The 57,077-nt window shown below is 53.7% G+C and carries 55 protein-coding genes, 3 tRNA genes and 1 pseudogene (1 of these 59 running past the window's edge); 37 read left to right on the plus strand and 22 right to left on the minus strand.

The window, feature by feature from the left end:
• From AC2FCQ_RS06955 to aspA, 6 genes are all read right to left on the minus strand, one after another.
• Positions 1-73 (minus strand) — tRNA-Phe (locus AC2FCQ_RS06955).
• Positions 74-232: 159 nt separating this feature from the next.
• On the minus strand, positions 233-808 hold the full coding sequence (dicD, locus tag AC2FCQ_RS06960; protein WP_209634249.1) for a division control transcriptional repressor DicD: 576 nt from the start codon (positions 806-808) through the stop codon (positions 233-235).
• 40 nt (positions 809-848) lie between these two features.
• Entirely contained in the window at positions 849-2,555 is a 1,707-nt protein-coding gene (locus tag AC2FCQ_RS06965) for a protein-disulfide reductase DsbD (RefSeq protein ID WP_490307944.1), read from the minus strand.
• Entirely contained in the window at positions 2,531-2,854 is a 324-nt protein-coding gene (cutA, locus tag AC2FCQ_RS06970; protein WP_037425900.1) for a divalent cation tolerance protein CutA, read from the minus strand. Before cutA ends, AC2FCQ_RS06965 begins: the two co-directional genes overlap by 25 nt.
• A gap of 125 nt (positions 2,855-2,979) precedes the next feature.
• On the minus strand, positions 2,980-4,281 hold the full coding sequence (locus AC2FCQ_RS06975) for an anaerobic C4-dicarboxylate transporter (protein ID WP_209634253.1): 1,302 nt from the start codon (positions 4,279-4,281) through the stop codon (positions 2,980-2,982).
• Positions 4,282-4,528: 247 nt separating this feature from the next.
• Positions 4,529-5,965: an aspartate ammonia-lyase gene (aspA, locus tag AC2FCQ_RS06980; RefSeq protein ID WP_209634255.1), complete on the minus strand. Its 1,437-nt coding sequence runs from the start codon at positions 5,963-5,965 to the stop codon at positions 4,529-4,531.
• Positions 5,966-6,311: 346 nt separating this feature from the next.
• Between aspA and AC2FCQ_RS06985 the strand changes: the two genes are divergently transcribed.
• From AC2FCQ_RS06985 to AC2FCQ_RS07000, 4 genes are all read left to right on the plus strand, one after another.
• Positions 6,312-6,803, plus strand: a complete 492-nt coding sequence (locus AC2FCQ_RS06985) for an FxsA family protein (protein ID WP_037425908.1) — start codon at positions 6,312-6,314, stop codon at positions 6,801-6,803.
• A gap of 185 nt (positions 6,804-6,988) precedes the next feature.
• Entirely contained in the window at positions 6,989-7,282 is a 294-nt protein-coding gene (locus AC2FCQ_RS06990) for a co-chaperone GroES (RefSeq protein ID WP_004952634.1), read from the plus strand.
• 45 nt (positions 7,283-7,327) lie between these two features.
• Positions 7,328-8,974 (plus strand): chaperonin GroEL, encoded by a 1,647-nt coding sequence (gene groL / locus AC2FCQ_RS06995; RefSeq protein ID WP_037425911.1) that lies wholly within the window; start codon positions 7,328-7,330, stop codon positions 8,972-8,974.
• 239 nt (positions 8,975-9,213) lie between these two features.
• Positions 9,214-9,558, plus strand: a complete 345-nt coding sequence (locus tag AC2FCQ_RS07000) for a DUF4156 domain-containing protein (protein ID WP_037425914.1) — start codon at positions 9,214-9,216, stop codon at positions 9,556-9,558.
• Positions 9,559-9,636: 78 nt separating this feature from the next.
• Here AC2FCQ_RS07000 and epmB read toward each other — a convergent pair whose 3' ends face one another.
• A complete protein-coding gene (epmB, locus tag AC2FCQ_RS07005) occupies positions 9,637-10,665 on the minus strand; it encodes an EF-P beta-lysylation protein EpmB (RefSeq protein ID WP_209634257.1) in 1,029 nt (342 codons plus the stop codon).
• Positions 10,666-10,707: 42 nt separating this feature from the next.
• Here epmB and efp point away from each other — a divergent pair, with 42 nt between their 5' ends.
• From efp to sugE, 4 genes are all read left to right on the plus strand, one after another.
• Complete coding sequence (gene efp / locus AC2FCQ_RS07010; protein WP_209634259.1) at positions 10,708-11,274, plus strand: elongation factor P; 567 nt, start codon at positions 10,708-10,710, stop codon at positions 11,272-11,274.
• 74 nt (positions 11,275-11,348) lie between these two features.
• Entirely contained in the window at positions 11,349-11,477 is a 129-nt protein-coding gene (locus AC2FCQ_RS07015) for an entericidin A/B family lipoprotein (protein ID WP_232103375.1), read from the plus strand.
• A 122-nt stretch (positions 11,478-11,599) separates the two neighbouring features.
• A complete protein-coding gene (locus tag AC2FCQ_RS07020) occupies positions 11,600-11,731 on the plus strand; it encodes an entericidin A/B family lipoprotein (protein ID WP_044553925.1) in 132 nt (43 codons plus the stop codon).
• Between the two features lie 194 nt (positions 11,732-11,925).
• A complete protein-coding gene (sugE, locus tag AC2FCQ_RS07025) occupies positions 11,926-12,243 on the plus strand; it encodes a quaternary ammonium compound efflux SMR transporter SugE (RefSeq protein ID WP_037425920.1) in 318 nt (105 codons plus the stop codon).
• On the opposite strand, the gene blc is transcribed toward sugE, so the two are convergent.
• The 5 genes from blc to frdA all read right to left on the minus strand — a co-directional run bounded on the left by blc (position 12,237) and on the right by frdA (position 16,164).
• Complete coding sequence (gene blc / locus AC2FCQ_RS07030) at positions 12,237-12,770, minus strand: outer membrane lipoprotein Blc (RefSeq protein WP_490307945.1); 534 nt, start codon at positions 12,768-12,770, stop codon at positions 12,237-12,239. The two genes, sugE and blc, sit on opposite strands and share 7 nt — an antisense overlap.
• Positions 12,771-12,860: 90 nt before the next feature.
• A complete protein-coding gene (frdD, locus tag AC2FCQ_RS07035; RefSeq protein ID WP_020824891.1) occupies positions 12,861-13,220 on the minus strand; it encodes a fumarate reductase subunit FrdD in 360 nt (119 codons plus the stop codon).
• Positions 13,221-13,232: 12 nt separating this feature from the next.
• Entirely contained in the window at positions 13,233-13,625 is a 393-nt protein-coding gene (gene frdC / locus AC2FCQ_RS07040) for a fumarate reductase subunit FrdC (RefSeq protein ID WP_209634263.1), read from the minus strand.
• A gap of 15 nt (positions 13,626-13,640) precedes the next feature.
• Positions 13,641-14,375 carry a succinate dehydrogenase/fumarate reductase iron-sulfur subunit gene (locus AC2FCQ_RS07045; protein ID WP_265556256.1) on the minus strand — a complete coding sequence of 245 codons (735 nt, stop codon included), beginning with the start codon at positions 14,373-14,375 and terminating at the stop codon, positions 13,641-13,643.
• Positions 14,368-16,164 (minus strand): fumarate reductase (quinol) flavoprotein subunit, encoded by a 1,797-nt coding sequence (gene frdA, locus AC2FCQ_RS07050; protein WP_209634267.1) that lies wholly within the window; start codon positions 16,162-16,164, stop codon positions 14,368-14,370. Before frdA ends, AC2FCQ_RS07045 begins: the two co-directional genes overlap by 8 nt.
• A 385-nt stretch (positions 16,165-16,549) precedes the next feature.
• On the opposite strand from frdA, the gene epmA reads away from it, so the two are divergent.
• Complete coding sequence (gene epmA / locus AC2FCQ_RS07055) at positions 16,550-17,527, plus strand: elongation factor P--(R)-beta-lysine ligase (RefSeq protein WP_490307946.1); 978 nt, start codon at positions 16,550-16,552, stop codon at positions 17,525-17,527.
• Positions 17,528-17,714: 187 nt separating this feature from the next.
• Here the strand turns inward: epmA and mscM are convergent, their stop codons facing one another.
• The 3 genes from mscM to rsgA all read right to left on the minus strand — a co-directional run bounded on the left by mscM (position 17,715) and on the right by rsgA (position 23,098).
• On the minus strand, positions 17,715-21,062 hold the full coding sequence (mscM, locus tag AC2FCQ_RS07060; protein WP_209634271.1) for a miniconductance mechanosensitive channel MscM: 3,348 nt from the start codon (positions 21,060-21,062) through the stop codon (positions 17,715-17,717).
• Between the two features lie 13 nt (positions 21,063-21,075).
• A complete protein-coding gene (gene asd / locus AC2FCQ_RS07065) occupies positions 21,076-21,972 on the minus strand; it encodes an archaetidylserine decarboxylase (protein ID WP_490307947.1) in 897 nt (298 codons plus the stop codon).
• A 76-nt stretch (positions 21,973-22,048) separates the two neighbouring features.
• Positions 22,049-23,098 carry a small ribosomal subunit biogenesis GTPase RsgA gene (gene rsgA / locus AC2FCQ_RS07070; protein ID WP_490307948.1) on the minus strand — a complete coding sequence of 350 codons (1,050 nt, stop codon included), beginning with the start codon at positions 23,096-23,098 and terminating at the stop codon, positions 22,049-22,051.
• Positions 23,099-23,281: 183 nt separating this feature from the next.
• On the opposite strand from rsgA, the gene orn reads away from it, so the two are divergent.
• The 5 genes and pseudogenes from orn (at position 23,282) to AC2FCQ_RS07095 (ending at position 28,574) form a co-directional block, all read left to right on the plus strand.
• Positions 23,282-23,827, plus strand: a complete 546-nt coding sequence (gene orn / locus AC2FCQ_RS07075) for an oligoribonuclease (protein WP_061807516.1) — start codon at positions 23,282-23,284, stop codon at positions 23,825-23,827.
• A gap of 202 nt (positions 23,828-24,029) precedes the next feature.
• Positions 24,030-24,105: transfer RNA gene (locus tag AC2FCQ_RS07080), tRNA-Gly, on the plus strand.
• 584 nt (positions 24,106-24,689) lie between these two features.
• Positions 24,690-24,770, plus strand: a pseudogene (locus AC2FCQ_RS07085) (ESPR-type extended signal peptide-containing protein); the annotation flags it as partial.
• 75 nt (positions 24,771-24,845) lie between these two features.
• Complete coding sequence (locus AC2FCQ_RS07090) at positions 24,846-28,181, plus strand: autotransporter family protein (protein WP_490308036.1); 3,336 nt, start codon at positions 24,846-24,848, stop codon at positions 28,179-28,181.
• A gap of 317 nt (positions 28,182-28,498) precedes the next feature.
• Positions 28,499-28,574 (plus strand) — tRNA-Gly (locus AC2FCQ_RS07095).
• Between the two features lie 298 nt (positions 28,575-28,872).
• On the opposite strand, the gene queG is transcribed toward AC2FCQ_RS07095, so the two are convergent.
• Positions 28,873-30,012 carry a tRNA epoxyqueuosine(34) reductase QueG gene (gene queG / locus AC2FCQ_RS07100; RefSeq protein ID WP_209634279.1) on the minus strand — a complete coding sequence of 380 codons (1,140 nt, stop codon included), beginning with the start codon at positions 30,010-30,012 and terminating at the stop codon, positions 28,873-28,875.
• Here queG and nnr point away from each other — a divergent pair.
• The 16 genes from nnr to AC2FCQ_RS07180 all read left to right on the plus strand — a co-directional run bounded on the left by nnr (position 30,011) and on the right by AC2FCQ_RS07180 (position 48,802).
• Positions 30,011-31,522 carry a bifunctional ADP-dependent NAD(P)H-hydrate dehydratase/NAD(P)H-hydrate epimerase gene (gene nnr / locus AC2FCQ_RS07105; RefSeq protein ID WP_490307949.1) on the plus strand — a complete coding sequence of 504 codons (1,512 nt, stop codon included), beginning with the start codon at positions 30,011-30,013 and terminating at the stop codon, positions 31,520-31,522. The genes queG and nnr overlap by 2 nt on opposite strands.
• Positions 31,523-31,535: 13 nt before the next feature.
• Positions 31,536-32,006, plus strand: coding sequence for a tRNA (adenosine(37)-N6)-threonylcarbamoyltransferase complex ATPase subunit type 1 TsaE (gene tsaE / locus AC2FCQ_RS07110; RefSeq protein WP_490307950.1), 471 nt, complete (start codon positions 31,536-31,538; stop codon positions 32,004-32,006).
• A 7-nt stretch (positions 32,007-32,013) separates the two neighbouring features.
• Positions 32,014-33,810, plus strand: a complete 1,797-nt coding sequence (amiB, locus tag AC2FCQ_RS07115) for an N-acetylmuramoyl-L-alanine amidase AmiB (RefSeq protein ID WP_490307951.1) — start codon at positions 32,014-32,016, stop codon at positions 33,808-33,810.
• A gap of 22 nt (positions 33,811-33,832) precedes the next feature.
• Positions 33,833-35,698, plus strand: a complete 1,866-nt coding sequence (mutL, locus tag AC2FCQ_RS07120; RefSeq protein ID WP_490307952.1) for a DNA mismatch repair endonuclease MutL — start codon at positions 33,833-33,835, stop codon at positions 35,696-35,698.
• Positions 35,691-36,632: a tRNA (adenosine(37)-N6)-dimethylallyltransferase MiaA gene (gene miaA, locus AC2FCQ_RS07125; protein WP_490307953.1), complete on the plus strand. Its 942-nt coding sequence runs from the start codon at positions 35,691-35,693 to the stop codon at positions 36,630-36,632. Before mutL ends, miaA begins: the two co-directional genes overlap by 8 nt.
• A gap of 114 nt (positions 36,633-36,746) precedes the next feature.
• Positions 36,747-37,055 carry an RNA chaperone Hfq gene (gene hfq / locus AC2FCQ_RS07130; RefSeq protein ID WP_012004894.1) on the plus strand — a complete coding sequence of 103 codons (309 nt, stop codon included), beginning with the start codon at positions 36,747-36,749 and terminating at the stop codon, positions 37,053-37,055.
• Between the two features lie 95 nt (positions 37,056-37,150).
• The gene (hflX, locus tag AC2FCQ_RS07135) at positions 37,151-38,431 is read left to right on the plus strand and encodes a ribosome rescue GTPase HflX (protein WP_037426478.1); all 1,281 of its coding nucleotides are present in this window, start codon (positions 37,151-37,153) and stop codon (positions 38,429-38,431) included.
• Positions 38,432-38,633: 202 nt separating this feature from the next.
• Positions 38,634-39,893, plus strand: coding sequence for an FtsH protease activity modulator HflK (gene hflK / locus AC2FCQ_RS07140; RefSeq protein ID WP_209634284.1), 1,260 nt, complete (start codon positions 38,634-38,636; stop codon positions 39,891-39,893).
• Positions 39,894-39,896: 3 nt separating this feature from the next.
• A complete protein-coding gene (gene hflC, locus AC2FCQ_RS07145) occupies positions 39,897-40,904 on the plus strand; it encodes a protease modulator HflC (protein ID WP_037426474.1) in 1,008 nt (335 codons plus the stop codon).
• A 63-nt stretch (positions 40,905-40,967) separates the two neighbouring features.
• Positions 40,968-41,168 carry a DUF2065 domain-containing protein gene (locus AC2FCQ_RS07150; protein ID WP_020824909.1) on the plus strand — a complete coding sequence of 67 codons (201 nt, stop codon included), beginning with the start codon at positions 40,968-40,970 and terminating at the stop codon, positions 41,166-41,168.
• A 97-nt stretch (positions 41,169-41,265) separates the two neighbouring features.
• The gene (locus AC2FCQ_RS07155; protein ID WP_209634285.1) at positions 41,266-42,564 is read left to right on the plus strand and encodes an adenylosuccinate synthase; all 1,299 of its coding nucleotides are present in this window, start codon (positions 41,266-41,268) and stop codon (positions 42,562-42,564) included.
• Between the two features lie 224 nt (positions 42,565-42,788).
• Positions 42,789-43,214, plus strand: coding sequence for a nitric oxide-sensing transcriptional repressor NsrR (nsrR, locus tag AC2FCQ_RS07160; RefSeq protein WP_061807511.1), 426 nt, complete (start codon positions 42,789-42,791; stop codon positions 43,212-43,214).
• 59 nt (positions 43,215-43,273) lie between these two features.
• Positions 43,274-45,757 carry a ribonuclease R gene (rnr, locus tag AC2FCQ_RS07165; RefSeq protein ID WP_490307954.1) on the plus strand — a complete coding sequence of 828 codons (2,484 nt, stop codon included), beginning with the start codon at positions 43,274-43,276 and terminating at the stop codon, positions 45,755-45,757.
• A 59-nt stretch (positions 45,758-45,816) separates the two neighbouring features.
• Positions 45,817-46,548: a 23S rRNA (guanosine(2251)-2'-O)-methyltransferase RlmB gene (gene rlmB, locus AC2FCQ_RS07170; protein WP_037422563.1), complete on the plus strand. Its 732-nt coding sequence runs from the start codon at positions 45,817-45,819 to the stop codon at positions 46,546-46,548.
• A gap of 133 nt (positions 46,549-46,681) precedes the next feature.
• On the plus strand, positions 46,682-48,316 hold the full coding sequence (locus AC2FCQ_RS07175; protein ID WP_209634288.1) for an isovaleryl-CoA dehydrogenase: 1,635 nt from the start codon (positions 46,682-46,684) through the stop codon (positions 48,314-48,316).
• Between the two features lie 87 nt (positions 48,317-48,403).
• A complete protein-coding gene (locus tag AC2FCQ_RS07180; protein ID WP_209634290.1) occupies positions 48,404-48,802 on the plus strand; it encodes a DUF350 domain-containing protein in 399 nt (132 codons plus the stop codon).
• Here AC2FCQ_RS07180 and AC2FCQ_RS07185 read toward each other — a convergent pair.
• Complete coding sequence (locus AC2FCQ_RS07185; protein ID WP_037422554.1) at positions 48,799-49,074, minus strand: YdgH/BhsA/McbA family protein; 276 nt, start codon at positions 49,072-49,074, stop codon at positions 48,799-48,801. The two genes, AC2FCQ_RS07180 and AC2FCQ_RS07185, sit on opposite strands and share 4 nt — an antisense overlap.
• Positions 49,075-49,195: 121 nt before the next feature.
• On the minus strand, positions 49,196-49,504 hold the full coding sequence (gene bsmA, locus AC2FCQ_RS07190; RefSeq protein ID WP_490307955.1) for a biofilm peroxide resistance protein BsmA: 309 nt from the start codon (positions 49,502-49,504) through the stop codon (positions 49,196-49,198).
• A gap of 126 nt (positions 49,505-49,630) precedes the next feature.
• Here bsmA and yjfP point away from each other — a divergent pair, with 126 nt between their 5' ends.
• Complete coding sequence (yjfP, locus tag AC2FCQ_RS07195) at positions 49,631-50,383, plus strand: esterase (protein ID WP_490307956.1); 753 nt, start codon at positions 49,631-49,633, stop codon at positions 50,381-50,383.
• Positions 50,384-50,476: 93 nt separating this feature from the next.
• Here the strand turns inward: yjfP and AC2FCQ_RS07200 are convergent, their stop codons facing one another.
• Positions 50,477-50,743, minus strand: a complete 267-nt coding sequence (locus AC2FCQ_RS07200; protein WP_209634298.1) for a YdgH/BhsA/McbA family protein — start codon at positions 50,741-50,743, stop codon at positions 50,477-50,479.
• A 457-nt stretch (positions 50,744-51,200) separates the two neighbouring features.
• Between AC2FCQ_RS07200 and rpsF the strand changes: the two genes are divergently transcribed.
• The 5 genes from rpsF (at position 51,201) to AC2FCQ_RS07225 (ending at position 53,112) form a co-directional block, all read left to right on the plus strand.
• Positions 51,201-51,599 (plus strand): 30S ribosomal protein S6, encoded by a 399-nt coding sequence (rpsF, locus tag AC2FCQ_RS07205; RefSeq protein ID WP_006317459.1) that lies wholly within the window; start codon positions 51,201-51,203, stop codon positions 51,597-51,599.
• Positions 51,600-51,607: 8 nt separating this feature from the next.
• Positions 51,608-51,925, plus strand: coding sequence for a primosomal replication protein N (priB, locus tag AC2FCQ_RS07210; protein WP_037422542.1), 318 nt, complete (start codon positions 51,608-51,610; stop codon positions 51,923-51,925).
• 4 nt (positions 51,926-51,929) lie between these two features.
• Positions 51,930-52,157, plus strand: coding sequence for a 30S ribosomal protein S18 (rpsR, locus tag AC2FCQ_RS07215; RefSeq protein WP_000135199.1), 228 nt, complete (start codon positions 51,930-51,932; stop codon positions 52,155-52,157).
• 39 nt (positions 52,158-52,196) lie between these two features.
• Positions 52,197-52,649 carry a 50S ribosomal protein L9 gene (rplI, locus tag AC2FCQ_RS07220; protein ID WP_209634300.1) on the plus strand — a complete coding sequence of 151 codons (453 nt, stop codon included), beginning with the start codon at positions 52,197-52,199 and terminating at the stop codon, positions 52,647-52,649.
• A gap of 109 nt (positions 52,650-52,758) precedes the next feature.
• On the plus strand, positions 52,759-53,112 hold the full coding sequence (locus AC2FCQ_RS07225; RefSeq protein ID WP_265556247.1) for a DUF488 domain-containing protein: 354 nt from the start codon (positions 52,759-52,761) through the stop codon (positions 53,110-53,112).
• Between the two features lie 48 nt (positions 53,113-53,160).
• On the opposite strand, the gene AC2FCQ_RS07230 is transcribed toward AC2FCQ_RS07225, so the two are convergent.
• Positions 53,161-53,835, minus strand: a complete 675-nt coding sequence (locus AC2FCQ_RS07230) for an OapA family protein (protein ID WP_490307957.1) — start codon at positions 53,833-53,835, stop codon at positions 53,161-53,163.
• Between the two features lie 288 nt (positions 53,836-54,123).
• Between AC2FCQ_RS07230 and bamJ the strand changes: the two genes are divergently transcribed.
• Positions 54,124-54,744, plus strand: a complete 621-nt coding sequence (gene bamJ / locus AC2FCQ_RS07235; protein ID WP_037423251.1) for a BamJ family beta-barrel-assembly machinery protein — start codon at positions 54,124-54,126, stop codon at positions 54,742-54,744.
• Positions 54,745-54,787: 43 nt separating this feature from the next.
• Here the strand turns inward: bamJ and ytfE are convergent, their stop codons facing one another.
• Positions 54,788-55,453 (minus strand): iron-sulfur cluster repair protein YtfE, encoded by a 666-nt coding sequence (gene ytfE / locus AC2FCQ_RS07240; RefSeq protein WP_404760307.1) that lies wholly within the window; start codon positions 55,451-55,453, stop codon positions 54,788-54,790.
• Between the two features lie 120 nt (positions 55,454-55,573).
• A protein-coding gene (locus AC2FCQ_RS07245) for a bifunctional 2',3'-cyclic-nucleotide 2'-phosphodiesterase/3'-nucleotidase (RefSeq protein ID WP_265556246.1) crosses the window boundary here: on the minus strand, positions 55,574-57,077 show its 3' portion. Its footprint extends 449 nt past the window's final position; the window shows 1,504 of its 1,953 coding nt (coding positions 450-1,953); its start codon lies off the right edge, out of view; its stop codon occupies positions 55,574-55,576.

Consider the following 57,077-nt stretch of genomic DNA (forward strand, 5'->3'; position numbering starts at 1 on the left):
TGCCCGGACTCGGAATCGAACCAAGGACACGGGGATTTTCAATCCCCTGCTCTACCGACTGAGCTATCCGGGCAACGCGCAGCATTAAACCGTATTGGCCGAAGGCAGTCAACGGCTTTCTCAACGAAATCAGGCAAAATGCGTCTGATTGCTGGCTTTTCGGTCAAAGGGCGTGAAATTTGGTCCAAAACTGTCGACGCTCTGCGGCGGCTGTGTGCCGCCGGGAGTGAATTCAGCTTAATGCCCCGTTTCTGCGGCACTGGGCCACCTGTAAGATGTCTTCCGCCAGTCGCTTAGCGACAGATACGTCCTGTAGCTGACGTTTTACCAGCAGTTTACTCAGGCAACCCTCCTGAATCAGCTCCATCTGCTGTGCCACCATGTCGGCGTCATCGGCGTCCATTTCACGGAGTAGATCACGGGTCAGATCCAACGATGTCAGCTTCTGCTGTTCCGCTAGCTGGTGGATCGGGTGGTCCACCTCTGGGAAGAAACTGCAGGCGGCAATAAACAGGCAACCCGGGTAGCGGTCATGTTTGACGTATTCTTCCAGAACGTCATATCGCGCCAGCAGTTTTTGCTGTGGGCTCAGGGTTTCGTCCAGCAAGAGTTGGCGGCGCCAGGTGTCAATTTGCTGACCGTGATAACGCAGGCAGTCATACAACAATGCTTCGCGATCCGGCCAGAATCGCTTTAGGTCACCCGGTTGCACGTCGAGTTTATCTGCCAGCATTTCTAGTGTGGCGGTCGCCAGGCCCTGTTGTTCTAACAGCCCCAGTGCCGTATCAAGAACGTGTTCACGTTGCACTTGTGCTCCCTCCAAATTCGGTTCTGAAATTCAGTGTTATTTATTGCACCACTTTCTGCAAATGCGCGTTGAACGCCGTTGCATCCATAAATCCGGTTACTCGTTGGTTTGTTAACTCTTGCCCGACACCATTAAAGAACAGAATTGTCGGTAATCCCAAGACTTTTAGGTGTTTGAGAAGCGCGACCTGCTCGGTATTGTTGGCGGTCACATCGGCCTGCAGTAGCACTGTGTTGGAAAGCGTAGTCTGAACCGCGGTATCACTGAAGGTGTACTTTTCGAACTCCTTGCAGGCTACACACCAATCAGCGTACAGATCCAGCATTACTGGCTTCCCTTGCGCCTGTTGCAGCGCAAGATTGAGCTCTTCTACGTTACTAATACGTGTGAACTTCAAATGTTGCACTGCAGCTTGCTGTGCGCTATTGGCACCAAACGCCCAGTCTTGGAGCGGGCGTGCAGTAATCACTGCCGCTGCCAGCAGGAGTAATTGCAATGCACGCCCCCAGCCGCGGGAGGTTTTCAGACTCAACGTGAATGCCCAACCAAAGAACGCCAGGCCGAGCAGGCTCCACAACCGTAGCCCCCATGGCTCGCCAATGACACGTTCCAGCAAGAATACAGGCAGCGCCAGGATCACAAAGCCAAAGGCTTCTTTGACATACTGCATCCATGGGCCGCTGCGCGGCAACAGGCGATTGCCGAACAGGGTCACCAGCACCAGCGGGATACCCATGCCTAACGCATAGAGGTACAACGTACCGCCGCCTGCCCACATGTTACCGCTTTGGGCAATGTACAGCAGGATAGCGCTGAGCGGCGCGGTAGTGCAGGGAGAACAAATCAGCCCAGCCAGCGCACCCATCAGGAACACGCCAGGCAGAGAGCCGCCTTGTTGGGTGTTGCTCCAGCCCGCCAGCCGTGTTTGCAGTGAAGACGGCAACTGCAGCGAATACAGACCGAACATCGACAAAGCCAATGCGATAAACAGTATCGACAGGCCGATGAGAACATAGGGGTGTTGCAGTGCTGCCTGGAACTGTAGCCCGGCGGCCGCAACCACTAAACCCAGCAGGGTGTAGGTCAGCGCCATGCCCTGAACATACACCACCGCCAGTGCCAGTATGCGTCCACTGCTGTGCGGTTTTTCTCGCCCAAGGATGATGCCGGAAATCAAGGGGTACATCGGCAGTACACAGGGGGTAAAGGCAATACCAATACCAATCAGCAGTGCCCACAGCGGGGAAAATGGCAGACCGGCCGGCGCAGGTGCTTCAGGCGCAACGGTAGGCGGCGCGGTGACGGCACTTACGGCATCCAAAGGGATCACCCGTGTTTCCGGTGGGTAGCAGAAACCCGCTTCGGCGCAGCCCTGATAAGTCACACTCACACTGGCGCCACTGGCAGCCTGCCGCAGGGGAATGGGCAGAGTAAGCTGCTGCTTGAAAATGGCCACTTCGCCGAAGAACTCATCTTTATGGCTCAGCCCGGCAGGCAGCGTAAAGGCGCCTAACGTCGCCTGCTGTGGTACCAGTTTGATCTGCTGGCGGTACAGGTAATATCCGGGGCGGATTTGCCAGTTTAGCGTGAGCTGGTGGCCTTGCTGCTTAAAATCAAAGGCAAATGCCTGATCGACGGGCACGAATTGGCTGCCACCCTTTTGGGTGAACAACGAGGCCTGAGCCGCCTGTGGCAAAAAAAACAGGCTGCAAAGCAGGAATATCAATTTAATGAGGCGTTGATCCATAACAGGTAGTCTTTATCTCCAGCCATCACCGGCAGTACCAGTAGCTCGGGCGTTTGGTACGGGTGATGTTGTTTCAAGTAGTTGAGCAGGGCGTCTTGGTGGTGGCGATCGCTTTTGAACAGCATTTGCACTTCGTACTCCTGCTCCAGTTTCCCTTCCCAGTAGTACAACGATGATGCGCCGGGTAGCAGCGTGGCGCAGGCCGCCAGCTTTTCTCCCAATACCCGGGCTGCCAGGTCTTGTGCCGTGGCCTCATCGGGTGCGGTGCAGAGTATGACGATAGCTTCGCAGTCAGACATCTTCGGCCCTCTCATCCAAATTATCAGTGGGCACTATACCTTGAAGGACGGTTGGCTAGAAGGCGAGTTTATCGCCAGTGGGGCAGGATTGGAGGAAACCGGGGCGGTAAGCCCCGGTGAGAGCATTACAGCATTACGCCGCCCAGCAGGAAGCCGAATAGCACCGCCAATATCACGCCGATGGTGCCGGGGATAAAGAACGGGTGGTTAAAGACAAAGCGCCCAATGCGCGTTGTGCCGGTGTCATCCATCTGCACTGCCGCGACCAGCGTAGGGTAGGTCGGCAGGATGAACAGGCCCGAGACGGCAGCGAAGGATGCCACGGCGGTCAAGGGGGATACATTCAGCGCCAGCGCCATTGGCATCAATGCCTTGGCAGTGGCGGCCTGAGAGTACAGCAGCGCAGAGCAGAAGAAGAAGATCACTGCCAGCAGCCATGGGTGTGACTGAATCACGCTACCCGCTGTCTCTTTGATCCAATCAATATTGGCCTGCACGAAAGTATCGCCCAACCAGGCTACGCCCAGAATACAGATACAGGCGCTCATACCGGCCTTGAAGGTGCTGGAGTTCAGCACTGCATCAGTATCGACGCGACACAGCAGGGTCGTCAGGGTGGCGACGCTCAGCATGATGATCAAAATCGCATTGGTGGTGTTCATCAAGGGTTTTGCCACCAGGCCCAAGCCTGGGCTGTTAATGATGGCGTAGGCTACCACGCACAACACGCCCAGCAGGAACAGCAATACTGAAACTTTGGCGCGCGGTTTGATTTCCATTACCTTGTTGCCGCGCAGTGTCACCAGGCCTTCTTCAAGGCGTTTCAGGTAAACCGGATCGTCCGACAATTTAGAGTCGAACAGCCAGCTCACTAGCAACGACATCACCAGTACGGCACAGAAAGTTGAAGGCATGACCACCATCAGCAGGTGCAGATAGCTGACGCCGTGGCCTTCCATCACGGAAGACATGTAAACTACAGCCGCCGAAATGGGGGATGCGGTGATGGCAATTTGAGCGGAAACCACTGCGGTAGACAGCGGGCGGCAAGGCTTGATGCCCTGTTCTTTCGCCACTTCTGCAATGACGGGCAGTGCGGAAAGAGAGATGTTGCCGGTACCGGCGAAGATGGTCAGAAAATAGGTGACGATCGGCGCTAAGATCGTGATGTGTTTTGGATTCTTGCGCAGCAGTTTTTCAGTTTGCTGCACCAGGTAATCCATACCGCCCGCGACCTGCATTGCCGAGATCGCGGCAATCACAGCCATGATGATGGAAATCACGTCGAAAGGGATGCTACCTGGCTTCACGCCAATCAGCGCCAAGACCAAAACCCCGAGTCCGCCTGCAAATCCAATTCCGATACCGCCCAGCCTGGCCCCTAAAAAAATGGCCAGCAGAACGATAACCAATTCTACGGCTAACATAGTGTCTACTCCTTAAAGTGAGCTATACCCTGCATTTTTAAAGCCGCATCTGCGTTGGCTGTCAGTGCTCACCCCAGTCACTTATTTGAGTAAGCTCTTGGGATTCCCTCTTGCCGCCTTGATGCAGCCCCAATTATTTTGGGTGTAAATTGAAAATAAAAAGTTAAATTTTTGTGGGCGATGGAAAGTAAAAAGGCACGCTATCCAGGGGATTTAGCGTGCCTTTTTGGGCTACCGGGTGTATCTGCTATTGTTCATTTTCATCCGTATAGCGTTTGGCTTTATAGGCCGGGTGCATCAAGTTCTCCACGGAGAAGATGTCATCCAGCTCGGCTTCCGTCAGCAGACCGCGTTCCAATACGACTTCACGTACGGTTTTACCTGTTTCGGCGCAGATCTTCCCGACGATGTCACCATTATGGTGGCCAATGAACGGGTTCAGATAGGTGACGATACCGATAGAATTGAAGACGTAGTGTTCGCACACTTCTTTATTCGCGGTGATGCCGTTAATGCATTTTTCCAGCAGGTTATAACATGCGTTGGTCAGTATATGGATAGACTCGAACATGGCCTGGCCAATGACCGGTTCCATCACGTTCAACTGCAGTTGGCCTGCTTCGGCCGCCATGGTAACGCAAGTGTCGTTGCCAATCACCTTGAAACACACTTGATTGACCACTTCCGGTACAACCGGGTTCACCTTGGCTGGCATGATTGAGGAGCCTGCCTGCAGTTCCGGCAGGTTGATCTCGTTCAAGCCGGCACGAGGGCCTGAAGACAGCAGGCGCAGGTCATTACAGATTTTAGACAGTTTAACCGCCAGGCGTTTCAGTGCGCTGTGTACCATCACATAAGCACCGCAGTCTGAGGTGGCTTCGATCAAATCTTCGGCGGGCACGACCGGCAAGTTACTGACCTCTGCCAGTTTCTGTACGGCCAATTGTGGGTAGCCTTCAGGCGTGTTGAGCGCCGTACCAATCGCGGTGGCACCCAGGTTCACTTCCAGCAAGAGCTCAGCAGTGCGATGCAAGTTGCGGGTTTCTTCTTTCAGCAAAACGCTGAAAGCGTGGAATTCCTGACCCAACGTCATAGGGACGGCATCCTGCAGTTGGGTACGCCCCATTTTCAGGATGTTTTCAAATTCCTTGGCTTTATGGTCAAAACCTTCGCGCAGTTGGTTGATGGCGTCGATCAGCTTTTGGTTGGAGGCATAAACGGCAATGCGGAAACCGGTTGGGTAGGCGTCGTTAGTGGATTGGCATTTGTTGAGGTGGTCGTTAGGGTTCAGGTATTGATATTCCCCTTTCTGATGCCCCATCAGTTCCAGGCCGATGTTCGCCAGTACTTCGTTGGTATTCATGTTCAGAGACGTGCCGGCGCCGCCCTGGAACACGTCTACTGGGAACTGGTCCATGCATTTGCCTTTATCCAGCACTTCATCACAGGCCTGGATGATGACATCAGCGATTTTGCGCGGAATGGTTTTTAGTTCTTTATTCGCCATCGCTGCGGCTTTTTTTACCATCACCATGCCACGAACAAATTCGGGCACATCACTGATTTTGCTGTTGCTGATATAGAAGTTTTCAATCGCACGCAGAGTGTGAACACCGTAATAGGCTTCTGCGGGGACTTCACGTGTTCCTAACAGGTCTTCTTCGATACGAATGTTATTTGACATGAGAACCTTCTTTAAATTGCTGCCGAATTAATTAATTGTCAGGTAACCAAATTATGTTGCCGAAGGCTTCAGGCGTGAAACGATTAACCATAGTGCCCGTTGCTGCCCAGATCATATGCTGGTTAGTAATAAATGACTGAATCCAGATCACCTTCTGGGCCTTCTTAAATCACGTGTTTCGTGTTCTGTGATCTCATTCACGTTTACTCACTTTAGCAATAAAAAAGGGTCTTTGGTTGAAATGGCTACCGGCTGACCCCATTGTATTGAGGTCGGCCGTTTACCGGCCTCTTTTTCCGCGTCGTCGCCAGTGTGCGGCTACGCAACGCTACCAGAGGAGAACCAGGTGCGCTGGTTACCGTTACTGCTGATATTTCTGTTGGCTTACATAGAAATATCTTTATTTATCAAAGTTGCCGCCGTATTGGGTGTGGCAATTACTCTGTTGCTGGTGGTGTTCACCTCCTGCGTCGGCATTTCGCTGGTACGCAATCAGGGCATGAAAACCTTCATGCAAATGCAACAGAAACTGGCTGCCGGTGAAAGCCCGGCAGCGGAAATGGTGAAGAGTGTTTCGCTGGTGCTGGCGGGTTTCCTGCTGCTTGTCCCAGGGTTTTTTACCGACTTCCTCGGTCTGTTGTTGCTGCTGCCGCCCGTGCAGAAGTCGCTGACGCTTAAGTTGATGCCGCATCTGTCCGTCTACCGCCCAGGCGGTTGGGGGCAAGGGGGCGACGCTGCTAATGGCAACACTTTCGACGGTGAGTTTCAGCGTAAGAATGACGATCGTTATACGTTGGATCACCAACCTGACGATCATGACAAGCGTAACGATCGCTGAAAAAACGCGGCTCAGGCCGCGTTTTTTGTATCGGTAGCCCAGTATTGCCATTAAAAGCGAAAATTTTTTTGGCCGGCCCCTTGAAGGGGAATGGAATGCCCCCATTTCAAATTCCACGAGGCCGGTAATCACAATCCGGTGACAACCCTAAATCTGATAGAGACCTTCTTACAGGAGAGCGTTCAATGAGTATTCGTCCATTGCATGACCGCGTTATCGTCAAGCGCAAAGAAGTTGAATCAAAATCTGCTGGCGGCATCGTTCTGACTGGCTCTGCAGCGGGTAAATCTACTCGTGGTGAAGTAGTTGCAGTTGGTAAAGGACGTGTTCTGGAAAGCGGCAACATCCAGCCGCTGGATGTAAAAGTTGGCGATATCGTGATTTTCAACGACGGCTACGGCGTGAAAGCAGAGAAGATCGACAATGAAGAAGTGTTGATCATGTCCGAAAGCGACATTCTGGCAATTGTTGAAGCGTAATTACGCTTTTATCTTCTGAACTGAACGAGTTGAAGGGAAATACCAATGGCAGCTAAAGACGTAAAATTCGGCAATGACGCTCGCGTGAAAATGCTCCGCGGTGTGAATGTTCTCGCTGATGCAGTGAAAGTGACCCTGGGCCCGAAAGGCCGTAACGTAGTGCTGGATAAATCCTTCGGCGCTCCTACCATCACTAAAGATGGCGTATCTGTTGCTCGTGAGATCGAACTGGAAGACAAGTTTGAAAACATGGGTGCGCAAATGGTGAAAGAAGTTGCCTCTAAAGCGAACGACGCGGCAGGCGACGGTACCACCACTGCAACCGTACTGGCTCAATCCATCATCACCGAAGGCCTGAAAGCAGTCGCTGCCGGCATGAACCCGATGGATCTGAAGCGCGGCATCGACAAAGCGGTTATCGCTGCTGTTGAAGAGCTGAAAAAACTGTCCGTACCTTGTTCTGACTCCAAAGCTATCGCTCAGGTAGGCACTATCTCTGCAAACTCCGACGAAACCGTGGGTAAACTGATTGCAGAAGCGATGGAAAAAGTCGGTAAAGAAGGCGTCATCACCGTTGAAGAAGGCACTGGCCTGCAAGACGAGCTGGACGTGGTTGAAGGTATGCAGTTCGACCGTGGTTACCTGTCTCCATACTTCATCAATAAACCAGAAACAGGTTCTATTGAGCTGGAAAGCCCGTTCATCCTGCTGGCTGACAAGAAAATCTCCAACATCCGTGAAATGCTGCCAGTACTGGAAGCCGTAGCGAAAGCGGGCAAACCACTGCTGATCATTGCTGAAGATGTTGAAGGCGAAGCGCTGGCTACCCTGGTGGTTAACACCATGCGCGGCATCGTGAAAGTGGCTGCGGTTAAAGCACCTGGTTTCGGTGACCGTCGTAAAGCCATGCTGCAGGACATCGCTACCCTGACTGCCGGTACCGTTATCTCTGAAGAGATCGGTCTGGAGCTGGAAAAAGCGACCCTGGAAGACCTGGGCCAAGCTAAGCGTGTTGTTATCAACAAAGACACCACCATCATCATCGATGGCGTGGGCGATGAAGCGACTATCAAAGGCCGCGTTACCCAGATCCGTCAGCAGATCGAAGAAGCGACCTCTGACTACGATCGTGAAAAACTGCAAGAGCGTGTCGCTAAACTGGCTGGCGGCGTTGCCGTTATCAAAGTTGGCGCAGCAACTGAAGTTGAAATGAAAGAGAAGAAAGCACGCGTTGAAGATGCCCTGCACGCAACCCGTGCTGCGGTTGAAGAAGGCGTGGTTGCGGGTGGTGGTGTTGCACTGATCCGTGTAGCAAGCAAAATCGCTAACCTGAAAGGCGACAACGAAGACCAGAACGTCGGTATCAAGGTTGCACTGCGCGCGATGGAATCCCCGCTGCGTCAGATCGTAATCAACGCCGGTGAAGAAGCTTCTGTTATTGCGAACAACGTGAAAGCAGGCGAAGGCAGCTACGGCTACAACGCTTACACCGAAGAATACGGCGACATGATCGCGATGGGTATCCTGGATCCAACCAAAGTAACCCGTTCTGCTCTGCAGTACGCGGCATCTGTGGCTGGCCTGATGATCACCACCGAATGCATGGTAACCGACCTGCCAAAAAGCGATGCACCTGATTTAGGTGGCGCTGGCGGTATGGGTGGCATGGGCGGCATGGGCGGCATGATGTAATCATCCCCCACGTTAGCGTGTGCAAAAGCCCCGGCCAATTGGTCGGGGTTTTTTTTTGCGTGCTTTGTCGTACGGCTTTTGATGATATTTTTGCAGACCGGACTGATTTAGCTGGTAAACTGATCTTTCATCAGCTGTCGCTCAAGACGTTGGCCAGCACCAGTGGCAACGGATGCTTAAGAGATGGCAACGCTTTCTGATAAGCTTTTGCGAAATTCTCAATATAGATGGGGAACAAGATGCGGATTAAAGCCTTACTGGGTCTTTCGGCAGCGGTACTGCTGGCAGGTTGCAGCAGCACCAATGAACTGTCCGCTGCAGGCCAACAGGTTAAATTCACCGACACCAAACCGGCAGCAGAATGCCAGCTGGTGGGCGAAGTGACCGGCACTCAGAGCAACTGGTTGTCAGGTAATGGCGGTGAAGGTAGTTCCATGCGCGGTGCGGCAAACGATCTGCGTAATAAAGCGGCGGCAATGGGTGGCAATGTCATTTATGGTGCAACCAGCCCAAGCCAGAACTTACTGTCAAGCTTTGCCCCATTAGACAGCAAAATGGTTGGCCAGGTTTATAAGTGCCCGTAACATAATACGATTTACAAGATGGCATAAAAAAGAGGCATGCTCAGGCATGCCTCTTTTTGTCTCGATAAACCGCCATCGTCAGTCTTGCATCAGGTGCAGGTCGAGAGGGGTTTTGCTTGGCTTACCACCGACTTCACGGGTGAGGCGTGGCACCATATAGCCGGAAACTTTGCTCAGCAGAGACTGCATGATTGCGCGTGCCTCGTCATCACTGACCATAAAGTGCGCGGCTCCCTGTACCTTATCCAGTACGTGGATGTAGTACGGTAGAATACCTGCATCAAATAGCGCGTTACTCAGTGCCGCCAGCGTGTCAGCATTATCATTAATACCACGCAGCAGCACGCTTTGATTCAGCAACGTGACACCGGCCAGGCGCAGCTGTGCCATGCTGGCTTGCAGTTCGCGGTCAATTTCATTGGCGTGGTTGATATGCGTGACCATCAACACCTGTAGGCGTGATACTGAAAGCCGCTGACACAGCTCAGGCGTAATGCGCGCAGGGATAACGACGGGTAAGCGGGTATGAATACGCAGCCGTTTCAGGTGCGTAATGGCCTCTAGTTCACCGATCAACCAGTCCAACTCATGGTCTTTCGCCATCAACGGGTCCCCACCGGAGAAAATAATCTCATCCAGTTCTGGGTGTTGGCGGATATAATCCAGCGCTTGACGCCAGTTGGCCTTGTTGCCCTGGTTGTCCTGATACGGAAAATGGCGGCGGAAGCAGTAACGGCAGTTGACCGCACAGCCTCCTTTGACCAACAGCAAAGCACGATTACGGTATTTATGCAGCAGGCCTGGCACCACACTACGTTGTTCATCCAGCGGGTCGTTTGTGAAGCCAGGCGCATTGATGAACTCTTCGCTGGCAGTCAGAACCTGGCGCAGTAACGGGTCATCGGGATCGCCGGAACGCATGCGTGCGGCGAAGGCGCGTGGTACGCGCAATGCGAACAGGCGCCGGGCTTCGCGGCCCTGCGGCAGCTCTGGATGCGTATTCAGTGATAAAAGCTGCAGTAATTCATCGGGATCGGTAATAACATCGGCGAGTTGATGCAACCAATCTTCTCTATATGCCGTACTTTGGGTTATAATGTGTGCCATTTTTTTGGCTAAGCTACCAGTTTAAATATTCAGAGGGCCATCATGGCGACTTATTCTAGCAACGATTTCCGTCCGGGTCTTAAAATCATGTTCGAGGGTGAACCTTACGCCATCGAATCCAGTGAGTTCGTCAAGCCGGGCAAAGGCCAGGCGTTTGCACGCGTTAAGATGCGTCGTCTGCTGACCGGCAGCCGCGTTGAAAAAACCTTCAAATCTACTGACTCTTGCGAAGGCGCAGACGTTGTAGATACCAACATGAACTACCTGTACAACGACGGTGAGTTCTACCACTTCATGCACCCTGAGACTTTCGAGCAACACGGTGTTGAAGAAAAAACTGTATCTGATGCGGCAAAATGGCTGCAAGATAACGCAGAATGTATCGTTACCCTGTGGGACGGTCGTCCTATCGCGGTTCAGCCGCCGAACTTCATCGAAGCTGAAATCGTTGATACCGATCCAGGCCTGAAAGGCGACACTGCGGGTACCGGCGGCAAGCCTGCTACCCTGAGCACTGGCGCTGTGGTTAAGGTTCCCCTGTTCGTACAGATTGGCGAAGTTGTCCGCGTTGACACTCGCTCTGGCGAATACGTTTCACGCGTTAAATAAGTTTCAACACAAAGGAGCCAAACTTGGCTCCTTTGTTTTATCCCTTCCCGCATATTGTTGGCAGAATCTGAATAATGAAGAAAACTCTGTTAGCCGTTGTCTCCCTGTTGTTACTGATGTCCCTTAGCGGTTGTAATACTTTCCGTGGCTTCGGTGAGGACGTCCAGCACCTCGGCGGCGCTATTTCGCGCACGGCCAGCTAATACACATAAAATGCACTAATGTCATAGTGCAAAATAAAACCATTTTAAACAGCAACGCCCGCTAATATTTACTAAGCTTAGAAAGTCGTATTTTTTCATCACTGATAAATAAGGACTTCCCTATGCTGAAGAAAAGTATTATCGCGATTTTCTCTTTGATGATTTTGACCTCATTGACCGCATGCAATACCACTCAAGGTGTGGGCGAAGATATTCAGGCTGGCGGTAAGGCCATCCAGCGTAGTGCGCAATAGCCCGCATTCCTGACCCCGGTGGTATTTCCCACGGTGGAATACCACCGCATCGTCAAACCTGCTTGCCTGCCCGTTTACGGGCCTGATATCCTGCCTCTGGCGCTCTTCTTGCCCGCAATTCATCATCAAACTGAACGGGACGACCCGTTTACGTGTCATTGTTCGGGGACGACCCCACTTATGGAGGCCGTCTCATGGCTTGGATTATTTTACTTATCGCGGGTTTACTTGAAGTTGTGTGGGCTATCGGCCTGAAATACACCCATGGGTTTACCCGCCTGACGCCGAGCATCATTACCGTTGTCGCTATGGTGGTCAGTATGGTGCTGTTGGCGAACGCGATGAAAACGCTACCTGCGGGCACCGCTTATGCCGTCTGGACGGGAATCGGCGCTGTGGGGGCAGCAATTATGGGGATGGTATTGCTGGGTGAGTCGACCAATATCGCGCGCATTATCAGCCTGTGCCTGATCGTTGTCGGCATACTTGGGTTGAAGTTCAGCAGTCACTGATGTTGCTGTTGTTTCACCCAGATTAGCTTATCCGTATCAAAGCCGTTGTTTTTCGCGGTTTGTACTAATCTGTCGCGCGTGGCGGTGTCCAGTGTCGGCGTGCGCGACAGTATCCACAAATACCCCCGGTTTGGGCCGCATACCAGGGCGTATCGGTAATTCGCATCCAGCTCAATCACGTTATATCCACCGTAGAAAGGCCCAAAAAAGGACACCTTAAGTGCGGCAACCTGTGGTGAACCCGTAAAATAGGCCTTGCCCGTGCTTTCCTGCCATTGTTGTTTTTGCGAATTAAAACCCCGATTAACCACTTTTAGGCCACCGTCTTCGCGAGGGCTGTAACTGGCGGTAACCTGCTCGAGGCCCCGTTCAAAACGGTGATCAAAGCGAGCGATTTCATACCAGGTACCGAGGTAGCGTTGGCTGTCGAAATCATTCACTACTTTGATATCCTTCGGAGGGGAAACGCTGCACGCGGCGGAAAGGAAGGCGGGAATAATCGTGCATAGCTTTGACCGAAGACGCATGGGTTACTCCTGTTTATTACCTGATGTGAATAAACAGTGTAGCCGAAAGGCAAAGCTGGCGGCCAATAAGCGTTGGCCGCCAGCGGTGTTTTATAGCGTTACTACGCCGATAACGGTGACGACGCTGAGGATGGCTGCCAGGCCATAGAACACCCATTTGCCTGCCGGCACGTGGATTTTCAAATCGTGCATCGCATGATGGATACGATGCAGACCGCACCACAGTGGCAGGATGATCATCAGCAGCAGGAACAAGCGGCCGATCAGGCTTTGACAGAAAGCCAGCACGCGGTCATAGCCTAATGCATCGCCGGGGAACCACCCCAGCGGCAGCAGAATGCCGACCAGCAGTACGATAGCGGGCGCGATGATCGCCCCCCACATGCCGCCAGCGCCGAATAATCCCCAGAAAACCGGTTCGTCTGAGCGTTTAGGTGCTTGATTTATCATGTTTCCTCCGGATTACAGCAAGGCCACGGCCAGGATGACCACGCTGGCGAGCAGCGTTACTGCCCATAGCGCTTTGACGATAGGCCCAGGCCCCATTTTCTCGCTGTTGACCACGATATTGGCGGCTTTCGGTGCCAAGTCGAACCAGGTTTTGGTATGCAGCAGTGCGGCCAGCAGGGCGATGATGTTAATCAGCAGCACCAGTGGGTTTTGCAGGAAACCGACGAAACCTGCCCAACTATCCGCTCCACCTTTCAGTGCAAAAACGCCGTAGATCAGCACGATACTGAACCAGACTGCCGGTACTGAAGTCCCTTCACGCAGCATATAGAAACGGTAAAAGCCGAGTTTTTGCCACCAGGTCGGCGTCATGGTGCGCACATAGGGCTTACGTTGTGTAGTCATTGCTGTTTATCTCCCTTATTGCGGCTTCAGCATGGCGATCATGAAGTCTTTGGCGCTTTCTACCTTGCCTTGCTGAATCGCAGCGGCTGGATCAACGTGCTTCGGACAGACTTCAGAACAATAGCCAACAAAGGTACAGCTCCATACGCCGTTCTGGCCGTTGAGCTGCGCCATGCGCTGTTTCTGGCCGTGGTCGCGGTTATCCAGGTTATAGCGATGCGCCAGAGTAATCGCCGCAGGGCCAATAAACTCTGGATTCAGGCCGAATTGCGGACAAGCGGCGTAACACAAACCGCAGTTGATGCAGCCAGAGAACTGGTGATACTTGGCCATCTGCGCAGGGGTTTGTACGTTAGGGCCATCTTCCGGTTTGCGGTTATTGCCGATGATATAAGGCTTAATGGCTTCCAGACTTTCGATAAAGTGAGTCATATCGACCACCAAATCACGTTCAATCGGGAAGTTACCCAAGGCCTCTACTTTCATACCGTCGGTGTATTCGCGCAGGAAGGTTTTACAGGCCAATTTCGGAACCCGGTTGACCATCATGCCGCACGAACCGCAAATCGCCATGCGGCATGACCAGCGGTAGGACAGGTCGGGCGCCAGGTTATCCTTGATATAGCCCAGCGCATCGAGCAGCGAGGTTTGTTCGTCATAAGGGACTGCAAAGGTTTCGAAATGCGGCTCTGCATCGCGTTCAGGGTTATAGCGCATGACCTCGATTTTCAGGGTCTTCATCTCAGCCATTTGCCTGCTCCTTATCCTTTTTATCCTGTGCTTCGGCTTCAGCACCGTACACGCGTTTGGCCGGTGGCAGTTTGGTGATCTTCACGTCGCTGTATTCCAGGCGTGGTGCGCCGTTCGGGTTATGGAACGCTAAGGTATGCTTCAGGAAGTTCACGTCGTCACGTTCGGTACAGCCTTCATCCAGGCGCTGGTGAGCACCGCGGGACTCTTTGCGGTTCAGGGCAGAGTGTGCCATGCATTCTGCGACGTCCAGCCCGTAACCCAGCTCGATGGTGTACAGCAAATCGGTATTGAACACGCTGGAACTGTCGGTGATTTTTACGCGTTTGAAACGTTCTTTCAGCTCAGCCAGCTTATCGACAGTCTTTTGCATCAACTCTGGCGTGCGGTAAATGCCGCAGCCTTCTTCCATCGACATGCCCATTTCGTCGCGGATTTTGGCCCAGTTCTCGTTACCTTCCTGTTTCATCAGGTTGCTCAGACGGGTCTCGACGTCGCGGCCTTGTGCATCCAGAGCACTGCCGTTGGCCGGGCCGCTTTCCAATGCCCGACGTGCGGCGTGCTCACCGGCGACTCGGCCAAACACCACTAATTCTGCCAGTGAGTTGGAACCCAGCCGGTTGGCGCCGTGCAGACCGACAGACGAACATTCGCCAACGGCAAACAGCCCCTTGATGCGTGTCTCACAGTTTTGGTCGGTCTCAATACCCCCCATGGTGTAGTGCGCGGTCGGACGAACCGGAATGGGGTCTTTCACCGGATCCACGCCGACATAGGCTTTGGCCAGTTCACAAATAAACGGCAGGCGTTCGAGCAGTTTCTTTTCCCCCAAATGGCGCAGGTCGAGATAGACCACGTCACCACGAGGTGTCGGGATGGTGCGGCCGGCACGCCATTCGTGCCAGAAGGCCTGAGAAACTTTGTCGCGCGGGCCCAGTTCCATGTATTTATTCTTCGGTTCGCCCAGCGGGGTTTCTGGCCCCATGCCGTAGTCTTGCAGATAGCGATAGCCGTCTTTGTTCACCAGAATACCGCCTTCACCACGGCAACCTTCAGTCATCAGAATGCCGGAGCCTGGCAAACCGGTCGGGTGATATTGGACGAATTCCATATCGCGCAGCGGTATGCCGTGATGGAACGCCATACCCATGCCATCACCGGTAACGATGCCGCCGTTGGTGTTGTAGCGGTATACGCGTCCAGCACCGCCGGTAGCCATGATCACCGCATTGGCACGGATCTGCACGCGGGTGCCTTCCATCATGTTCATCGCTATCAAACCACGGGCCTGACCGTCATCCACCAGAATATCCAGCACAAAGTGCTCGTCAAAACGCTGGATTTGCGGGTATTTGAGTGACGTCTGGAACAGGGTATGCAGCATATGGAAGCCGGTTTTGTCGGCGGCGAACCAGGTACGTTCAATCTTCATGCCGCCGAAGCGACGCACGTTGACTGAACCGTCTGGTTTGCGGCTCCACGGGCAACCCCACTGTTCAAGTTGGATCATTTCACGTGGGCAGTTGTGAACGAAATGGTCGACTACGTCCTGTTCACACAACCAGTCGCCACCGGCAACGGTGTCGTTAAAGTGGTAGTCAAAGGTATCGTGATCCTGAGTAACGGCGGCGGAGCCCCCTTCGGCGGCCACGGTATGGCTGCGCATCGGGTAAACTTTAGAGATCAGCGCGATTTTCAGTTGGGGATTGGCTTCCGCTGCGGCTATTGCTGCACGTAAACCAGCACCCCCGGCCCCAATAATGGCAAGATCGGCGTTAAAGGTTTGCACTGCATTCCTCCAATATTCTTGTTAAGAACGGCAAATTAAATATCTATGCTTAATATTTATAAAAATTCTTCGGGTGCTAACTAATTGAGTTCATTGTTGTTGCATAAAGACTAAGGATAGATATCTCCCACCAATAATGTGGAATTAACTATACCTAAAGATAAGTAGAAGAAATTTGATGTGATCGATTGTTTTGCCTTTTAACTCGAAGCCGGAAGGATAATTGCCTGCAAGGGGTATTTAACGTTTATTCACCTTTTATTAACCTTTCTGCTAATTATTTATCAGGAAATACCGCCATTAAAGGTGCCGGGCTGTTAAGAATTTGTTTGCATGCCAGGATACGAGTAGACTGCATCCCCTGTTTGATTTCGGAGTAATTACCATGAGCGAAACGGCAAGCTGGCAGCCAAGTGCACCCATCGCCAATTTGTTGAAACGCGCAGCGATCCTGACTGAGATCCGGCGTTTCTTCGCCGATCGTGGCGTATTAGAAGTTGAAACGCCAACCATGAGCCAGGCGACGGTCACCGATATCCACCTGTTCCCGTTCCAGACGCGCTTTGTCGGACCCGGTGCCGCGGATGGCCTGACGCTGTACATGATGACCAGCCCGGAATACCACATGAAACGGTTGTTGGCGGCAGGCAGCGGACCGATCTATCAGATGGGGCGCAGTTTCCGTAATGAAGAAGCGGGCCGGCACCACAACCCGGAATTCACCATGCTGGAGTGGTACCGTCCGCATTACGACATGTACCGGCTGATGAATGAAGTGGACGATCTGTTGCAGCAGGTTTTGGATTGCGACAGCGCGGAGACGCTGTCGTATCAGCAGGCTTTCTTGCGCCATCTGGATATCGATCCGTTGTCGGCGGAGAAAGTGCACCTGCGTGAAGCGGCAGCCAAGCTCGATCTGAGCAACATCGCCGATACTGAAGAAGATCGCGACACGCTGCTGCAACTGTTGTTCACCGTGGGTGTGGAACCGCACATCGGCCGTGATAAACCGGCATTCGTTTATCATTTCCCGGCCAGCCAGGCATCGTTGGCGGAAATCAGTACTGAAGATCACCGGGTGGCGGAACGTTTCGAGGTCTATTTCAAAGGGATTGAGCTGGCGAATGGTTTCCGTGAACTGACCGACAGCCGTGAACAACGTCAGCGTTTTGATCAGGACAATCGCAAGCGTGCGGAACGCGGTTTGCCGCAGCATCCGATTGATAACAATTTATTGGACGCTTTGCAGCATGGCATGCCGGAATGTTCTGGTGTGGCCCTGGGGGTTGACCGGCTGGTGATGCTAGCGCTGGGGGCAGAAAGCCTGAGCGACGTGTTGGCCTTCCCGGTTGGGCGCGCGTAAGCGTATCTCTGTCGTCTTTCACGGCGCAGCGTTCAGACAGATTTATCGCTCCCCCCACTGACTTACTGAAGTAAGTCAGTGTCTGGGGATCGGCGAGCTGGCCGCAACGTGAAATCCATAGGGTATATTGTGGTGATAAAAGGGTTCGGTGTTGCATTGCACGCCGAACCCTTTTTGCATGCTGAGGTTACAAACTGCCCGATTCGCGTTTGGTGTTAGGCGCCGGCGTGGAAGGCGGCGTGCGACCGTTGCTGGTCAAGCGGGATAGCGTTTCGCTGCGCACCTGGAACGGCGGGTATGGCAGCGTAATGCCATGCTCGCGGTAACCGGACAGGATCAACTGATGGATCTCGTGACGCAGCGGCATGCGGTGGCCCATTTCTGCGGCATAGATACGCAGTTCAAAGATCTGGATGCCTTGCTGTAGATCGACCAGATAGACTTCAGGCGCCGGGTTATCCAGCACCAGTGAGCAGCGCTCTGCGGCGTTGGTCAGGATCTTGGTCACTTCTTCACTGTTGGCATCCGCAGGTGCCGGCACGGTCAGTACCACACGGGTCAGGTTGTCCGACAGCGACCAGTTGATAAACTGTTCAGTGATGAATGCCTTGTTAGGCACGATGATCTCTTTGCGATCCCAATCCGAAATTGTCGTGGCTCGGGTGTTAATCTTGGTGACGCTGCCGGTCAGATTGCGGATCGTCACGGTATCGCCGATGCGGATCGGTTTCTCGAACAAAATGATCAGGCCGGAGATAAAGTTAGAGAAGATCTCCTGCATACCAAAGCCCAACCCCACGCTGAGCGCAGTCACTACCCATTGCAGTTTCGACCACTCGATGCCGATCCAGGCAAAGCTGAGCAATGCGCCGAACAGCAACAGCAGATACTTGGTGATGGTGGTGATGGCATAGCCAGTGCCCGGTGCCAGATCCAGGTGTTGAAGCACTGCCAGTTCCAACAGCGCCGGCAGGTTACGCACCAGCTGCATGGTGACGATCAGCACCAGAATGGCGATCAATACCGCACCAAGGGTGATTGGATGCGCGGTATCCACCCCATTGACCGTCGAGCTGACGTTCCACAGGGTGATGTTTTCCAGGAAGCTAAAGGCGGAATGGATTTCTGACCACAGGACGATCACTGACACCAGCGCGATCATTGTCAGGATCGAACGCACCAACCGCAGGGATTGGGCACTGATGGTGTCCAGATCGATCTCCGAGTCATCCAGATCCATCGAACCTTCGGTGCTGTTGGGGGCGTGTGAGGTTTCCTCTTCACCACGCGCACGCTGGGCCAGGATATCGGCACGGCGCTGCTTGGCGCGGTCGAAGGCGATACGGCGGCGCTGGATAAGCATCCACCGGCGAATAATATGGTAGATCACTAGCAGGAAGAACCAGATTGCGACGGAGGTTTCCAATCGTGCCAGCAGCGCCTGTGACGTGGTCAGGTACCCGACGGCGGAGGCGAGCGCCGCCAACACTGGTGCTGACAGCAGCAGCCCCCAGAGTGCGGTGTTGATGATGTTCTCACCGGAGCCTTTCTTGTCCAGATACAGCGGAATGCCGGCACGTTTCAGGCTGTTGGTGACGATAGCCAGCGCTAAACACAGCAGGATAAAGCACAGCCGGCCAAGAGTATTGGCAAATTCGCGTTCTTTCAGGCTGTCGAAGGTGATCAGGGCCATGATCAGCGGCACGATCAGCCAGATCGACATTTTGTAGTAGCGCATGGCGCGTGAAACTTGCTTCGCCGGCCAGCGGAAATGCACGATGAATAGCCCTTGCGGGTGGGCAAACGCGGCGCAAATCATACATACCCAGAGGATTGGCAGTGTGGCCGTCACCCCTTTGCCGATCGCTTCTGCGACCGGATAATTCCAGGCGCTTTGCAGGCCAAACCCGAGTGCTGCCCAGAGTACAGGTAGCGGCAGTGCAACCAGAATTGACCAGAATACGGTGCGTACGGTCAGGAAAAATTCGTCTTGGGTGACCTTACCAACTCGGCTGCTGGCCCGAGCCAGGAAGTCGTGGTAGTGCTTACGGGAACTGATGCTGAAAATGACCAGCAGCAGAGCGCCAAAGATGGGGATCAGTGTTTCGCGGCTGGTTACCATCATCATAAAGGCGCCGCCCAGCTGCGATAACGTATCCAGCGACAGCAAGAGCGTAAGATCGTGCGCCACGTTAATCGGGTAGGACAGGGTGATCGGATTAACATCCGGGACCCAGAACAGATAGCGGTGCGTGGCGTCCTTGATTTCGTTCAGCGCCTCGATCAACTGGGTATTTGCTACTTTAAGCTTGGTCAGTTCGAGGATTTGAGTGTCGCAGCCAGAAAGCAGTGAATTCAGGAGTTCACGTTGGGTACGCAATTGTGCGTCGACAATGCGTCGTTCCGCGCTGGTCAGTTCACTGCCGTCGTCACGTTTGAATTCTCGCTGAGGCAGCTTCTCCAACTGGCTTTCAAACTGCAGCCGTTGCACGCGCAGTTGGGCCATATCGCCATCGAGCTGCTGTGGCTTGGGCATTTCCGGTAGCGTTGCCACCTGAGCGCGCAGGGTTTCGCCGAGCGCCGACGAGGAGCCGAGCCATTGCGCCTGTTCGATAATGGTGCTTAGTGCCTGACGCACCTGCAGTGTTTGGGCGGCGGCCCGGCGTTGTTGGGATGAGATCAGGTCCATACGCTGGGCCTGATTATTCAACGCGGCAGAAAGCTCGCGGTTAATCTGTAACTGCTGACTGACGCTTTTTGGCAGATCGCCATTTTGTTCGGCGAGTTGTTCGGTCTTTTCCAGCGCCAGCTCGGCTTCACGTTGCCGCTGTGCGTTGAGGTTATTGCGTAACGCCTGCAGTTGAACGTCAATCTTCTCATGGCGCTTTTTGTAGACTTCTGCGCGCATTCGCGCCAGCTCTTGACGGTTGTTGGCGGACAGTTGCGCCAGCTCGAGCTCGTCCACCTTTGCTTTGCGCGCCGCGGCCTCTGCCTGCAATAACGCCAGCGCTGCTTGCGCATGCGGGGTGGTTGGATTGGCGGGTTGAGCCTGCAGGCGGCGCTGTACTTCCGTCAACGCACGGCGTGCATCGGTCTGCTGCTGTGGCAATTGGCCCAGAGAGTCACTGATCTCTCGCGTACGGTCCTGTTCTTGTTGAAGCAGGCGTGCCTGTTCCAGCAGCAGGCTGCTGGTCTGCAGTATTTGCTGCTCCAGATCGCTGGCCGGCAGATTATCGCCGTTTGGCAGGATTTTACTGTTTTCCAGCGTTAACTGACGGCGCAGTTCCTGCGTCATCTTGGGGAAGTCGTCAATTACGCGTTGGTACTGTTCAACGCGCGTTAACGACTCTTTCCTCTCTGACAACCAATTGAGGGCGCTTTGGAGTGCCTCTGTCGTTTCCGCCTGATTAGGCGCGCTTTTGTTGCCCTCGGCCTGCTTTAGCTCTTGCTTAATCTGAGCTTCAGTGGGCACCGTAGCGGCCAGCACCGGTTGAGACAGTAAACAACCGAGCAATAGCGTGATAATCAGGCGCACAGCGTCAATTCCTTTAGATCTGCGGTGATTCAGTGGCGACAGGCGCGGCTGGTATTTCTGCGTAGGCTTCACCCATGCGGGTCACGGTGCCGTTATTCAGCTGCGGAGCAAACGCTACGCTGCCTGGTGTAAACAGGTTGATGACGGTAGAGCCGAGCTTGAAACGGCCCATTTCTTCGCCTTTTTCCAAGGCGATGGCACCTTCTGCGCCCTCTTCCGGATAGGTCCAGCGCTTGATCACGCCTTCGCGTGGTGGCGTTACCGTACCAGCCCACACCGTTTCGATACTGCCAACGATAGTGGCACCGACCAGAATCTGCACCATTGGCCCGATGGCGGTATCAAATACGCAGATGACACGCTCGTTGCGTGCGAACAGGTTCGGCACGTTGGCGGCGGTGAGTGGGTTGACGGAAAACAGGTCGCCCGGGACGTAAATCATTTCGCGCAATACGCCAGCGCAAGGCATATGTACGCGGTGATAATCACGCGGGGCCAGGTAAGTGGTGGCAAACAAGCCGTTACGGAATGGCTCCGCCAGCATATAGTTGCCGGCAAGCAGCGCTTCCAGACTGTAGTAATGGCCTTTAGCCTGGAAAATTTGATCGTCGTTGATCGGGCCGAGCTGGCTTATCGCACCATCGGCAGGCAGCGCCAACCAGTGGGCGTCGTCGATGATCGGACGCGCACCGTCACGCAGCGGTCGCACAAAGAAATCGTTAAAAGTGGCATAAGAAGCCAGGTCAGGATTTTTTGCTTCCTGCATGTCCACGCGGTAATAGCGGGCGAACGCCTTCAGTACAAGCTGGGTTAGCCAGCCCGCGTTTTTATCCGCACCCCAGCCAGCCAGGCGGGTCAGTGCCAGCTTTGGCAACCAATACTGCAATTTAATTTTGATGCTATCCAGCACGTTAACCTCGTAAATCGGGGTAAAAGGGCGCGCATTGTAACTGTGGCTCCGCCACAGTCAACGCCGCCCGGTATGATCAGTCTGCGGCATCAGTAAAGTTCTTGCGAACCTTCACTTGCGCCATGCTTTCCAGAATACGGTGGTAGTTGTCAAAACGTTCTTTCGCGATGTCGCCTTTCTCCATTGCGGCACGGATCGCGCAGCCTGGATCGGTATCGTGGCGGCAATCACGGAATTTGCAACCGCCTAAATAATTACGGAATTCGACAAAACCTTGGGTGATTTGTTCCGGTTCCAGGTGCCACAAGCCAAACTCGCGCACCCCTGGGGAGTCAATCACGTCGCCGCCGTGCTGGAAATGATACAGCCGTGCAGCGGTAGTGGTATGTTGCCCGAGGCCAGAGACATCGGAAACCTGATTTACCAGAATTTGCTCTTTGGACGCAGGAAGCAGAGCGTTCAGCAGGCTGGACTTGCCGACCCCTGACTGGCCCGCAAAGATGCTGATGCGCCCAACCAGCGCTTGTTCAAACGCTTCCATGCCTTCGCGCGTCTGGCTGGAGACTTCCAATACCCGATAGCCAATCTTGCGATAGGTATCCATCATACCGTCGACCCGTTTACGCGCTTCGGCGTCTAACAGATCAATCTTGTTCAGGACGATCAGTGGCTCAACTTCCAGCGTTTCACAGGCGACCAGGTAACGGTCGATGATGTTTAGCGAAAGTTCGGGCAAGATCGCCGAAACAATAACGATTTGGTTGATATTAGCGGCGATCGGCTTCACGCCGTCATAGAAGTCTGGGCGTGTCAGTACCGAGGTGCGTTCATATACCGCCTCGACAATCCCTTTGACCCCTTCATGGGTGCCAACGCCAGGACGCCATACCACACGATCGCCGGTGACCAGTGAACGCAACGTACGGCGGATATTACAGCGATGCTGGGTACCGTCCGTTGCTTCAACGTCAGCATGCATGCCAAAACGGCTGATTACGATGCCGTCCTGCGGCTCGCCCAGTTGGGAATCATCCAGTTCCGGTTTGTTATCGGTGCGCTTCAGGCGACGTTGATGGTTCGCCTGCACGCGGCGTTCTTGACCTTTGGACAGTTTGTTCTTGCTCACTGCGCCTCACTTGAATCCGCTTTATCGCTCATGGCGACCAAAAAGACTATGATACACGCTATTTTATATTAAATAACCGTTGTTAGCCGCCACGCGCAGCGTACCTCTGCCAGCAAACAGCCAGCGTCGGTCGCCGCCTTGTCCACAGTTTGTTTATCTTTTGGCTTTTACGCAGGAAATATCATGACAGGAAACGAAAATAACCTGATTTGGATCGATCTGGAAATGACTGGGTTGGATCCTGAACGCGATCGCATTATCGAGATCGCCACATTGGTCACTGACGCCAATTTGAACATCCTTGCAGAAGGCCCGGTAATCGCCGTACATCAATCAGATGAACAACTGGGGCTTATGGATGACTGGAACGTGCGCACGCATACCGGCAGTGGGCTGGTGGAGCGTGTGAAGGCCAGCCAGTTCGACGACCATGCCGCTGAACTGGCGACCATTGCCTTTTTGCAGCAGTGGGTTCCTGCCGGTAAATCACCGATTTGTGGCAACAGTGTTGGTCAGGACCGTCGCTTCCTGTTCCGTTATATGCCAGAGCTGGAAGCCTACTTCCATTACCGCTATCTGGATGTCAGTACGCTAAAAGAGTTGGCTCGTCGTTGGAAGCCGGAAATCCTGAGCGGTTTTAAAAAGCAGGGGACGCATCAGGCAATGGATGACATCCGTGAGTCGGTGGGCGAGTTGGCCTATTACCGTGAGCATTTCATTCAGTTGTAATGGATGTGGGGCCCTCGACAGGGGCCGTATTCCAAAAGTGCTCGGCTGCGCCGCTTAATTGTTCAATCAGCCGATTTAATCAGCAATCAAACAAAAATCGTGTTTTTTTGCTTTTAGGGGCTTGCGGCCAAAAGGATTTCTCGTATAATGCGCACCCCGTACCGATGAAGAATTTCGTTTAGTTCCGACATCGATACGCCGGGCGGGAATAGCTCAGTTGGTAGAGCACGACCTTGCCAAGGTCGGGGTCGCGAGTTCGAGTCTCGTTTCCCGCTCCAAAATTATACGCTGCAGAGCATTCTGCAGATGACGAAGAAAGGGGCTTTTGCCCCTTTTTTCGTTTTTGTATTTCCTGACCACGCGTTTTCCTGGTCAATGCAAGTGGGTCACTCCTTGCTCCCAATATTTGTATTCCCCAAAGCCCCCCTGCTTCAACGTCATACTCACCCGATCTCTGTTTCGACAGAATGGGGTGTGCTTTCTCATTTAGGCCCAATTAATAAGAAATTAATATACTAAAATTACAATATATAAATAATTTTTATTATTTATATTCAATGTATTAAAGGTTTTTCTGAATTTTCATTTTTTGGGAAACTTTAATTTCTTTAAGTTAAATGCCGTGTGTTATTTTTAGTGCGAATAATGCAGGCAATAGGGTATCGGTAAATATGTGCACGTAGATATTGCCGGGCCTCCGCCAATGTACCAGGGGATTGCATGCCCAACCCAGGCTTCGTAGGCGCCAGGCACACGGAGCGTCATGAAATGGATTTTGTCGGACGACTTTTTGGCCCGATGTGCAGCAAGTATATTGTTTTTGAATTGCTGCCAGCGGCCATAAAGGCTGGAGCAAATTATAATGAATCACGTATTTCGTATCGTATTTAATTCGGCTTTGCGGGTATATCAAGCCGTATCTGAATTGACTTCAGGACTTAGCAAAAACGTAACTGCGGGGGTTACACCTGCTTTACATCGGCCCTATAAACGGGCTCCTTTCCGTTACAGTGTCGTTATGCTGGCGCTGTTCAGTTCTGGATCCAGCTTTGCGGAAGAATACGGGCAAATTGTCGTGGATGATCCCAGTGGCAACACCCAAATTATTCTGGCGCCTGGCGATAGGGTGAATCACATTGGCAGGGGGCCCGCCATTTTGGTCTCTCAGGTCGGTAATAGCTTCACTGGCGAGGATATCTCCATTCGTGCAGACGGCACGGACACTGGCGACACGCCAGCCGTGCTGACGCGGTACGGCGGTGTTGTGTTCTTGAGCAACAGTACCGTTGAGACCATTGGTACAGGTTCTAAAACCCATGCACTGTACGCGAGAGATACAGGTAGCAGCATTGCCGGTACCGGGGTGACGCTTTCTACAGAAGGGACAAGCTCGCATGGCGCGATGGCTCAGGCGGGCGGGAAAATCATACTGAATGGTGGGACTATCACTACGGCGGGTACCAACAGTGATGGTCTGCATGCGAAAGACGCAAAAGCCAGCATTACTGCAAAAAACGTGACCATCATGGCTGCGGGAAAAGGGGCATTTGCCGGGCCAGGGGCTTCTATTCGGCTGGATAATTCAACAATAACCGTTAAAGGTAGCGCTAACGCCGCTGTATATGCAGAGGGCACAAACGCGTTGATAACCTTAAAGGACACGGATGTGCTTTCTGTCAATGGGCCTGCAGTGATCGTGCGAAGTGGTGCCTTTGACATGAATGGCGGCACGCTAACCGCCAAAGGCGATGCGATCCGGCTGATGTCTCTTTATAACGGAACCTCGCCTGTGGTTTATCTTCGCAATGCCAAATTGGTTGCGGGAGGAGAGTTCAGTTATGGCCTCAATATCAATTCGCAAAATGCGCGCGTTGTCATGGAGAACGTGCAAATCAGAGCACCAGACCCTTATACCTCCGGTGCGTGGCTGCCCTCTGCGGGCACTAGCCTGACGGCAAGTCGCTTCGATATTCGCACCCTCTATGTCGGCATAGATAACCGTGCAGGAAAGGTCTTGTTGGATGAGGGTATCTTGGCGACAGAGGGCAACAGCGGTCATGCGCTTTATGTCGCGGCTGAAGCCAAGAATCTGGCAGCAACCACGGCCAAAAATGTAAAAATTGAGACGTCTGGCTCCGGTGCTGTGGGGGCCTTGGCGCGCTTTGCCGGATCGACAATCGGTCTTGAAGATGTGGTTATCAATACCTACGGTGACAATTCCCATGCTCTTTACGCCACCGGAAGCGGTGCGACTCTTACAGCACTTAATTCAGCAATAACCACGTCGGGTGCGTCTGCCGCTGGCTTGTTTATCAGCAACAGCCCAACGGTCAGTCTGAATAATGTCCAATTAACGTCGACGGGGGCGAAATCACAGGGTATTTGGAGCTACGCGACTTCCGCTGACTTCAGCAATGAAGTCTCTGTTACAAACGGCTCGCGGATCGATACGCAGGATGGTGTCGGTTTGTTTGCTAACGGAGGCAACCATCGGTTTATCCTGGATAGCACCAACGTCACGGCAAGAACTGAAGGGGCCGAAGAACAGGGCATATTGCTGTATTCAAAATCGGCTAACATTACCTCCGGTGGGGTAGCGAAAGAGATTGAAACAGGCACGATTCTGTTGGACGCGAAGAATAGCCAACTGACGGGCGATATTCTGATAGATAGCGGTTCCGCAAACCTTTTATTGGCCAAGGGTTCCCAGTTGGTAGGGGCCGTGAACCAACGTGAGAAAGGCTTGGTCAACCGTTTTGCGCTGGATAATGACAGCTATTGGTATGTGCGAAATAGCTCATTGCTGGGGGCGTTAGAAAATGACGGCACCGTTGCCTTCCTGGCCCCAACGGACAACAGCGGTTTTAAAACGGTGACAGTTAACCACTACCGGGGAAATGGGACCCTAGTGTTAAATACGTGGCTCGGTGATGATAATTCGCTGACAGATCGCCTGGTCATTGATGGCGGAACGGCTGAAGGTAAAACCGCGTTGCGCGTTATCAACGCTGGTGGCACCGGCGGGTATACCCAGCGTGGAATTCGCCTGGTAGAAACACTTAACGGCGGTACAACGGGTGTGGATGCCTTTAGACTTGATGCTGCCTCAACGGGCTATCGCGCGGGAACGGCCACTCTGGCCCTCAATGGTTACGATTACAGTCTGGTTCGCGGTGGGAATCAGGGTGTGCCGGATGACTGGTACCTGACCTCGACTTATACGCCGCCCGTTGAACCCCCGGTAATCCCCCCAACGGTGGAGCCACCGGTAGTCCCCCCTACGGTAGAGCCGCCTGTGACACCCCCAACGGTTGAACCTCCGGTCATACAGCCGCCGACAGTAGTGCCACCAGAGGAAATTGTGCCGCCCCCGGTGGCCCCAAGCGTGAGTAATGTTTCGCCGGAAAGCGGCGCTTACATCGGCAACCAACTCGCTGGAACCAGACTGTTTATTCATAACCTGCGCGATCGTCTGCCTATTTCCGCAGAAGGGAATAGTGTGCCAGACGAACGTGGGCTATGGCTTCGTACTCAGGGCCGACATGATAAAGGGATGAGTATGTCGGAGGGGCGGGTCGATATGAAATCAGACAGTACTCTCCTGCAACTGGGTGGGGACGTGCTTCAGATCTCGGTGCTGAACAAGGGTACGGCCCACGTGGGAATCATGAGTGGGTACGGTACAGCGCGAACGGATTCGGTTTCCACTCTTGTATTGCCAGGCAAAGGCACCCGTGCACAGGCGAAAGCAAAAGGGAAAATGTCGGGGTATGCGGTAGGGATGTATGCCACCGTTTTTGAAAACGAAGCAACGCGTCAAGGGGGGTATGCCGACGCCTGGTTGCAATATGGCCGCTATGCTAACCACATTGGCAGCGAGCTTGGGAGGGTCGATTATCATTCGAATGTGTGGTCTGCCTCGTTGGAAGCGGGTTATGCGATGACGTCATTCGCCGCCGGCTCGGCCTTGGAGGGGCTGGTGATGGAACCAAATGCCCAGTTTGTCTACAGTGATTACCGTGCCTCGGATGCGGTGCTGCAAGGTACGCGCATGAGGAGTCATGTGAATAATCCCTGGTTTGCACGTACCGGTTTACGCATTTACCCGCAGCGTGAAACGGGCATTCGGCCGTTTTTGGAAACCAACCTACTGCATTATGGCGAAAAGGCATCTGTGCAGATGGGAAGCTCCGTGTTGGATGCCTCATTGGCACGCAGCATGCTAGAGATGAAGCTTGGTGCCGCAGGGGACGTTGGACAGAAGCTTCAAGTTTCTGGGCATGTGTTTGGGCAAGCGGGTAACAACGGTCAGCAGGGATATGGCGGGATGCTGAACGCACGTTATCATTTTTAGCTAAGATGAGAATGATCGTGCCAGCCTGGCACGATCATTCTGCCGTTCCAGCAGATGTTGAGAAATTGTCAGCTTGTGGTACCTTCGATTGCAAATTGAGCAAACGCCCTCTAATTTGCATTTTTTCGCTATGTGGGGGGTTGCCAAGGCGCGATGACTAGTCCATAATGCAGTCCATTGATTGAGTGTCGCCAAAAAAGCCCATAAAAATCAATAAGATAGGGATAAATAATGCAATTTATCTCCTATTGTCTATTCAACAATGCTGCGTAAGCGGTGTGATGAATAAAAAGAGTATTAAGCAGTACCCATGCGACGCGGGAATAGCTCAGTTGGTAGAGCACGACCTTGCCAAGGTCGGGGTCGCGAGTTCGAGTCTCGTTTCCCGCTCCAATTTTCTCTTCGGTTTATCTCAGTTCAACGCCTTTGCTGGCGCGGTTCTTTGCCTCGTTATACATATCCTGTCGAAATGTTGTGAACAGACTTATCCACAGGTAGCGTACATAATACCCTCAGTTCAAAAAATCAACGCCACACAAATGAAATATTTATCTGATTGATTCGTAAGTATATTTATTTATCGGAAAACGTTATGCCGATCACTTGCTCTTTTTGTTGCAGTTGAAAGACAAAGCATTTTTATTTTTATACACAAATCCACAGAGTGACTCTCTGATAAGCATGGAAGCTTTTAAGCATCCCTCGGTAATCCTTTTTCCACAGCACGTACCAATCGTTTTTTCTGCGTTGTTTGCACGTCTACACCTTGCGCCTCACGTCGTGCCAATTGTTGTTCAATCGCCCAATGGATATGTTCGTCTAGCATGGCGTCCTGTTCTAAGCGGGAACGTAATGCCATCACGACGGTATCCTGATAAGGGGCATTGCCCAGCGCGACGGCGATATTACGCAGCCAGCGCAAATGGCCGATTCGCCGAATGGCGGAACCTTCGGTGATGCGCAGGAATTTTTCTTCCGTCCAACCAAACAGATCGATAAGTTGTGGTGCATGCAGGGCCGCGCGTGGGCTGAAATCATCTTCGTCGGTGAGTTGCGAGAAGCGGTTCCAGGGGCAAATTAGCTGGCAATCGTCACAGCCGTAAATGCGGTTGCCCAATAATGGACGGAATTCTTCCGGAATAGCCCCTTCCAGTTCGATAGTCAGGTAGGAGATACAGCGCCGTGCATCGACGGTATAAGGGGCGACGATGGCCCCCGTTGGGCAAGTGGTGATGCAGGCAACGCAACGGCCACATTGCTCCTGCTGTGGTTCATCCACCGGTAACGGCAAGTCGATAAGCAGTTCACCGAGAAAAAACCAGGAGCCTGCCTCGCGATTCAAAATAAGTGAGTGTTTACCAACCCAGCCAATCCCGGCCTTGGAGGCCAGGGCGCGTTCCATTACCGGTGCGGAATCGACAAAGGGGCGGAAATTAAGTTCACCGCAATAGGCCTGGATCTGATCGCCGAGCTTTTTGAGCCGTTGGCGCAGGAGTTTGTGGTAGTCACGGCCCAGCGCATAGCGGCTGATGTAACCCAGGTTAGGATTTTGGAGTGTGCTGGCAAAGGCCGCTTTGGCTGGCAGGTAGTTCATGCGTACGCTGATCACCCGCAATGTCCCCGGCAGTAGCTCATGAGGGCGGGCGCGTAACATGCCATGCCGCGCCATCCATTCCATTTCACCGTGGTATTGTTTGTCCAGCCATGCCTGCAATTTGGGTTCTTCGGCGCTGAGATCGGTGTCGCAGATGCCTACCTGCTGGAATCCTAGCGATTGCCCCCATTGCTTGATATGTTGGGCGAGTTGATTGAGATCGAGGGGGTGAGTCATGACGGGCCACAGTGAAAAACAATACTCTGACAGTTTATCACACTCTGTCTGGTCTGCGGACTGGATCCGGCGCTCGGAAGCGAGTGCTGCTGCTTCGCTGGGTATCTCACTCTATCAACTCATGCAGCGCGCTGGTGAAGCGGCTTACGCTCTGGCGTGCGACCAATACCCGGCTGCCCACCATTGGCTGGTGCTGTGTGGCCATGGTAATAACGGTGGTGACGGCTATGTTGTCGCTCGGCTGGCAGCGGCAACTGGCGTCAAGGTTAGCCTGATCGCCTGTGAGGGGACGCGTCCATTACCGCCGGAAGCCGATGCAGCCAGGCAAGCCTGGCTGGCCGCCGGCGGTGAAATCCATCCGGCTGACGCCCAGTGGCCAGCAGGCATTGATCTGATTATCGATGGTTTGCTCGGTACGGGGTTGAGCACTGCACCGCGGGCGCCGTACGACGCTCTGATTGAAGCCGCTAACCGCAGTCTTGCGCCGGTTATCGCACTCGATATTCCTTCAGGCCTGTTGGCCGAAAGCGGTGCTGCGCCCGGTGCGGTCATCCGCGCGATGCACACGATGGCTTTTATCGCCCTCAAACCTGGCTTGTTGACAGGCCAGGCACGTAATTGGGTCGGGCAACTTCACCAGAGTACGCTAGGATTATCTGGTTGGTTGGCGAAGCAACCGGCACAGATTCAGCGGCTTACTGACAAATCGTTGCCTCAGTGGTTAAAACCACGCCGCCCCTGCACGCATAAAGGTGAACAGGGGCGTCTGTTGGTGGTAGGAGGCGATCAGGGTTTTGGTGGCGCAATACGTATGGCGTCAGAGGCGGCGTTACGCAGCGGCGCGGGGTTGGTGCGAGTGCTTACTCACATAGAGCATGTCGGCCCCTTGTTGACCGCCAGGCCGGAGCTGATGGTACAGCCGTTGAAGGACGATACGCTGCAGCAGGCGCTCGATTGGGCAGACGTACTGGTCGTGGGGCCAGGGTTGGGTCAGGGAGAATGGGCTAGGAATGCGCTGAAAGTATTGCAAGCCAGTGATAAACCGGCGTTATGGGACGCGGATGCGTTGAACTTGCTGGCATTAAATCCCGAGAAGCGTCAGAATCGTGTAATGACCCCGCATCCTGGGGAGGCAGCACGTCTACTGGGGTGCCATACCGCTGATATTGAGAGTGACCGCTTACTTGCAGTGCGCAATCTGGTTGCACGCTATGGCGGCGTTGCTGTGCTCAAAGGCGCGGGCACGCTGATCGCAGACGACCAGGGCCAGATGGCAATCGCTGACGTCGGCAATGCTGGCATGGCCTCGGGTGGTATGGGGGATGTACTGTCAGGCATAATCGGCGGTTTGGTAGGGCAAAAGCTCTCGCTGTATGATGCTGCCTGTGCCGGGTGTGTGGTGCATGGCGCAGCCGCCGATCGCGTGGCGGCAAGACAAGGAATAAGGGGAATGCTGGCAAGCGATTTGCTGCCGGAAATTCCTTATTACGTTAATCCTGAGTTGGCATAATAGAAACTATCGAATGAAAGAACTCGTTTTACCTCTGTCGGATGAGGCATCGACTGTCGCATTGGGTGCCGCCTTGGCTAAGGCGTGCGATCGCGCCAGCGTAATTTATCTTTACGGTGACCTGGGCGCCGGTAAAACCACCTTCAGCCGTGGTTTCTTGCAGGCATTAGGCCATCAGGGCAATGTTAAAAGCCCAACCTACACGCTGGTGGAGCCTTATGCGCTGCAGCCATTAGCGGTATACCATTTTGATCTGTATCGCTTAGCCGATCCGGAAGAACTCGAATTTATGGGTATTCGCGATTATTTTGCGCAGGATGCCATTTGCCTGGTGGAATGGCCACAGCAGGGCACGGGCGTATTGCCAGAGCCAGATCTGGAGCTGCATCTCAGCTATCATGATCAAGGCCGAGAGGCAAAAATTCAGGCGGTTTCCGCCTACGGCAGCCAGCTTTTAGACCGTATTCACGGGCCACAGGAATGACGCCGCAATGACGTATGCGTTGAGAAAACTATTCGTAATCGCTCTGATCGCCGTATTGGGGCCTTTGGGTGCGGCAAGTGCGCTGGCTGCATCATCACTATCAGATATTAAAGTCACCAATGCCCAGCGAGAAGCTACGGTCTCCGTGAGTTTCACTGGCCCGCCAGACTATGCCTTTTTCCCGCTACACGGCCCGGATCGCGTGGTTTTGGATGTGAATCAGAAAGGTAAGGTGGGTGGCCTGCCGCTGAATTTTAGCGGCCAGAATCTGGTGAAAAGCATTCGTTCCAGTACGCCGAAAGATGCCCAGAGCGTGCGTTTGGTGTTTGATTTAACGCAGCGCTCGAAGACCCGAGTCGCTACTCGTCAAAATGGCAGTGTCTATACCGTGGTGTTCACTATTGCTGCAGAGGGCAGTCCTAATACCAACACCGCGCGTAAAGCCCCTGCACCAGCGCCGCTGGTTGTGAGCCAGCCGGCGCGCAAAGCACCGGTGGTTGTGGAGGAGTCTGAGCCGGAACCGGTGCGTAAAGCGCCAAGCGGTTCGAATCCTTTCACCAATAAACCTACCGTTGTTGCAGGGACCGCATCAGAGGTTACACCGCGCAGTAGCCGAGTGTCCGCAGGTTCTGGCGATCGCGTGGTGGTGGCGATTGACGCAGGTCATGGCGGGCAGGATCCGGGCGCGATCGGCCCGAACGGACTGAAAGAGAAAAATGTCACTATCGCCATCGCACGTCGCCTTCAGGCGCTGCTGGATGCCGATCCTCAGTTCAAACCGGTGTTAACGCGTAATGGCGACTACTTCATCTCTGTGATGGGGCGTTCGGATGTGGCCCGTAAGCAGGGCGCGAACGTGTTGGTGTCCATTCACGCTGACGCTGCGCCAAATCGCAGTGCCAATGGGGCTTCGGTTTGGGTGTTGTCCAACCGCCGTGCCAACAGTGAGATGGCGGGCTGGCTGGAACAGCATGAGAAACAATCTGAATTACTGGGTGGTGCGGGTGATTTGCTGGCCAACAGCCAAGCGGATCCTTATCTGAGCCAAGCGGTACTGGATCTGCAATTCGGTCACTCGCAACGTGTGGGTTACGATGTCGCAGTTAAAGTCTTGCAGCAGCTGCAGAGTGTGGGTGCATTGCATAAGCGTCGTCCAGAGCACGCCAGCCTTGGCGTACTGCGTTCGCCGGACATTCCATCATTGCTGGTGGAAACAGGATTTATCAGTAATAGCACGGAGGAGCGGCTGCTCGGCAGTAGCGCATATCAGGATAAAATTGCCAAGGCGATCCACAATGGCCTGCGCAGTTATTTCCTGGCGCACCCGCTACAAGCCGACCCAAAGGTGGAAAACCGACCGCTGGACGTCGCAGCGGCGGTTAAATCCTCAACACCAGACGTCATCAGTCAGCCTACACCGGTCGTTAGTTCGGCCGGTGGTAGCCGTATTAACGGCAAAACACAGATTCACGTGGTGAAACGTGCAGAGACGCTCTCCGGTATCGCAGACAGTTATGGCACCACCATGGCGGCGTTGCGTGATCTGAACAAGCTGAAGAAGGATGGCGTGTGGGTTGGCCAGCGTCTTAAAGTGCCAGCGGGTAACACCGCCGTCACGACCAGCACCATCGCTAAGGCTAAACCTGGCGTGAAGAAAGCGTCAAAACATAAAGTGACCCGCGGCGATACGCTGACATCTATTGCGACTCGCTATGGTGTCAGCGTCAGTGACTTGAAACGTGTAAATAAACTGAAGTCGGACGTCGCGCCGCTGGACCGGACGTTGACCATTCCGCAGGCCTAGCGCCAATATTACAGGAGTCAGCATGCCCATCCAGGTGTTACCGCCCCAACTTGCTAACCAGATTGCCGCCGGTGAAGTGGTTGAACGGCCTGCGTCAGTGGTCAAAGAACTGGTGGAAAACAGTCTGGATGCTGGGGCGACGCGTATCGATATCGATATCGAACGCGGGGGCGCCAAGCTGATTCGTATCCGCGATAACGGCTGTGGTATCGGCAAGAACGATCTGGCGTTGGCTTTGGCCCGTCATGCCACCAGTAAAATCAGCACGCTCGATGATTTAGAAGCCATTGTTAGCCTCGGTTTTCGTGGTGAAGCGCTGGCCAGTATCAGCTCGGTTTCGCGTTTGACGCTCACCTCACGTACCGCAGAACAACACGAAGCCTGGCAGGCCTACGCTGAGGGTCGCGATCAGGCGGTGACGGTCAAGCCAGCGGCCCACCCGATAGGTAGCACGCTGGAAGTCCTGGACTTGTTCTACAACACGCCCGCGCGGCGTAAATTCATGCGCACCGAGAAAACGGAGTTCGGCCATATTGATGAAGTGGTGCGGCGCATTGCGCTGGCGCGTTTCGATGTGGCGATCAACCTCAGCCACAACGGCAAACTTATCCGCCAATACCGCGCAGCGAAAGACGAGAGCCAGCATGAGCGTCGATTAGGCAGCATCTGTGGCCCGGCCTTTTTGCAGCATGCGCTGAATATCTCATGGCAGCATGGCGACTTGACCATTCGTGGTTGGGTGGCCGACCCCGCGGGCGCTCGGCAACTGGGCGAAATGCAGTATTGCTACGTCAATAGCCGAATGATGCGCGATCGTCTGATCAACCATGCCATCCGCCAGGCCTACCAGGATCAATTGAAAGACGATCAGCAGCCTGCTTACGTGCTGTATCTCGAGGTAGACCCCCATCAGGTTGATGTGAATGTTCATCCGGCCAAGCATGAGGTGCGGTTCCATCAGGCGCGGCTGGTACATGATTTTATTTATCAGGCGGTAACCACCGTGTTGCAGCAGGTCGGCAATGCGCAGCTACCGCTGGCTGATGAGCCGGAGCAGGAACCTGCGCCAGCTTGGCAGCCTGAAAACCGCGTCGCTGCCGGGGGTAACCATTTCTCGCAACCGGCGCCGTACCGCGAGCCGCAACCTGCCGTCGCGCGTGAACGTGCTCCGCAACCTGCCTATCATGCAGGCAGTGGTTATCAAAAACGCGAAGGCGAGCTGTACGGCAAGCTGCTACAGGTGGCTACCGCGGCTGAACCTCAGCAAGAAACGCAGAAGCAACCGCTGTTTCCGCCGGCTAAAATTGCGCAGGAAACGCCGCTGGCCGGTAGCCAACATAGTTTTGGGCGTGTGTTGATGATCCACCCCCCCTGCTATGCGTTGATTGAAAACCGTCAGCAACTGATGTTGCTTAATTTGTCGGTGGCTGAACGTTGGTTGCGCCAGGCGCAGCTTAACCCGTCAGAAGAGGGGTTACGGCCGCAACCGCTGTTGATTCCTATCAAGCTGACGCTGAGCAAAAACGAGGTGGCCGCTTGCGTGCATCATCAGCCGTTGTTCGTCAAAATGGGGTTGGACCTGCAGTCTGAGCATGGGCGTGTGACGCTGCGCGCAGTACCTTTACCATTACGCCAACAAAATTTACAAAAACTGATACCCGAACTGTTAGGCTACTTGGCCGAGCATCAGGAGATGTCGCCCGCGGTGTTGGCCACGTGGTTTGCTCGCCACTTAGGCAGTGAGCATGAACAATGGAACACCTCGCAAGCGATACAATTACTGACCGACGTTGAACGACTTTGCCCGCAGCTGGTCAAATCACCACCGAGCGGACTTTTACAACCTGTTGATTTACAGGCTGCACTGGCAGCCCTTAGGCATGATTGAAACTGAAATGACACCACGTCCCCCGGCTATTTTTATTATGGGGCCGACCGCCTCGGGCAAAACCGCGTTGGCGATCGCGCTGCGCGAACGCCTGCCTGTGGAATTGATCAGCGTGGATTCCGCCCTGATTTATCGCGGCATGGATATCGGCACTGCCAAACCGAGCGCTGAGGAATTGGCGCAGGCGCCACATCGGTTGATTGATATTCGCGATCCCGTTGAAGCCTATTCTGCAGCGGATTTTCGCGCTGATGCGTTGAAAGAGATGGCTGAAATTACCGCTGCCGGGCGTATCCCGCTGCTGGTGGGTGGCACCATGCTTTATTTCAAAGCACTGTTGGAAGGATTATCGCCGTTACCCTCAGCGGATCCTGCGGTGCGTGAACGCATCGAACAGCAGGCAGCAGAGTTGGGGTGGGACGCTTTACACCGTCAGTTACAAGAGATTGACCCCGTTGCGGCATTGAGAATTCATCCGAATGATCCGCAGAGACTGTCCAGAGCACTGGAAGTTTTTTTTATTTCGGGTAAAACTTTAACGGAACTGACTAAAATTTCGGGTGAATCGTTGCCGTATCATGTTCACCAATTTGCGATAGCACCGACCAGCCGTGAGTTGATCCATCAACGCATTGAGCTGCGGTACCATCAAATGTTGGTGGCGGGTTTTGAGACGGAAGCGCGTGCACTTTTTGCACGGGGTGATTTGCATACGGATTTGCCTTCCATTCGCTGTGTCGGTTATCGCCAGATGTGGTCATATTTATCTGGCGAGATTAGTTACGATGAGATGGTTTATCGTGGTATTTGCGCAACGCGTCAGTTGGCCAAGCGCCAAATGACCTGGTTACGAGGCTGGAACTCGGTACATTGGCTGGACAGCGAGAAGCCGGGAGAGGCTTTGGACTCGGTAATACAGGTTGTTAGTGCATAGGTTGAGTGATTGTGTACAATTGATGAGTATTCAGCGCGCAAATTTTTTAGGTCGTTTATTTTAGAGCCGACAGGTTCTTAGTTAAAAACAACAAGCAAATAAGGAAAAGATAGAATGGCTAAGGGGCAATCTTTGCAAGATCCGTTCCTGAACGCATTGCGTCGTGAACGTGTTCCGGTTTCTATTTATTTGGTGAATGGTATTAAGCTGCAAGGCCAGATTGAGTCTTTTGACCAGTTTGTCATCCTGTTGAAAAACACGGTGAGCCAGATGGTTTATAAGCACGCTATCTCTACCGTTGTCCCGTCACGTCCGGTTTCGCACCATAGCAATACTCCGAGCGGCGGCACCAGTAACTATCACCATGGTAACAACCCGTCTGCGCCGCAACAGCCGCAGCAGGAAAGCGATGACGCTGAATAAAGCGCGTTGCGAGTCAACCATGACGGGGAGCATAAGCAGCCATGGGCTGTTTATGTCCCCCAAACTCACGGGTTCCCGTTTGAGAGGTTGCACGCTTGTTTGACCGTTATGAAGCCGGTGAGCAGGCCGTCCTGGTTCATATCTATTTCTCGCAAGACAAAGATACGGAAGATCTCAGTGAGTTCGAGTCCCTGGTGTCCTCTGCCGGTGTCGAAGCTTTGCAAGTGGTGACTGGTAGCCGCAAAGCCCCGCATCCCAAGTACTTTGTCGGTGAAGGAAAGGCCGAAGAAATTGCAGATGCGGTAAAAGCCAGTGGCGCATCTGTTGTCCTGTTTGATCACTCCCTTTCCGCAGCGCAAGAGAGAAATCTTGAACGCCTGTGCGAATGCCGGGTGATCGATCGCACCGGGTTGATTCTAGACATCTTTGCCCAGCGTGCCCGTACCCATGAAGGTAAGCTGCAGGTAGAGCTGGCGCAGTTGCGTCACATTGCTACGCGTTTGGTCCGTGGCTGGACGCACCTTGAGCGTCAAAAAGGGGGGATTGGCCTGCGCGGGCCAGGGGAAACCCAGTTAGAGACCGACCGTCGTCTGTTACGCGATCGCATTAGCTTAATTTTACGCCGCCTTGAGCGCGTAGCTAAGCAGCGTGAACAGGGCCGACGTGCGCGTACCCGTGCTGATGTGCCAACCGTTTCGTTGGTGGGATATACCAACGCCGGCAAATCAACCCTGTTTAACCGAATAACGTCTGCTGATGTGTATGCGGCAGACCAACTATTTGCCACCCTGGATCCGACTCTGCGGCGTATTGACGTCGCCGATGTGGGCGATACCGTGTTGGCGGATACCGTAGGGTTTATCCGACACCTGCCGCATGATTTGGTGGCGGCCTTTAAGGCAACGCTGCAAGAAACGCGTCAGGCATCTTTGCTGTTACATGTCATAGACGCCGCGGATACCCGCGTCGATGAAAACATTGAAGCGGTAAATACCGTGTTGGCTGAGATTGACTCGGATGAGATCCCTACACTGCTCGTGATGAACAAAATAGATATGCTGGATGATTTTGTCCCGCGTATCGACCGCAACGATGAAAACTTACCGATCCGGGTGTGGCTGTCCGCCGCCAGCGGTGAAGGTATCCCGTTGCTGTATCAGGCGTTGACGGAGCGCTTATCGGGGGAAATTGCGCATTATGAGCTGCGCTTACCGCCAGAGGCAGGCCGTCTTCGTAGCCGTTTTTACCAGCTTCAGGCAATTGAAAAAGAGTGGAACGAAGAAGACGGCAGTATTGGCGTGGTGGTGCGTATGCCTATCGTCGAATGGCGTCGCCTCTGCAAACAGGAACAGGAACTGATTAACTTTATAGTATGATCATATCCTGTTACATTTGAGCACTCGGTCCGCAGGCGTTATCGGCTCAGCCAGTTTTGGGTGGCCAGCGCGCAGGAACCAGAGCGTACACCAAGTACGTGAGGATTCTGAGCACTGCCCAAGCGAAAACGGGCAAGTAAGATAGCCTGCTGTAACTAAGCGTAAGCCTGAAGTACCCAATCACAGAATATGGAGCTAAAACATGGCGTGGAATCAGCCCGGTAATAACGGACAGGACCGCGACCCGTGGGGGAGCAGCAATAACAATGGCGGCAACTCTGGCGGTAATAACAAAGGCGGTCGTGATCAAGGGCCACCTGATTTGGACGATATCTTCCGCAAGCTGAGCAAGAAATTGAGCGGTTTGGGCGGAGGCAAAGGCTCCAACAGCAATAACAACGGTGGTACCGGCACTTCTGGTCCGGGCTTTAGTGGTCGTATTATCGGCATTGCTGCAGTTGCAGTCGTGGTGATTTGGGCCGCTAGCGGCTTCTACACCATCAAAGAAGCCGAGCGTGGTGTTGTCACCCGTTTTGGCAAGTTCAGCCACCTGGTACAGCCGGGTCTGAACTGGAAGCCAACCTTTATCGATGAAGTGCGTCCGGTCAACGTGGAGTCAGTGCGTGAACTGGCAGCCTCAGGCGTGATGCTGACTTCTGATGAGAACGTGGTACGTGTAGAAATGAACGTACAGTATCGCGTGACCAACCCGGAAGCGTATCTGTTTAGCGTGACGAATGCTGACGACAGCCTGAGCCAGGCGACTGACAGCGCCCTGCGTGGCGTTATCGGCAAGTACACCATGGACAAGATCCTGACCGAAGGCCGTACTATCGTACGTAGCGATACGCAACGCGTACTGGAAGAGACTATTCGTCCGTACAACATGGGTATCACACTGCTGGACGTTAACTTCCAGGCTGCTCGTCCGCCGGAAGAGGTGAAAGCCGCATTTGATGATGCGATTGCCGCACGTGAAAACGAGCAGCAGTACATCCGTGAAGCAGAAGCTTACGCCAACGAAGTTCAGCCACGTGCGAACGGCCAGGCGCAGCGTTTGCTGGAAGATGCCAAAGCGTATAAAGACCGTACCGTCCTGGAAGCTCAGGGTGAGGTTGCACGCTTTGCCAAGCTGTTACCGGAATATAAGTCCGCACCGCAGATTACCCGCGAGCGTTTGTATATCGAAACCATGGAAAAAGTCCTGAGCCATACCCGTAAAGTATTGGTGAATGACAAAGGCAACAATCTGATGGTGCTGCCGCTGGATCAAATGCTGCGCGGTCAAACTGGCGCGGCGGCTGACGGCAATAAAGACACCAGCCTGATTCGTCTCAACCCCGCTCCGTCTGTCAACAGTGGCGCCAGCTCTAGCAGCCAGCGTACAAGCAGCGGCTCGGTCATGGACCAGCGCCGGGCGAATGCGCAGCGTGACGACACCACTCGCGTAGGGAGAGAGTAATCAATGCGTAAGTCTTTTATAGTTATCGTCCTCGCGGTGCTGGTGGCGTTATACGCCTCTCTGTTCGTGGTTCAGGAAGGCCAGCGTGGCATTGTGTTGCGTTTCGGCAAGGTATTGCGTGACAGCGACAACAAACCGCTGGTGTATGCACCGGGTTTGCACTTCAAGATTCCGTTTATTGAATCAGTGAAAACGCTGGATGCACGTATCCAGACTATGGACAACCAGGCAGACCGCTTTGTGACCAGCGAGAAGAAAGACCTGATTGTCGATTCTTATCTGAAATGGCGCATCAGTGATTTCAGCCGTTACTACCTGGCAACCGGCGGTGGTGATGTTTCACAAGCCGAAGTTTTGCTGAAACGTAAGTTCAGTGACCGTCTGCGTTCCGAGATTGGTCGTCTGGATGTGAAAGACATCGTGACCGACTCGCGCGGTAAGCTGATGTCCGACGTCCGTGATGCATTGAACACCGGTACCGTGGGTGATGACCAAGAAGTTGCGACTACTGAAGCCGATGATGCTATCGCTTCTGCAGCGGCGCGTGTTGAAAAGGAAACCACTGGCAACTTGCCGAAGGTTAACCCGAACAGCATGGCGGCACTGGGTATCGAAGTTATCGACGTACGTATTAAGCAGATTAACCTGCCGGCAGAAGTGTCTGACGCAATCTATCAGCGTATGCGTGCAGAGCGTGAAGCTGTCGCGCGTCGTCACCGTTCACAGGGTCAGGAAGAAGCTGAGAAGTTGCGTGCAACTGCAGACTACGAAGTAACTCGTACTTTGGCAGAAGCCGAACGTACAGCCCGTATCACTCGTGGTGACGGCGATGCCGAAGCGGCCAAACTGTTTGCTAACGCATTCAGCCAGGACCCGGACTTCTACGCCTTTATCCGTAGCCTGCGTGCGTATGAAACCAGCTTCAGCAGCAATAACCAGGACGTGATGGTACTGAGCCCGGACAGCGACTTCTTCCGCTACATGAAGTCGCCTGATTCCACGCGTAAGTAACCGCGACAGGTTAATGATCGAGGGCCCGTTTAAACGCGGGCCCTTTCTTTTTGGGAGTGTCTGATGAATTCAACGATCTGGCTGGCGTTAGGGCTGGTTTTGGTGCTGGAAGGCCTGGGGCCGATGCTGTTTCCGCAAGCCTGGCGTAAAATGATACTGGCAATGACCCAGTTACCTGACTCTACGTTACGGCGATTTGGCGGCGGAATAGTGGTTGCGGGCTGTGTGATCTACTACATGTTGCGTAGTCGCACGGGGGTTTAAAGTTTAGCCTAAAAAATACGCAACTCAGCGCTAAAAGTGCTGAAACTCACGAATTACGGTGGTAGAATCCATTTTTAAGCAACCGGTGATTTTTAAAATGGGTAAGAACGTCGTCGTACTGGGCACTCAATGGGGTGACGAAGGTAAGGGCAAGGTCGTAGACCTGCTGACCGAACGGGCTCAATATGTAGTGCGCTATCAAGGTGGTCACAACGCTGGCCATACTCTGGTCATTAACGGTGAAAAAACCGTCCTTCATTTAATTCCTTCAGGCATTCTGCGTGAAAACGTGACCAGCATCATCGGCAACGGTGTAGTTCTGGCGCCAGACGCTTTGATGAAAGAAATGGGTGAACTCGAAGCGCGTGGCATCCCGGTACGTGAACGTCTGTTACTGTCCGAAGCTTGTCCACTGATCTTGCCTTACCACGTTGCGCTGGATAACGCGCGTGAGAAAGCGCGTGGTGCGAAAGCTATCGGTACCACCGGTCGTGGCATTGGCCCGGCTTACGAAGATAAAGTGGCTCGCCGCGGTCTGCGCGTTAGCGACTTGTTCAACAAAGAAACCTTCGCTGTTAAGCTGAAGGAAATTGTTGATTATCATAACTTCCAGTTGGTCAACTATTACAAAGTTGAAGCCGTTGATTATCAGGCAACGCTGGACTATGTGCTGTCTATCGCTGATATTCTGACTGCAATGGTTGTTGACGTTTCTGAACTGCTGGACGGCGCGCGCAAGCGTGGCGATCTGATCATGTTCGAAGGCGCACAAGGCACCTTGTTGGATATTGACCACGGTACCTACCCGTACGTGACCTCCTCTAACACCACTGCTGGCGGTGTTGCTACCGGTTCTGGTATTGGTCCGCGTTACGTAGATTACGTGCTGGGTATCGTTAAAGCCTACTCCACTCGCGTGGGTGCAGGTCCATTCCCAACTGAACTGTTCGATGAAACCGGCGAATACCTGTGCAAACAAGGTAACGAGTTCGGCGCCACCACTGGCCGTCGTCGTCGTACTGGCTGGTTGGACGCCGTAGCTGTTCGTCGCTCAGTGCAGATCAACTCCCTGTCCGGCTTCTGTCTGACCAAGTTGGACGTGCTGGATGGCCTGAAAGAAGTGAAAATCTGTGTGGGCTATCGCATGCCAGATGGCCGCGAAATGACCACCACTCCGCTGGCGGCTGAAGGTTGGGAAGGTATCGAACCCATCTACGAAAGCATGCCGGGCTGGAGCGACACCACCTTTGGTGTGAAGGAATACAGCAAACTGCCACAGGCGGCGCTGGACTACATCAAGCGTATTGAAGAGCTGACCGGCGTACCCGTAGACATTATCTCTACTGGCCCTGACCGTAGCGAAACCATGATTCTGCGCGACCCGTTCGACGCATAATCTGGCAATAAGATAAACCGGGCATGTCCCGGTTTATTTTTATCATTATTCTCCTCAGTTGCGGTTTCACATCAAAAAATCCCTTCATAACCTGCCCCAGAGCCTGACATGCGCTAAATAATTAGCGGCGAACTCTCCGGCTGGTTTATTATCCAATAAGTAATCTTTTGAATAATGCCGAAAATCGGCGTATCAGACGGGTAAAATGACACCCAGAGGTAGATGTGCAGTTAACAAGTTTTACTGATTATGGCCTGCGGGCGTTGATCTACATGGCCTCGCTGCCACCGGACAAAATGACCAGTATCTCGGAAGTCACCGAGGTCTACGGCGTGTCCAGAAACCACATGGTAAAGATCATCAATCAGTTAAGCAGGGTTGGGTTTGTGACCGCGGTGCGCGGTAAGAACGGTGGCATCCGTTTGGGCAAACCGGCCGAAACCATTCGCCTTGGCGACGTGGTAAGGGCGCTAGAACCGCTCTCGCTGGTTAACTGCAACAGTGACTTTTGCCACATAACCCCTGCCTGCCGCCTGAAGCAGGTGCTGCAACAGGGCGTACAGAATTTCCTTGAAGAGCTGGACAGCCACACGCTTGCCGATATGGTTGAAGACAATCCATCGCTCTACAAGCTATTGCTTGTCGAATAAAGCGTTGCTGAGAAGACAAGGCTCAGCGACACCCTGCTGATGACAACGGAGGAACCGCAATGTCACAAGATCCATTCCTGGAACGAGAAGCAGAAAAATATGAATCCCCAATCCCGAGCCGTGAATTCATTCTGGCCCATCTGGCGAAAAGAGAAACGCCGGCCAGCCGCGAAGAGCTGGCCAAAGAACTGAATTTAACCGGGGAAGAGCCTTTAGAGGCATTACGCCGTCGTCTGCGTGCAATGGAACGTGACGGCCAATTGATATTTACTCGCCGCCAGTGCTATGCGCTGCCGGAACGCCTGGATCTGCTGCGGGGTACCGTCATTGGCCACCGTGATGGCTTCGGTTTCTTGCGCATTGAAGGCAGCAAAGATGACCTGTATCTGTCCGCCGAGCAGATGAAAATGGCGATCCACGGTGATGTGGTGCTGGCACAGGCAATGGCCGCAGATCGCAAGGGTCGCCGCGAAGCCCGTATTGTGCGGGTGTTGGTACCGAAAACCAGCCAAATCGTTGGCCGTTTCTTTATGGATGCCGGTACTGGCTTTGTCGTACCAGACGACAGTCGCCTGAGCTTTGATATCCTGATCCCAGCCGATGCGGTGAGTGGCGCACGCATGGGCTTTATGGTGGTGGTTGAACTGACCCAACGCCCGACCCGTCGTACTAAAGCGGTTGGCAAGATCGTTGAGATCCTCGGCGATAAAATGGGCACCAGCATGGCGGTGGATATCGCGCTGCGTACCCACGAAATCCCGCATGTTTGGCCACCACAGGTGGAAAAACAGGTTGCCGATCTTAGCGAGCAGGTGCCTGAAGCGGCCAAAAAAGGCCGTGTTGACCTGCGTCATCTGCCGCTGGTAACGATTGACGGTGAAGATGCGCGCGATTTTGATGATGCGGTCTACTGTGAGAAAAAACGTGGCGGGGGTTGGCGCCTGTGGGTCGCCATTGCCGACGTCAGCTATTATGTTCGTCCGCGTACAGCGCTGGATGACGAAGCACGTAACCGTGCAACGTCGGTATACTTCCCGTCGCAGGTTATCCCTATGCTGCCGGAAGTGCTGTCCAACGGCCTGTGTTCGCTTAACCCGCAGGTAGATCGCCTGTGTATGGTGTGTGAGATGACCATCTCCGCCCAGGGGCGTCTGTCGACATCCAAGTTCTATGAAGCGGTGATGAGCTCGCATGCTCGCCTGACATACAACAAAGTCTGGCACATTCTGCAGGGCGATCAGGAGCTGCGTGAGCATTATCATCCGTTGGTCAAACACCTGCAGGAACTGCATGCGATGTACAAGGTGTTGGATCAAGCGCGTGCCGAACGCGGAGGCATTGCTTTCGAAACGGAAGAGGCCAAGTTTATCTTCAACGCCGAGCGTCGTATCGAACGCGTTGAGCCAACGGTACGTAACGATGCTCATAAACTGATCGAAGAGTGTATGATCATAGCGAACGTTGCCGCTGCGCGCTTTGTTGAGAAGCACAACGAGCCGGCGCTGTTCCGTGTGCACGATCGTCCAAGCGACGATCACATTACGGCACTGCGAAGCGTCTTGAGCGAGTTGGGTCTGACACTGGGTGGCGGCAACAAGCCGCAACCGAAAGACTACGCGACCTTGATGGATGAAGTGTCCGAACGTCCTGACCATGAAATGCTGCAAACCATGTTGCTGCGCTCCATGAAGCAGGCGATCTACGATCCTGAAAACCGCGGCCACTTTGGTTTGGCGTTGGCTTCTTATGGTCACTTCACTTCGCCGATTCGTCGTTACCCCGATCTGGCACTGCACCGCGCGATCAAATATGTGCTGGCTAAAGAGCATGGTCAGCCGAAAGAGCGCTGGACCCCGACAGGCGGTTGGCACAGTGAGTTCGAAGAGATGCTGCAGCTGGGCGAGCACTGTTCGATGGCTGAACGTCGCGCCGATGAAGCGACACGTAATGTCGCTGACTGGTTAAAATGCGACTTTATGCAGGATCACGTCGGGGAAGTGTTCAGCGGTATTATTGCCAGCGTGACGGGCTTTGGGTTCTTCGTCCGTTTGAACGATCTGTTTATCGACGGCCTGGTGCATGTGTCATCGCTGGATAATGATTACTATCGCTACGATAATATCGGCCAGCGACTGATTGGCGAATCCTCAGGTGTGGTTTATCGCTTGGGCGATACCGTGGAGATCCGCGTGGAAGCAGTGCATATGGATGAGCGCAAAATTGACTTTGCGTTGGTCTCCAGCACCCGTAAACCACGCGGTGAAGGCAAAACTGAACGCGATCGTGCCAAGGGCGGCCAACGCACCCTACGTGGCGGCGCAGGCGCAGGCCGTACGCAAGCACCGCGTAAACGTCGTGGTGGCAAGACACCGGCTAACTTCGAACCTGACAGCGCTTTCCGTAAAGATGACGCCAAGCCTGCCGACAAGGTGAAGAAAGACAAAAAGGCGAAAGCCAAGAAAGTGTCCGATAAAACCCGGAAAATAGCGGCGGCGACTAAGGCCAAACGCGCCGGCAAGAAGAAAGGTGCTGAGCAGGCTTAACCTGCCACACGTTATTATCACCGGCTGGCAAACGCCAGCCGCACAGTTAAAAGAGCATCATGAGCGAAATTATTTACGGTATCCATGCCGTCAAAGCCCTGTTAGATAACGATCCGCAACGCTTCCTGGAAGTGTTTATCCTCAAAGGGCGAGATGACCGCCGCTTGCAGCCGCTGATTGCTGAGCTGGAAGCGACCGGTATTGTTATCCAGGTGGCGAACCGCCAGTGGCTGGACGATAAAGTTGAAGGCGCAGTGCATCAGGGGATTATTGCCCGGGTGCGTGAAGGGCGTCAGTATCAGGAAAATGATTTGCCGGCGCTGCTGGAAAGCGTGGATACGCCATTCCTGTTGGTATTGGACGGCGTGACCGACCCACATAACCTCGGCGCCTGTCTGCGCAGTGCTGACGCTGCCGGTGTACACGCGGTGATCGTCCCTCGCGATCGTTCCGCTCAATTGAACGCAACCGCCAAGAAAGTGGCCTGCGGCGCGGCGGAAAATGTTCCGTTGATCCGTGTCACCAACCTGGCGCGTACGCTGCGTTTGTTGCAGGAGATGAACGTCTGGGTGGTTGGTACTGCTGGTGAAGCCGATCACACGCTGTTCCAGAGCAAAATGACGGGCCCGATGGCGCTGGTAATGGGGGCGGAAGGCGAAGGTATGCGTCGTCTGACCCGCGAACACTGTGATGAGTTGATCAGTATCCCGATGGCAGGAACGGTTTCTTCCTTGAACGTGTCTGTTGCTACCGGCATCTGTTTGTTCGAAGCAGTACGTCAGCGCAGTTGATTTACCCATAAGGGCGCAATGTAGGCATTGCGCCCTTATTACCTTCTCATTTCCCACCCTGTGATCTCACCTGCGGCAGAAATCGCCCTGACGACCATAATTACTCCTGACGCTTTTATCAGGGAGCAAGCTCATGGTCTGGAATACACACACCGTTTTTAATCAGCCGAAGCCACTGGGTAACAGCAATCTCTTCCTGTCTGACACGCCGCTGCTTGAGGCAATACAGCGTGAGCAAGCCGGTTGGGATGCCGACGTGCTGGCTTCGTTAGGCCAACAGTTGGGTACTCAGGAGTCACTGGAACTGGGGCGGTTGGCCAACGTCAATCCGCCCGAACTGCTGCGCTATGACGCCACCGGCCAGCGGCTGGATGATGTCCGTTTTCATCCTGCCTGGCATATCCTGATGCAAGGCTTGATCGCTAACCGCGTGCACAATCTGCCGTGGGAAGAGGATGCGCGCATGGGGTCATTTGTGGCACGTGCCGCGCGTTTTGTGTTACACGCCCAGGTTGAAGCCGGCACGTTGTGCCCGGTGACCATGACTTTTGGTGCAATTCCATTATTGCAACGTTCATTACCCGCGGAGTTCCAGACTTGGCTGACGCCGCTGCTGTCTGATCGTTACGACGCCCATTTGTTGCCTGGCGGACAAAAACGCGGATTACTGATTGGTATGGGGATGACCGAGAAACAAGGGGGGTCCGATGTATTAAGCAATACCACAACGGCCACGCCGCTGGCTGCACGTGGCCCGGGTGAAGCTTACCGGCTCGTGGGGCACAAATGGTTCTTCTCGGTGCCACAGAGTGATGCGCACCTGGTGCTGGCACAGGCGGAAGGCGGGCTGTCTTGCTTCTTTCTGCCGCGGATCCTGCCTGACGGCACGCGCAACGCAATACGGCTGGAACGTCTCAAAGACAAACTCGGCAACCGCTCCAATGCTAGCAGTGAAGTTGAATTCCAGGATGCCATCGCCTGGCTGGTGGGTGAGGAGGGCGATGGCGTACGACATATCCTGAAAATGGGCGGGCTGACCCGTTTTGACTGTGCATTGGGCAGCCACGGTTTGATGCGGCGTGGCTTATCGGTAGCGCTATATCATGTTTTGCAGCGACAGGCGTTTGGCAAGCCACTGATCGAACAGCCGATGATGCGCCAGGTGTTAGCGCGGATGGCGTTGCGGTTAGAGGGACAGACAGCGGCCTTGATGCGACTGGCGCGTGCCTACGACAGCGTGGGTACCGGTGCGCCTTTGGAGCAGGCGCTGTGCCGTGTGATGACCCCAGCAGCGAAATTTGAAGTTTGCCGACAAGGCATCCCTTTTGTTGGTGAAGCCATGGAGGCGTTAGGAGGAATCGGTTACTGCGAAGAGAGTGAGTTGCCGCGACTGTACCGTGAAATGCCGGTAAACAGCATCTGGGAAGGGTCAGGCAATATCATGTGCCTGGACGTGATGCGGGCATGGGGAAAACTGCCGGCGGTGCAGGAGGCTTTGGAGCGCGAACTTGGCGAAGTGAAGGGACAAAACCGCCATTATGATCATCAGTGGCGGCGGGTGCTCCAGCTGATGCGTAAACCGCATGAAGAGCAAGGGCGCGCGGTTACCGGGACATTATTCAATTTGTTCGCTGCGGCACAGCTTCTGCGACACAGTTCCCCCCCGTTGGCAGAGGCCTGGTGTCAAATGATGCTCGATGCCCGTGGTGAAAGGGCGTTACCAGACCGGCTGTGCGAAACGCTGTTTACCCGAGCGATGGGAGGCTAGGGAAAACAGTGGCGCCAGAACGAGAAAAGCTTTTTAATTCAGCACTTGGCCCGTAAGGGATACTGACCTCTGATCAGGAAGCATGACATGGATATTCTTAGCGCGTTGGCGGCATTCGCCTCTTATTTCTTCAGTGGCTTTGCCATGGTTCTGGTGTTCTTGTTTGTTTATACCCGCATTACACCACACGACGAATGGGCGTTGATTAAGGCCGACAATCAGTCTGCTGCTTTCGGCTTCATTGGTGCTTGCCTGGGTTATGTGATCCCGCTGGCCAGTGCGGCGATCAACTCTGTCAGTCTGTTGGACTACTTGCTATGGGGCGTCGTGGCTTTAGTGGTGCAACTGCTGCTGTTTGCGGCGGTGAAAATTTACATGCCGCGGATCAGTGACAAGATTGAATCTAATCACGTGGCCGCCGGGATTTTCCTGGGGGGCGTTTCGATCAGCGGCGGCGTACTGAATGCGGCTTGCATGACCTATTAAAGATAGAGTATTGCCGAGGCGCGCCAGCCAGGTTGGTGCGCCTGTTCTTCCATCTTCAGGATTCGATAATAGCTGGCCCCGTGTTCATCGGCCTTACGGGCTATCAGTTGTTCTACATCCTGAGGTGAGCCGGACAGGTTATTTAGGGTGATTTCAGCAATTTCGCTAAGAGGCGTCACGCGGTCTGCGGGGGCCAGTTCAGCGGACTGGGCGCTGGCGCTAAGTAACCCCATGGAAAGCAGGAGGGCGGTGAGTGCGGCGGAGCGTGTCATGGCGTTCCCCTTCGTCGGATCCTGTATCCACGCCGCAGGGTGCGGCGCGCTGTTTGCCAGTGTGCAATATCCAACTTCAGTCTGTGCAAAGCCAATGTAAATCTTATTAAAACTCTAAAGGTTACCGATACAGGATCGCCTGTGAGTACCATTGGCCGGGAACCACGGTTTCACTGTTCATAATGATCATGTAATAACGAGCCCCACTGGCGTTGGCTTTCTGCTGTATTGCCGCTTCCACATCCATCGGGCTGCCGCGGACCAGGGCGCTGGTGGTACCCATTTTCACCAGAGTGCCGGTTTGTGTCCGGGTGATCTCCTGTGCTTGACCGGTCGGTGATGGCGGTGCTTTTGGGGTTGTGGTCATGATGCCGCAGGCGCTAAGCAGCGTGATCAGTGTTAGGGGGAGCAACAGGCGGGAAAGCTTCATGAGCACCTCGGGAAAGTCGACGGCATGATTTCAGTGTAACCCATTATAAATTGGAACAGATTGAGCTAATGCTTTTTAGCGCAAGTTTGCCATTATGAAGGCAACAAATATGCAGAGGGAAAACGGATGATTGAAATCTATGACGAGCGGGCAGGGAATATTGCCGTGATCCACGCGGTACCTGCGGGGCAGTACCATCAGCCGCTGCCGACGATATTTTTCTACCATGGTTATACCTCGTCTAAAGAAGTGTATGCCTATTTTGGCTATGCGTTAGCCAAGGCAGGATTTCGCGTGGTGTTGCCGGATGCCGATTTTCACGGCGAGCGCTTTGACGGAGATGAACAGAAGCGGTTATCCCGTTTTTGGGAGATCCTGCGCAGCAATATCGATGAGTTGCCGGCGCTGAAAGCGCATTTTGAACAGCGCGGACTGATTGCTGAAGGACGTATCGGCGTTGCCGGTGCGTCTATGGGCGGGATGACAACACTGGGGAGCTTCGCCCGTTACCCATGGGTGAAAGCGGCTGCCAGCCTGATGGGGGCCGGGTATTACACGTCCCTGGCGCAGACACTGTTCCCCCCTTTGGATGAACAGGGCAACCCTTTGACAGCAAACGGCTTTGAGGCTCGTATTGCTGCGCTCGCGGATTATGGTCTGGAACACCAGTTGGAGAAAATTGCCGATCGCCCTCTGTTGTTGTGGCACGGCGAGGCAGATGATTTAGTGCCGGTGGCAGAAAGCTTGCGGTTGGCGACCGAACTTCGTCAGAGCGGTTGGGATCAACAACTAACGTTGCTTACGGAACCTGACGTCAAGCACCGCATTACACCACAGGCGCTTAGCGTAACGGCCGATTTCTTCAGGCGCACGTTATAAAAAAAGCCCCCTGAATCAGGGGGCTGACGATGACATTCACATTTTTATTTGCCGCTTTTGGGCGCGGCTGACTTCCTGGTGCTGCATTTTCTCTTAGCGATACAGCTCGGCACTCACATGCATGGTGCTGTTGTTTTCAGGTTCATGCAGAGCGATGATCCGATAGGCCGTCGCGCCGCGCTGCTCGGCTATTTTGTTCACTTGGCTACTGGCATCGTCAGGGGAAACAACGTCCTGGTTTAGGGTCACAAACCCAACGCTTTGGCGTTGATCGGCCTGATGTGATGTGATTTCAGTGGCGGCCATGGCATGGGCAGAAAACAGTAAAGCAATGGCAGTGGCGATGGTAACGTGTTTCATAAGTGCCTCTCTTAACTGTTTGCTTCAACGGCCTGACAGCCGGTGCCAGTGCAGCAAAAAGTTATTTGTATGTATTGAATAACCTCGAATCTTTTTCGTCGCGCTGTCTGCGGCGGATAAGTACAATTTTAGACCTTCATTCAGGATTAAAAAGGGAGGTATTTTGATAGCCTCTTTCAAAAAAAATGAATGAATTTTGCGCATCAGTGATGATTTCATTGAAAGATTTTCTGAAGTGATGGATCTGTGTACATAGGTTGTGCAGACAGCAAATCGTGCTATTTCCGTAGCAGGCTCGCATTACTGATAATAAATCCCCCTCGGTCCTTGAGTTTCCCCGCTAGCGCAAGTATGATTACGCGTCATTTTTTCAGCCGCACACACATACACGTTCCTTGCTTCCATGGGCCGCGGTTGACCCTGACAGGAGGCTGAATAATCCGTAAGGAGCAATTCGATGCGTCATTACGAAATCGTTTTTATGGTCCATCCTGACCAAAGCGAACAGGTTCCGGGCATGATCGAGCGTTACAGTGCTACCATCACTAACGCTGCTGGTCAGATTCACCGTCTGGAAGACTGGGGCCGCCGTCAACTGGCTTACCCGATCAACAAACTGCACAAAGCTCACTACGTTCTGCTGAACGTTGAAGCTCCGCAGGAAGCGATCGATGAGCTGGAAACAAACTTCCGCTTCAACGACGCCGTTATCCGTAGCATGGTTATGCGCGTTAAGCACGCGGTAACTGAAGCATCTCCGATGGTTAAAGCGAAAGACGAACGTCGTGGCGATCGCCGCGAAGACTTCGCTAACGAAACCGCAGATGATGCAGATGCTGGGGATTCTGAAGAGTAATTGCTGCCGTGACATCTAATCGTCTGGTTTTGTCGGGCACTGTGTGCAAGACGCCGGTTCGAAAAGTGAGTCCTTCCGGGATACCCCACTGCCAATTTGTGCTTGAGCACCGTTCGCAGCAAATGGAAGCCGGATTCAGCAGACAAGCATGGTGCCGAATGCCCGTGGTTGTCAGCGGACAACAGTCACAAGCACTAACTCAAAGATTAACGGTCGGCAGTCAGATAACCGTGCAAGGCTTTGTTAGCAGCCATCAAGGGCGCAACGGGCTGAACAAACTGGTTCTGCATGCCGAGCAGATTGAATTGATAGATTCTGGAGACTAGCCTAATGGCACGTTATTTCCGTCGTCGCAAGTTCTGCCGTTTCACCGCGGAAGGCGTTCAAGAGATTGACTATAAAGACATCGCTACGCTGAAAAACTACATCACTGAAAGTGGTAAAATTGTCCCGAGCCGTATTACCGGTACTCGTGCAAAATATCAGCGCCAGCTGGCCCGTGCTATCAAGCGCGCGCGCTACCTGTCTTTGTTGCCGTACACTGATCGTCATCAGTAATCGGCCACTGTCCATTAACGACTTTGAGAGGATAAGGTAATGCAAGTTATTCTGCTTGATAAAGTAGCAAACCTGGGCAGCCTGGGTGATCAAGTTAACGTTAAAGCGGGCTACGCCCGTAACTTCCTGGTACCACAGGGCAAAGCTGTTCCTGCTACCAAGAAAAACGTAGAGTTCTTCGAAGCACGTCGTGCAGAACTGGAAGCCAAACTGGCTGACGTTCTGGGCGCTGCTGAAGCTCGCGCAACCAAGATCAACGAACTGGGTTCAGTCACCATCGCGTCTAAATCAGGCGACGAAGGTAAACTGTTCGGCTCTATCGGCACCCGCGACATCGCTGACGCAGTTACTGCGGCAGGCGTTGAAGTTGCCAAGAGCGAAGTTCGTCTGCCGAATGGCGTTCTGCGTACCACTGGTGAACACGAAGTTCACTTCCAGGTACACAGCGACGTGTTCGCACAGCTGAATGTAGTTGTGGTAGCAGAAGCTTAATCGCTCCTGTTCACCAAGTTAAAACGCCAGCCTCGTGCTGGCGTTTTGCTTTTCTGCGCCCGGTAAAACGCGTTATTCTGCCAGCACCTTGGGTGAGGAGCAGCGGCAAATGGCAGAGATTCACTTAGAACGCGTGTATGGGTTTACAGGCCCTGCACCGGTTAACTGTTACCTGATTGACCGGTTATGGCCGCGGGGCATCAGTAAGGAGCAGTTACTGGGAGTGCAGTGGCTAAAAGAGATTGCGCCAGATAACACACTACGACAGTGGTTTCACCAGCACCTTGAACAGTGGGAATTATTTGAGAGCCGTTACCGGCAGCAATTGGCTGAAAATGACGCCTGGCGGCCCCTGGTGGCGTTATTACGGCAAGGGGAGCCCTTAACCTTGCTCTATGGCAGCAAAGACACACAGCACAACCACGGCATCGTGCTGCGCGACTTTTTATTGGCGCAGATTTAAGTTGCCTGGCCATTGCGTGCGATCACGCGGTCAATGGCCGGGGCAAGGTTAACGCTCGCGGCGATAGCTGCCGTCGGCCTGGCGGCGGAATAATACCTGAGTGTTATCCGCGGCAGTGACCGATAATGCAGTAATCACGCCGTTGGTGTCACGTTCGATACGCACTTCCTGGCCGGCCTTCATGTTGCTGAGTGGTTTATCGTTACCTTCCACCTGCGCCATCGCGAAGACTTCATTCACCGGCAGACTATTGTCGCGGAACAGTTGCGCCAGCGTTTGCCCTGGTTGGATCTGGTAACGCTGCCAGTTGCCGGCGGGTTCCGGTTCGGCGGCGTGCTGCTGCTGAGGATCATTTTGCAGATCGGCCTGCAGGGGTATGTTGTTGCCCTGCTGGGTGACCGGGAATGGCTGCCCGCTGTTTTCCGATGAATACGGCCACAGCAGTGCCAGTAGCAAGATGCAGCCGAAAATCAGTGTCCAGCGGCGGTGGAAATAGGGTAATGGCTCCATCCAACCGAAGCCGTCCGGCAGGTGCCAGATCTTCAGCATTAGCGCTTTGATGTTTTGCCCCTTACCGCTTTCCGGTGGTTGTTCTGAATCCGGATTCTCTACTGCCTCTGGCGCGGACCCCGGCTTCAGGCGCTGGCTGAAGTTCAACCAGGTGCGCAACAACGGCTGGTAGACTCGGGTGGTCTTCCTTCTCCTGGGCGAGATTCTGCCCATGGTAACCTCTCTTCAACGGCGTAAAAATATCACGGTACAAAAGGGTGTACCGCCGACCCGATGCCCTGTTTCCAGTATAGTCTGCTAACTGATTGAAGTGAAAGGCAGCAGCAAACCCATGCCTGTTGCGACAGGCGATTCGCCTGGGCTCGCGGGAGCGGGTGTTAACTGAGGGTTATTGTTTCTTTTTCTACGACAAAAGTCATCATTCTCCACACAAGATTTTACCCGGCATTGCGGCGCTGTTATGCTGCGCTTTCGACTTTTTACAGACTAAAGGAAAACCCCATGACAACCCCTTCTTTTGACAGCGTTGAAGCGCAGGCGAGCTACGGGATTGGTTTACAGGTCGGCCAGCAGTTACAAGAGTCCGGTCTGGAAGGTTTACAACCGGAAGCTTTGCTGGCAGGTTTGCGTGACGCGCTGGAAGGGAATGCCCCGGCGGTTCCGGTAGACGTGGTGCACCGTGCGCTGCGTGAAATCCACGAACGTGCGGATGCCGTGCGTCGTGATCGTCAACAGGCGATGGCTGTTGAAGGCCAGAAATTCCTGGAAGACAACGCCAAGCGTGACGAAGTGACGCTGACCGAATCCGGTCTGCAGTTCTCCGTACTGGAGCAGGGCAATGGCCCAATCCCGTCCCGTCAGGATCGCGTGCGTGTGCATTACACCGGCCGTCTGATCAACGGTGACGTGTTCGACAGCTCCGTAGAGCGCGGCCAACCGGCAGAATTCCCGGTTAGCGGTGTGATCCCAGGTTGGATCGAAGCGCTGACCCTGATGCCGGTCGGTTCTAAATGGCAGTTGTATATTCCACACGACCTGGCCTACGGCGAGCGTGGTGCTGGCGCATCCATCCCGCCATTCAGCGCGCTGGTGTTTGACGTCGAACTGCTGGAAATTCTGTAATCCTCTGACAGGTTTCTCTGGGCGCCTACATGGCGCCCTTGTTTTATGCGCCGTTCAGTGCGCGCGGGAACAACAGGTTGTTCTCCAGATTGATGTGTTCCATCAGGTCACCGATGAACTCGTCGATACCGCCATACAGCGCCTGCCAGGTATTGCAGGCACCTTCTGGTGGCGTCACGTTGTTGGTGAGGAACTTTACCACTTCCAACTGTTCGCCCGCGTCGTCATGCTCATGTTCCATCACCGAGATGGGTCCACTCGCCTGGCGTCCCATACCTTGCTTGATCATCGGGAACAGGATCTGTTCTTCTTTCATCATATGATTTTCCAGATCCAGCCGGATCAGGTTCAACTGTTTCGCCAGTCCACGTGGACAGGTGGGTTTGTCGGCATGAACCCGTTCGACTTTTTCTGCCATCAGTACCAGCTCGGCTAACTGTTCACGGTGCCGCTGATGGAAGCGTGGCAGGATATAGTCAATCACTTCGCCGAGGGGCGCAGTGCGCCAGTCGCGGGTTTGTTCCGGTTTGGCGGCGAGGACGGCCAATTCGGTTTCCAGACGGTCGATATCCAGCCCTCTGCGCTCGGCGGCGCGTTGCAGCGTTTGTTTGCCGCCACAGCAGAAATCCAAGTCGTTCAGGCGGAACAGGCGTGATGCCCGGGGAATAGCGATGGCGAGAGCGCCGAGGGATTGGTCACGGTAATTCATGGGAAGGCCTCTTTAAATGAAAAACTATAACATGCATTTTAAATGCAATTTAAAGGGCGCGCCAGAGAGAAAAAGGGGTAGATGGCCAGAGGGAAGGTGATTTCCCCTCCGGCCTACTGCTTATTTGCTGCTTAAATCAATCTGATAAACCGCAAATCCAATGTTATCCGTACCTTCGGATTTCATTGGATACTGGGCATGGGTTTTGATAAACGCCGTAGCCTTCTCGCTTGGTGATGTTTCGAAACGAATATCCAGTGGCTGAGGGCTACTGAACGTCGCCAAACGCCAGTTATTATCCACCTGTGGCCGTACTGCGCCATGCAGCTTAGTTTCAGCGCTGATATAAGCGGCCAGCACCGAACGGTTCTCATCCGGCGAAGCGAAGGCAATATGTTGATCGCCGGTGCCGGCAAACTTACCACCGTAAGCACGGTAGTTATTGGTGGCAACCAGGAAGGTGGCGTTTGGATCAATAGGCTTGCCTTTGAATGTCAGATCTTTGATGCGTTCCGCCTTATCGTTGATCAACTGGCATTCACCGTCGTAACGCGCAGGCTGGCTGACGTCGATCTGGTAATTTACCCCGTCAATCACATCAAAGTTATAGGTGCGGAAACCGTCCCAGTTGATCAGGCCCTGTGGTTTGGGGCTGTTAACGTCGATCTGATTAAATTGCCCAGCGGAACACTCGAGCCACTCCTTCACCTCTTTGCCGCTGGCTTTCACGACCACCAAGGTATTGGGATAGAGGTAAAGATCCGAAGCGTTACGGAAGGTGAGCTGGCCTTTTTCCACTTCGACGAAGCTGGCCGGATCGTTTTTGCGTCCGCCCACCTTGAACGGTGCAGCGGCTGACAGCACGGGCAGGTCGGCCAGGTCGGGATCGCCCTGAATATAGTGCTCCACGTAAGCCTTCTGCGCATTATTCACGATTTGCACTGTGGGATCATCCTGAATCAGTGCCAAATAGCTGTACATGTTGTCGTCCGCTTTACCGACGGGTTTACTGACGAAATCACGTGTGCCTTTATGATCTTCCGCCAGGACTTTCACCAGACTGGCATCTTCTGCGGCCAGCGATTTCTTGTTCTCTTTGTCGTAGATTGGCCGTGCTTCCGCTTTGGCGGAGGCCACTTTCCAACTGCCAGAGTCGTTGTTTAGCTGCAGATCGACTACGCCGAGGTGATCACCCCATTGACCCGGCATTACCGCAGGTATGCCATTGAGCGTACCCTGTGCAATGTCTGCGCCTTTGATATTGGCAAAGTCCTTACTTGGGAACACGGCGTGAGCATGGCCGAACATGATGGCGTCAATGCCTGGTACTTGGCTGAGGTAGTACACCGAATTTTCTGCCATTGCCTTGTATGGCTCGCTGGACAAGCCGGAGTGCGGGATAGCGACCACCAGGTCGGCGCCTTGTTTGCGCATTTCCGGTACATAGCGTTTAGCGGTTTCGGTGATGTCGTTAACCCTAACCTTGCCCTGCAAGTTGGCTTTATCCCAGACCAAAATTTGCGGCGGTACAAAACCGATATAGCCAATTCGCAAAGTATGTTCTTTGCCATCACGATCTTTTACCGGTGTATCGACGATAATGTAAGGTGTGAACAAGGGTTTC

The sequence above is a fragment of the Serratia sp. CoH_134_PS_4 genome, assembly GCF_058190535.1.

Excerpts from the sequence above, each read along its gene's own strand:
- AC2FCQ_RS06965 (WP_490307944.1), bottom strand. The coding sequence starts at position 2,555 with ATGGATCAACGCCTCATTAAATTGATATTCCTGCTTTGCAGCCTGTTT.
- cutA (WP_037425900.1), bottom strand. The coding sequence starts at position 2,854 with ATGTCTGACTGCGAAGCTATCGTCATACTCTGCACCGCACCCGATGAG.
- AC2FCQ_RS06975 (WP_209634253.1), bottom strand. The coding sequence starts at position 4,281 with ATGTTAGCCGTAGAATTGGTTATCGTTCTGCTGGCCATTTTTTTAGGG.
- aspA (WP_209634255.1), bottom strand. The coding sequence starts at position 5,965 with ATGTCAAATAACATTCGTATCGAAGAAGACCTGTTAGGAACACGTGAA.
- AC2FCQ_RS06990 (WP_004952634.1), top strand. The coding sequence starts at position 6,989 with ATGAGTATTCGTCCATTGCATGACCGCGTTATCGTCAAGCGCAAAGAA.
- groL (WP_037425911.1), top strand. The coding sequence starts at position 7,328 with ATGGCAGCTAAAGACGTAAAATTCGGCAATGACGCTCGCGTGAAAATG.
- AC2FCQ_RS07000 (WP_037425914.1), top strand. The coding sequence starts at position 9,214 with ATGCGGATTAAAGCCTTACTGGGTCTTTCGGCAGCGGTACTGCTGGCA.
- epmB (WP_209634257.1), bottom strand. The coding sequence starts at position 10,665 with ATGGCACACATTATAACCCAAAGTACGGCATATAGAGAAGATTGGTTG.
- efp (WP_209634259.1), top strand. The coding sequence starts at position 10,708 with ATGGCGACTTATTCTAGCAACGATTTCCGTCCGGGTCTTAAAATCATG.
- AC2FCQ_RS07015 (WP_232103375.1), top strand. The coding sequence starts at position 11,349 with ATGAAGAAAACTCTGTTAGCCGTTGTCTCCCTGTTGTTACTGATGTCC.
- AC2FCQ_RS07020 (WP_044553925.1), top strand. The coding sequence starts at position 11,600 with ATGCTGAAGAAAAGTATTATCGCGATTTTCTCTTTGATGATTTTGACC.
- sugE (WP_037425920.1), top strand. The coding sequence starts at position 11,926 with ATGGCTTGGATTATTTTACTTATCGCGGGTTTACTTGAAGTTGTGTGG.
- blc (WP_490307945.1), bottom strand. The coding sequence starts at position 12,770 with ATGCGTCTTCGGTCAAAGCTATGCACGATTATTCCCGCCTTCCTTTCC.
- frdD (WP_020824891.1), bottom strand. The coding sequence starts at position 13,220 with ATGATAAATCAAGCACCTAAACGCTCAGACGAACCGGTTTTCTGGGGA.
- frdC (WP_209634263.1), bottom strand. The coding sequence starts at position 13,625 with ATGACTACACAACGTAAGCCCTATGTGCGCACCATGACGCCGACCTGG.
- AC2FCQ_RS07045 (WP_265556256.1), bottom strand. The coding sequence starts at position 14,375 with ATGGCTGAGATGAAGACCCTGAAAATCGAGGTCATGCGCTATAACCCT.
- epmA (WP_490307946.1), top strand. The coding sequence starts at position 16,550 with ATGAGCGAAACGGCAAGCTGGCAGCCAAGTGCACCCATCGCCAATTTG.
- orn (WP_061807516.1), top strand. The coding sequence starts at position 23,282 with ATGACAGGAAACGAAAATAACCTGATTTGGATCGATCTGGAAATGACT.
- AC2FCQ_RS07090 (WP_490308036.1), top strand. The coding sequence starts at position 24,846 with ATGCTGGCGCTGTTCAGTTCTGGATCCAGCTTTGCGGAAGAATACGGG.
- nnr (WP_490307949.1), top strand. The coding sequence starts at position 30,011 with ATGACGGGCCACAGTGAAAAACAATACTCTGACAGTTTATCACACTCT.
- queG (WP_209634279.1), bottom strand. The coding sequence starts at position 30,012 with ATGACTCACCCCCTCGATCTCAATCAACTCGCCCAACATATCAAGCAA.
- tsaE (WP_490307950.1), top strand. The coding sequence starts at position 31,536 with ATGAAAGAACTCGTTTTACCTCTGTCGGATGAGGCATCGACTGTCGCA.
- amiB (WP_490307951.1), top strand. The coding sequence starts at position 32,014 with ATGACGTATGCGTTGAGAAAACTATTCGTAATCGCTCTGATCGCCGTA.
- mutL (WP_490307952.1), top strand. The coding sequence starts at position 33,833 with ATGCCCATCCAGGTGTTACCGCCCCAACTTGCTAACCAGATTGCCGCC.
- miaA (WP_490307953.1), top strand. The coding sequence starts at position 35,691 with ATGATTGAAACTGAAATGACACCACGTCCCCCGGCTATTTTTATTATG.
- hfq (WP_012004894.1), top strand. The coding sequence starts at position 36,747 with ATGGCTAAGGGGCAATCTTTGCAAGATCCGTTCCTGAACGCATTGCGT.
- hflK (WP_209634284.1), top strand. The coding sequence starts at position 38,634 with ATGGCGTGGAATCAGCCCGGTAATAACGGACAGGACCGCGACCCGTGG.
- hflC (WP_037426474.1), top strand. The coding sequence starts at position 39,897 with ATGCGTAAGTCTTTTATAGTTATCGTCCTCGCGGTGCTGGTGGCGTTA.
- AC2FCQ_RS07150 (WP_020824909.1), top strand. The coding sequence starts at position 40,968 with ATGAATTCAACGATCTGGCTGGCGTTAGGGCTGGTTTTGGTGCTGGAA.
- AC2FCQ_RS07155 (WP_209634285.1), top strand. The coding sequence starts at position 41,266 with ATGGGTAAGAACGTCGTCGTACTGGGCACTCAATGGGGTGACGAAGGT.
- rnr (WP_490307954.1), top strand. The coding sequence starts at position 43,274 with ATGTCACAAGATCCATTCCTGGAACGAGAAGCAGAAAAATATGAATCC.
- rlmB (WP_037422563.1), top strand. The coding sequence starts at position 45,817 with ATGAGCGAAATTATTTACGGTATCCATGCCGTCAAAGCCCTGTTAGAT.
- AC2FCQ_RS07175 (WP_209634288.1), top strand. The coding sequence starts at position 46,682 with ATGGTCTGGAATACACACACCGTTTTTAATCAGCCGAAGCCACTGGGT.
- AC2FCQ_RS07180 (WP_209634290.1), top strand. The coding sequence starts at position 48,404 with ATGGATATTCTTAGCGCGTTGGCGGCATTCGCCTCTTATTTCTTCAGT.
- AC2FCQ_RS07185 (WP_037422554.1), bottom strand. The coding sequence starts at position 49,074 with ATGACACGCTCCGCCGCACTCACCGCCCTCCTGCTTTCCATGGGGTTA.
- bsmA (WP_490307955.1), bottom strand. The coding sequence starts at position 49,504 with ATGAAGCTTTCCCGCCTGTTGCTCCCCCTAACACTGATCACGCTGCTT.
- yjfP (WP_490307956.1), top strand. The coding sequence starts at position 49,631 with ATGATTGAAATCTATGACGAGCGGGCAGGGAATATTGCCGTGATCCAC.
- AC2FCQ_RS07200 (WP_209634298.1), bottom strand. The coding sequence starts at position 50,743 with ATGAAACACGTTACCATCGCCACTGCCATTGCTTTACTGTTTTCTGCC.
- rpsF (WP_006317459.1), top strand. The coding sequence starts at position 51,201 with ATGCGTCATTACGAAATCGTTTTTATGGTCCATCCTGACCAAAGCGAA.
- rpsR (WP_000135199.1), top strand. The coding sequence starts at position 51,930 with ATGGCACGTTATTTCCGTCGTCGCAAGTTCTGCCGTTTCACCGCGGAA.
- rplI (WP_209634300.1), top strand. The coding sequence starts at position 52,197 with ATGCAAGTTATTCTGCTTGATAAAGTAGCAAACCTGGGCAGCCTGGGT.
- AC2FCQ_RS07225 (WP_265556247.1), top strand. The coding sequence starts at position 52,759 with ATGGCAGAGATTCACTTAGAACGCGTGTATGGGTTTACAGGCCCTGCA.
- AC2FCQ_RS07230 (WP_490307957.1), bottom strand. The coding sequence starts at position 53,835 with ATGGGCAGAATCTCGCCCAGGAGAAGGAAGACCACCCGAGTCTACCAG.
- bamJ (WP_037423251.1), top strand. The coding sequence starts at position 54,124 with ATGACAACCCCTTCTTTTGACAGCGTTGAAGCGCAGGCGAGCTACGGG.
- ytfE (WP_404760307.1), bottom strand. The coding sequence starts at position 55,453 with ATGAATTACCGTGACCAATCCCTCGGCGCTCTCGCCATCGCTATTCCC.